Here is a 57,671-nt window from a genome sequence, read left to right as displayed (position 1 = left end):
GGGCCTCGTGGATGATGAGCGTCATGTAGTTTTTGATCAGATCGCTCTTATAAAGATAGTCGCCATCATATACTGACAACATTTTCTCAAAAAGGCTAGTCATAAATGCAGCTTGTTCTGCATTAAGGGATACGACCGGGTTTTCGCCGACCCTGAAAAGCGGGGAGTCCTGTAAATCCCGCCCATTGAGGAAGGTTTCGGTAAAGATACAGGCGTAACCACTGGTACGGTTGATACGGCGGACAAGCGCGTGCGGCACTTGCGGGTTGACGAAAAAGAGTGCGGTTCCTTTGATGTCCAGAAGCTGACCACCGTAATCAATGGTCATATCGCCGTTGACCAAACCCATTTTGTAAAAGTCGCGCCGCCCGGCTTTGACCGGAACATCCGTCGATTCCGGAAGGGCATGAACTTTAAAACCTTTGAGTCGGAGGTCCTCCTCATTGAGTCCGGGTATTCCAATCGTTTCTTCATTTCGCATGGGGCAAAGTTAATAAAATCAATCCTTTGCCATCCTTAAATTGATTTACCCTAAACGAATGTTTTTACGTGAACGAAGCCCTAAATTCCATCGGAGATTGATTGGTTTTGTTTTTAAACAGCTTGCTGAAACTTTGCGAATGTTCAAAACCGAGCTCATAAGCGATTTCGGACATGCTTAACTGCGTCGTCGTCAGCCGCTCTTTGGCTTTTTCGATTAATTTTTCGTGGATATACTGCTGGGCATTCTGCCCGATCAGCGAACGGAGCATATCGCTTAGGTAACCTGGCGAGAGGTTCAGTTTTTCGGAAAGAAATTGAACCGTAGGAACCCCGTCATGAAGGGATTGCTGGCTGTTCAAATGATGATCCAGTATGGCTTCTGTTTTGGACAGGATGTCATCGTTGACCACTTTGCGGGTAATGAACTGCCGCTTGTAGTAGCGGTTGACATAGCTCAACAGCAATTCAATATGGGCGATCATGAGCTCCTGACTGAACTCATCCACACGGCTGTTGAGTTCCTTTTCCATATTCCTGTAAATCGACAGGATATTTTCCTTTTCCGTGTCGGATAAATGCAGTGCTTCATTGGCTGAATATGCGAAATAACCGTATTGCCTGATTTTACTTGCCAAAGGATGGCCCAGTAAAAAATCGGGATGTATGAGCAGGATGTAACAATAGGTCCTGCTATTATAATCCGTGCTGCCCACCAATTGGTTAGGCGCCAGGAACAGCATGCTTCCTTCATCGTAATCATAGTAATCCCGTCCGTATTTCAGCCTTCCGTTGTTATCGGTAATGAAAGTGATTTTATAGAAGCTAAGCACGTCATAGATCGGCGCCATGCTTGTATTAAAAGGGTTGCGCTCGTTGAAATGCACAAGGCTGATCAAAGGATGTTGAGGTTTGGGCAAGCCAAAAGCCTCATGCGTTTCCGATATCGTTATGAACCGTATCAATTTGTCGTCCTTAGTTTTCATCATATAAATGTATCAAAACCCCGTGACTGTTTCCAGCCACAGGATTTTGACTCTGTTACTATTACCACGGAACAATGTTGTCTGCTCCGGCATAATGAGCGGGGCCGGTAAAACTTCCTGTCGGCAGGTCTTCTGACAACGCCACCCTTATTGGTTCCATAGACCCCTCCTCCACCGAATCGGTCCCCTGAAAATTATTCAGAGCCGTTGCAGTAAAACCAGGACTTACCAGGTGTACTTTGATATTGGTATTCGCTAAATCGATGGCCAGCGAAAGGAAAACGCCATTAAGCGCAGTTTTGGATGCCCCATAGACGGCATCGAACGCTGAGCGGTATGGATTAGCTGGATTGGCATTCAAAGTAAGAGAACCCAAAGCGCTCGACACGGTCACAATCCGCGCTTTCTCAGCCTTCCTTAATAAAGGTAAAAAGGCTTGTGTCACAGCAAGTGTACCAAATACATTCGTTTCCCAAACCGTTTTCATTTCGTCCATAGGCGCGACACTGGGGCGCTGGGCTCCAAGGACCTCTTCCATCGTGCGCCCAAGTGTTCCTGCATTGGAGATGGCTGCGTTATTAACCAGCAGCGTCAGGTATCCGGCTTCGCTTTGAATTTGCCTTACCGCCGCATCGATGGATTGAGAATCGGTAATATCCAATTGAACGGCTTTTGACTGTTTTCCAAGCTCGGTAGCAGCAATATTCCCCTTTTCCTGGTTTCTGGCACCGACGTAAACGGTATAGCCTTCCTCAGCAAGTGATTTAGCGATCTGGTATCCCACGCCTGTATTTGCTCCTGTCACCAGTGCCACTTTCTTTATTTCCGTCTGCATATTATTTTTAATTTTTACACAGCAAATTTCCGCGATCGTGACAAAGCGCTTGTAGCCGGAACAGGAAATGTTGTAGCCAAATTGAGGGTGCAGGCCGTATTGATCTACTAACAGGCGGTACCTTGGCTATCTGCGCGACTTCTCGTCATCGCCGACATCACCATTTCATAAAATAGGCGGAATGGATGTGCAGCAAACTTGTATCAGATCACTGTTGTTCGATCACCACTTTGCCGGTATAGCTGCTCGGCTGGGCGTAGCGGTATGCTTCCTGAAATAAATGAAAGACAATTAGTAATGACAAGCCGTTAATGGTTGAAAGGCCTGGCTTCGATGTCGGAAATCGGAAGGCTTCGATCCGTGATAACCTTTGAATGCTGTCGAAAAATGTTGGGGATGTTCGTAGCCGAGCATCCGGGAAATGTCTTCTATGCTTTTCGAGGTGTTCAAAAGCAATTGGGCTGCGAAATCCATTCTCAGCTTGCGCAGATAACTGAAAATCGTCGTGCCGAACAGCTCCTTAAACCCTTTTTTAAGCTTAAATTCATTGAGCAGACAAATCCGGCCGAGTTTGGACAAACTGAAATCTTCTAGAAAATGGGCATCCAGGAATGTTTTCAGCTCATGCAGACGCCCGATTTCCGCGGCATTCAAACCGGGTGCATGGCAGGCAGCATCCTGCATTTGTCCAAGTTGCAGTGCCAACAGCTCCAAAACTTTCGACTGTACAAGCAAATTACGTATGGCCCCCGTTTGTGAACATTGCTTGATGTCTCTGATCACCTTCATCATGTATGGCGTAACATCCGGATTTCTTTCTTTTCCGGCAAATGGACTTTCGTTCGCCATAGCTTTCTGCGCGCGCTCGCTCCAACGGTCATCGCATCCGATGAGCTCCGAAAAATATCGTTTACCTATGCTAATATGGAACATTTCAACCTGCTCGCCAGCCTTGACATTGTTCCGAAAACCGCCTTCCGGCGAAAAAATAAGGTTGTGCTGACGGGGGTTCATGACAAGCTCGCCGCTAATGCCCGTGAACCGGGTATTCATCCGGCCGGACATTTGAAAGTTAATATTCACCGTATCCGCCGGACTATTCTCAACGATACTCACATCCCTACCAACCTGCCAATGCAGGTTCATCACATGCATGTCCGGGAATAGCAGGCTCCTGAATTTCAATGTCCCTACTTCCGTTTGCTGGCATATATCGATTTCATTTCTATTAACCAAAACAGCCTCCGGCCGGAGCAACTGCGGATTGGGAAATGAATCGATGCGGAAAACATCGGCAGAGTTGATAACAGCTGTCGCCATTTGTTTGTATCGGTTTTGACAAAAGGACCAAGGAAAGAAACTGAACAGAAAAAAACAGTTTTTGTCGACAGATAACGCGATCTATCGACAAAAACTCCTACTTCTCAGGGATTGCTGCGATCGCTTGCTGCTCCTGCTTGTGGATAGGCTTGCCATAGATCAGATCCTGCGCGGCGACGCTGATCGTCGCACCGATTTCCAGCGCCAGCTGACTGTCGTAGTCGCCGCCATAGTATTCGTAATTGCATCGCTTGTTTGCGAGTAGGTCGATCAGCGGCCGCAACGCCGGGTGGTCGGTCACAATGGGCTGTGCTTCATATTCATAACCCGACGACGAGCTACGCGGCGGATTGACGCACATCATGTTCAATTGGGCTAAATACTGCTCCTTAGGCGGAACTTCGATCGTGACGACCGTCAATAACAGGCCATTTTGCGCTTCGACCGTTTTACTGACAAACATGAGCCCCGGCGGCAGTTTCAATGTGATAGGCTTATCGGTTTCGTTATAAAAGTTAAGGCATACAGCAACACCGCCACCGTGGCCGAAAAGTCTTTTTTGCTTATATATCGCGTCAAAACACTCATCGCCGGTACCGGGTTCGCCAACCAGTCGTAACCCAACCGGCCAAACGAACGGTACACCTTCGGGCCGTTCCTCGGAACGCCCGAATCCTTTTGCGAACTGGAAGGACGGATCATCATCCTTTCCGCTTTTACTGCATGCCAGACCCAGCAGCGACAGGTTAAGTATCAGGAACAGCTTTTTCATAACCATCATATCAAATCCTTTCAAGCCTCAATACTACCGCCTGCCAGTTACCACGGTGTGCCGGGACCATTGCCGGCGTTACCTGCCACGAGGGTGTATACAGGATGCCCGCAGTTCCTACGGCCGTACGGGGTTTGAGCCCGAATTTCGGGTATGCGCTCGCGTAGGTACCGCTTTCCGTGATTCGCAGCTCACGGCCACCCCGGAGCCTGGCTTTGATGGTGTATTTACCTACCGGTATATTTAGGATCACCAGCCCGGAATAGCCGATCTTTTTGTAGATCTTAAACGATTTTGTCTCACCGTAAAAACCGGGACCGTCGGGTATGAGGTCGATCTCGATTTCTCCGTCTTCCGGTAGGTAATTCGGCACATTGTTGTCCCAATCTACCTGGTAGTCAAAGCTAATGGCGCCGCCGTAATAGTTGGAAGGATTGCCCGGTTGCTGCAAAACATTGTCCTTGTTCCCTACCCCGAATGATTGTAGCACAAAATTCTTCACCATACCCGTTTCGGAAGCGAAGCCGGAGGTATTATCGTCTGCCGGGGTCAGGCCCACGACCGCCCTGCTGCCGCCATAGTCGATGGTGTAGCCGGTGGCATAATAATGCACGGCGCCTATGGGGAGGTTGATTTCGTAGTACCCATTCTCATCCGATTCTGCGGAAGCGCCCGAATAAGCACCACCGATGACGGTCACACGTGCGCCTACGTATGCTCCCTTCACAGGTTTGCCCGCGAGATCGGCCACGTAGCCGCGCAGGATGCCCTTGCGGACGTCGAGCGAAGGGAATTTCGGCGATCGCGGCTGCATGTCGCCCATGACATTCACGGCAAACTCGTCGCCGGCGACGGAAAATGTCTCCTGCCCGGTCACGGCCGGCAGCGAGGGCTGGTCCGGCCAGCCTTGCTGGGGCCCGGCGTCCGGGTCGGTGGTGGTGCAGCCTGTCCATAACAATGCTGCCCAGCATAAATGCTTCATTCTAATTTTCATGACTAATCATTGACTGTTTCGGGACGCAAGTTAAAATGCCGGCGGGCGGGCAATGAAATTTGGTCGACAGACTCCAACTTCCGGCGACCAATGCGGTAAAGCGCCTCTGAATATCGCCAACCGTCATTTTTCGTCGCCTAAAACTGCTTTTTGTCGACAATTTTCTTTAAAAACTGCCGGTAAAAAGTATGTTTGTAAATATGAAGAGTCACCCCCTGTTAACAACCAAACCCATCCTGAGACAAGCGCTGTTCTGGCTATGCGCCGCTGCGCTGCTGACCTTCATTTATGGCACAGCCTACAAAAGTTACTGGCTGGGTATCAGCACGGTATTAATGCTGTTACCCGTGCATATTTGCTATTACTATGTGCTCTCCGGGCCTGTGTTCACCCGTCTTTTTCTTCAAGAGAAATATCTGCAAACACTCGTGGCGCTCGCCCTTTGCCTGCTATTGGCAGCGGTCTTCTACCGACTGGTCGAAATCTTCATCTCGGACCCATTTATTTACCAATATTACAAACAGCAGGACGCCCGTTTCACGTGGACGAAGCTGGACGGAAACTGGCAGGCCCAACTGCTTAGTCCGACCGATTTTGTGAATGCAGTGGAAAGGAGCAATGTGGTCGTCTGGATCGGCATTGCCCTGAAATTTGTGTTGCTGTGGATCGAACGGCGGGAAGCTGCGTTTCAGGCAGAGCTCAACATTTTAAAAGGGCAGCTGCACCCGCACTTTCTGTTTAATTCCCTCAACAACCTGTACGCATTCGCGCTGGCGAGCTCCTCGAAGACGCCTGAAATCATCTTGCGGATAGCTAATGTGCTCCGGTACATGCTGTATGAATGTTCGTCGGACAAAGTGCTGCTCGAAAGGGACATCGAGATTTTGAGGGATTATATTGATTTAGAGCAAATGCGGTATGAAAGCCGGCTCGACCTGAACCTGGACATCACCGGCGAGGTTCGCGCTCAGAAAGTTGCGCCGCTGCTCATGTTCCCGCTCGTTGAAAATGCATTCAAACATGGTGCCAGCGAAACGATCGGCACACCGTGGATTAATATTGAAATCAATGCGGATGAGCGGCGCGTAGTGTTCAAGATCAGCAACAGTAAGTCGGACGTACCCGAGGCTGCTGCCAGCCAGCGCAGCCCTGGGGCGATTGGCTTGAAAAACATCCGCAAGAGGCTTGAACTGCTCTACCCCGGCCGGCACCATTTCGAGTGGTTCGACGAGCAGGACGTTTTCCTGGCCGAACTGGAACTTTCGCTTTTGCCAGCACCAACCCGCGACCGATCATGAAAATCCGCACGCTCATCGTCGACGACGAACCCCATGCCATCGAGATTATCGAACGGTATGCCGCCCACGTACCCGAAATCGAGATCACCGGAACGTGCGCGAACGCGATCAAGGCTTATCAGGTTTTGCAAACAACACCCATAGACCTGATTTTCCTCGACATAAAAATGCCCGGCCTCTCGGGTACGGACTTGCTCCGCAGCCTGAAAACCCCACCGATGGTCGTGCTCACAACCGCTTACCCGGAGCACGCCATGGACGGGTTCGAGCTAGATGTGGTGGATTACCTGCTTAAACCCATTTCCCTACCACGTTTCCTACGAGCGGTGGATAAAATCCTGTTCAATTTTAAAGGGACAAAACCCGCCACCGCTACCGAACCGCAGGCCGAAGTGCAGAAGGAGCATTACCTGTATTTACGTGTGGATCGGCAATATGTAAAAGTCAACACGCGGGACATTCTCTGGATCGAAAGCGTGAAGGATTATCTTAAAGTGATCACGCCGGGTGAAGTTTTTATTTCCAAACAAAAGATCAGCCTGGCCGAAAAACTGCTTCCCTCGGGCCAGTTCCTACGCATTCACCGCTCGTTTATCGTTCCCCTGGACAAGGTAGAACGAATGCATCCCAACCACGTGATAGTGGATGGGAGACAGTTGCCCGTTGGTCGCAACTACAAGCAAAGCTGTATCCGGCATTTTTTGCCGGAAGAAGTGGTGCGCGTTCAGTGCTCCTAAACCGCACCGTCTCCGGTAATACTGTTAGGAAGTCGAAGCTGCCAATAATAAAAAGGTTATCGTGGATAAGGCCGTTGGCACCTCCTACTCGCTGCGCAAGCTTTTCACAGGATTAGTTAGTGCAGCTTTAATGCTCTGGAAACTGACTGTCGCCAGCGCAATGCAGACTGCCAGCAGTCCCGCCAGAACAAAAATCCACCAGTGAATGGTAATCTTGTAAGCAAAATCATTCAACCATTGATTCAGACCCCACCAGGCAATTGGGGAAGCTAACGCCAGCGCTATCAAGACGAGCATAATAAAATCCTTTGAAAGTAACCCAACAATACTACTGACAGATGCACCCAGCACTTTTCGAACTCCGATTTCTTTCGTGCGTTGCTCCGCAGTGTAGGTAGCCAGTCCGAATAATCCCAGGCAGGCAATGAAGATGGTCAGACTCGAAAAGATTGTGAGAATTTCCCCCATTCTTTGCTCCGCTTCGTAAACCTTCTCAAAACGGTTCTCTAAAAACGAATAGGAGAAAGGAGCCGCTGGCGAAAATGATTCCCACTGCTTTTTCAATGAGGCCAGAAACTGCGGAATGTTATCCGTACGTGTTTTGACCAGAATACTTCCTGAGTTCTTTCCTAAAAACATTACCAAGGGCCCGATCTTTTGCCGAAGCGATTCGAAATGAAAATCGTTTACCACACCAATGACACGGTATATCCTTTTAGTACCGTCGTCATCCGTGTGACCAATCAACTCTCTGCCAATCGGCCTTTGCTGCCAGCCAAGAGCACGTACCGCCGTTTCATTCAGAACTACGGCGGATGAATCGGTGGCAAACTCCTTTGAAAAGTTACGCCCCTGAACTACGCGCATACCCAATGTCGGAATGTACTCGTAGTCAACATGGTACAATCGGCTCGCTACTCCCTGATTCGGATTTTCTCTGGGCATGACTGCACCGTTATTAGAACTTATGCTACCGATGGGTACATCACCCGAAATACTGCCCGAGACGACCTGGGCAGACCGCACGATCTGATCACGAAATACAGCTTCGTTTTTTCGAAGCATATAGGTTTCATGAACCACCAACACTGCTTCCCGATCAAAACCGATGTTCCTGGACTGCATATAGCGTAGTTGCTGATCTGCCGCGACGGTGGCGATGATGAGGGAAATAGTGATGAAAAATTGAAATACCACTAACCCGCCTCGCAAATGGAAGCTGCCACGCCCGGCCAAAACGCGCCCTTTTAACACAGAGACTGGCTTAAAAGAAGACAGGTAAAACGCGGGATAGCTACCTGCCAGCAACCCTACCAAGACTGTTACCGCTATTGATCCACCGAGCATAAATGGGTTGGCGAATGTATTGAAAGCAATTGTTTTTCCTGTCAGCTGGCCAAAGTATGGCCGGACCATCACTACCAATACCAATCCAACCATCAGCGCCACGATCGCAAGAAGAAGTGATTCGGTCAAAAACTGCTGCCTCAACTGTCCTTTCAAAGATCCCAGCACTTTGCGAACGCCCACTTCACGCGAGCGCCGGGCTGCCATGGCCGTCGAAAGGTTCATAAAGTTTACGCAGGCGATCAATAACATAAATATCGCAATAGCTGACAGCACGTACACATTGCGAATATCCCCGCCCGGTTTCAGCTCAGCACCCCGAAAAGGCGAATGTAAATGAATGTCGGGCACCGGTTGAAGGAAAATTCCGAAATCATCCCCCTTTTCGCGAAACTGCTTAAGACTTGTTCCAAGAAATTTCTGCAACTCACCTTCCACTTGTTTTTCAGCAAGTCGCGGGCTTTTAATTATCAGTTTCTTGTAATCGTATTTTTCGGGAAGTACCAGATAAGTGTAAAAGTTCATGTTGTCCAGCCAGCCAACGGTCTGTGCTTCTTTGAGCCCGGCAAGCGAAGCAAGCATATCGAATTGAAAATGGGAATTCGCAGGAACTTTCGCGACGACCGCCGTGATCCGGTAGGGCGTTTTTTCACTACCAAACAACAAAGTCCGGCCCACAGGCTCCTGGCTACCGAAGTATTTCCGGGCAGTTTCTTCGGTCAGCACCACCGTGTTGGGTTCGACCAGTGCCCGCCCCGGATTTCCCTTCACGAAGCGAATACTGAAAACCTCAAAAAAAGTTGAGTCGACGTACAGCAGATTATCCTCTTTAGATGCCGTTGCACCATTGCTGATAAATTTACCTCCCTGATTCCGAATGCGTGTGGTATTCAACACTTCCGGAAATTCCTGCTGCAAGTCCCGCCCGGCGGTGGGCCCTAACGTTGGCCCATCAACATTGGCACCGTTTAATCGTAGGTTGACGCCGACCCGAAAAATCCTGTCTGCTTTCTGGTGATACCGGTCATAGGATAGTTCATCCTGCACGTATACCATGATCAGCATGCACGTAGCCAATCCGATGGCCAAACCAACTACATTAATAGCCGTCGAAACTTTTTCACGTTTAAAATTGCGCAAAGCGATTTTCAGGTAATTACGTATCATGATTCTTTGGAAGTGAAGTGGTTCAGATACTATCCTTAATATCCTGTCTGCGAGATGACAAATAGCTTAATCAGGTTGCATGACGCTCCTATTTTCTACGAATTCTGAACCTAACGGACCAAAGGCCATTCATTTGAATTGATTTTTGAAATTCCGGGATACTTACCGTCGATTCTATCATTCTCCCGCAAAAACTGTATTAGTTATTTTGCAGGCTGTCGATCGGGTTTTGCAGGGCTGCCCTTACCGCCTGATAGCCGGTTGTCAGGAATGCCACTACGAAGGTTGCCAGCAGCCCCCAAATCAAAACACCCGGGCCAAGCTCGATTTTGAATTTGAAACCGTTGAGCCATTTCTGCATTGACCACCATACCACGGGAGCTGCTATGAGAAATGCTGCTGCGATTAAGTACACATACTCTTTGCCGAAAATCCAGACGATTTGCCCGACTGTGCTTCCCAAAACTTTGCGAATCCCGATCTCCTGCTTTTTCCGGGCTGTCATAAATGATATCAAGCCATAAAGACCAAGGCAACCGATCGCCATAGCCAGCGCAGCGAATACCAGGCCGAGTTTGAACATAAGCGCTTCCGTTTTGTAAAAGCTGGCCAAATCATCATCCAAAAATTCATACTCAAATAAGGTCTCAGGATGGTTCGTACGCCAAATTCTTTCGAGCAAATTTAATATTCCCTCCAAATCCCGTGTATTGACTTTTACAGCATAAGCCATATAAAGATCTGGTGCGGCGAATATGGCGACAGGGTTAATGTCATTGTGAAAAGACAAGTCGTGGAAGTCCCGTACAACTCCTACGATCAGCCCTTTGTTTTCATTGATGTCCAGCGTTTTTCCCAGCACGTTTTCGGGGGAAGCAAGGTTTAGTTTTTTTACGAATGCCTCATTGACAATAAATTCCCGTATTGAATCGGAGGTCGACATATTTCGTCCGGCTATCAACGTCAACCCGAAAGTCTTGATAAAATCAGCGTCAGCAGCTTTAACCGATACCTGGAACGGTTCTCCGGAAGGGTCATGGTCATAGTAAGGGGTAGTAGTCCAGTTCCGGTCATTGGAGGCAGGCGGGGCGTAGCATAGTGTTATATTTCCAACCCCATTGATCTGCTCCATTTCAAGTTTTACAGTTTTCGCTTTCTGATGGCCAGAGGCGATCGGTAACGTTATGATAGCATCCCTGCTAAAACCAAGGTCAGATTTCCGGACATACTCCATTTGACGGATGATCACGATCATTGACATAATAAGGGCCTGCACGAGTACAATCTGGATAATGATCAGGACTCGCCGGATGTCTAACCCGTGCAGGTTTTGATGGGATATTTTTCCTTTTAATGCGATGATAGGCTGGAACCCGCTCGCGACTATACCTGGGTACGAGCCTGCAATCAACGTTATCAGCACGACAAGCAACAAGGCAAAGCCCGCTAAGTAAGGATCGGCGATCAAACCAAGGCTCAGAGGTATTTCAAACCAGTTGCTTACTTGCGGAAGAATCGTAACCGTTATACCTGTTGCGACAACGAATGCGATGATTGTAATGAGCGCTGTTTCCGTAATGAATTGCCCGAATAATTGGCTACGCAATCCTCCCATTGCCTTTCTGACGCCGACTTCCTTTGTCCGTTTGATGGCCTGAGCTGTCGCCAGGTTGATAAAATTGACACAGGCAGTGGTAACCAGAAACAGGCCGATCAGGGCAAGTATCCATAAGTTCTTCTTCTCTACCTTTCCGCCATATTTTGCATCAAAATGAAACTCTGAGAGTGGTTGAAGCTTGTAATGATGGACTTTTTTTAAATCCGGCCGGAATTTGGATGCATAACTTTGCAAGGCACGCTCGACGATACTCGGATCTACTTGCGGACGTAGCTTCACATAGCACTTCATTGCGTCGCTGATGCCGTTCCAGGAGTCCTCAGCAGCCAGCCATTCGCTTTGTTGCCCCAATGTATTATAAGACACGAAAATTTCAGTTTTCTGATAGCTGTTTGAAGGCAGGTCTTTCAGAATTCCCGTGATTCGGACGGAAATGTTACGGGCAAACCGTATCCTTTTGTTGATCGGGTTATCGTTTCCAAAATACTTTCTCGCAAGACGCCGGGTAATCACCGCCGTATTGGGCTCCGAAAGTGCCAGTGCAGCGTTTCCGCTCTCGAAGGGGAAATGAAAGATTGTGAAGTACGGATGTTCTACAAATGCAACCCCGCCAGGTTCCTTGTACCGGCTTTTTTGGACAGCGCCTTCAACGGTAACTTGTATATCTTCAAATGTGGCTGTCCGGGCAACGACTTCCGCAAAATCATAATCCTGCCGGAAAGCCTTTCCCAGCGGTGCCGGTACGCCCGGTTCATAAGTGACAACTTCACCTCGCCTCTCTGTGACGACCCGGTAAATATTTGTTGCATTGCTATGAAAATTGTCGAAGCTCAGGTGATACCTGACAACCATGTAAATGATCAGCGCACAAGTAATGCCCAGCGAAAGTCCGAAAACGTTCAGGGCTGCATACAGTCTGTTTTGGAGCAGGGAGCGGACCGCTACCTTTAAATAGTTTCGAAGCATTACCTTGTCCGGATAATTTTCAAAACTGCGGTGTCAAGCGCGGGACTAACCACCATTATTCCCGCCAAAGCGCTGAGATTTTTCATTGGTTCTGATTTTTCGATTTCCCAACTATGATGGGACTTTTCGAAATGGTTGCAGGAACCGGACCGAAAAATTTGCCGCAAGGTGAATCAGACACCGGATACTTCAATACGTGACTACATATCACTCGCTCCGTATGGCCTCTACGGGAACCATCAGCGCTGCCTTAATACTTTGAAAACACACCGTCAAAAACGCAATGAAGACAGCAACAAATGCGGACGCAACGAAAAGCCAGGGACTTATTTTTGTTTGATAGGCATAACTTTGCAGCCATCGCGCCATCATATACCAGGAGCAGGGAGTCGCTATTAAAAGTGCGGCAGCTATTTGCCAGAAAAGGTCTTTGGTCAGCAATGCAAGTATTTCAGTGGCCGTAGCCCCTAAAACTTTGCGTATGCCAATTTCGGCAGTTCTGCGGCTGATGTTAAGCGTAGAGATACCAACCAGCCCCAGACACGAAAGGAAAACCGCGATACCGGCGAGCAACGCGAAAAATGCGCCAAACTGTGCTTCGGCCACGTATTGTGCATGATAAGCTTCGTCGGCAAAAAAATAGGTAAAGGGCACGTTTGGAATGACTGTGTTCCATTGGGCTTTTAATTTAGCAACCGTTTCGGCTACCGACCGGTTGGGCAAAGAAATGCTAACGAACGTAAAAAAGCCCGGGGCGACACGGAAAGTCAGGGGCCGTACGGTTTCCCGAAGCGTGTGATAATGGAAATCCTTCGTCACGCCGATGATCGTACCCTTTCGGTTCAATTGCTGGAATCTCTTCCCGATGGCCTTTTCGGGGCTGTCAAAACCGAGTGCTTTACAGGCAGATTCATTGATGAGCATAGCCTCTGTCGAGTCGGAACCCAGCCCCCGGTCAAAAGGCCGGCCTGCCACCATTTGAATTTGATAATGTTTAAGAAAATCGTGGTCTATGAAATAGGCGTCGGCTTGAAGTTCCTGCAATTCAGACCTGCTGTTTTGTATCTGAGTAGGATAAGTATGATTTGCCCGGCCAGGTATGCTCGACGACAGACTGACTGCTGTTGAACCATCCAGCCCGCCAATCAAATGTTTCAGGACCGGGGATTGCTTGGATACCTGCCCGTCAAACTGAAAATCCACAACCAGCAAATGATCCTTTTTAAACCCGGGCTCATGATTCTTCATGAAATCAAGCTGTTGGTATATGATCGCTGTGGCGATGATCAATGCGACAGCGACTGTAAATTGAGAAACAATAAGGACTTTATTGAGGCTCAACCCTCGGGTAACCGGCATAAGTACGCCTTTCAAGCTGTTGATCGTCCGGCCATTCGAAAGAAAAATAGCGGGATATATTCCAGCCATTATGCCAACAATTAGCGCGCCCGGCAGTAGCATCATCAGCGCCTGGGTAAGATGAATACGGCTGTCAATGATGATTTTCCCGGCCAATGCATTAAATGCCGGGGCCAGGGACAGTATCAGCAATATCGCCGCAAGCGATGCCAGGCCACTGATTAAAACCGAATCGAGCAGGAATTGAACGATCAGTTGTTTTCGATTCCCGCCCAATACCTTCCTCACACCAATCTCCTTCATTCTGCGCACCGAGAAGGCCGTGGTCAGATTCACGAAGTTGAAACAGGAAACAAAAAGGACCAGTAAGGATATAACCGAAATAATGTAGACATTCTGTCTGCTTCCCGATGAAGAAGTTCCCGTCCTTGTGCCCCGGGGCTTGCCGTCCAGGTAAACGCTTCTCAACGGTTCGAGGAAAAGTTCATAGGTTGACTGCGTCTGGTCGGTATGCTCCTTCACCAGCTTGGTAATCTTGCTGTTGAGTCCTGCAATGTCCGGATTTGGGCCTAGTTCGAGATAGGTGTAAAAGAAAAACCGTTTCCAGTTGCTGTCCCATTCCTTGCCGAGCTTTGTTACCGGAAGCAGATAGTCTGTGCGAAAATGACTATTTACAGGCATGTCCCTCATGACTCCCGTAACGTGCACCGTATCTCTTCCATTCAACATCAAAATTTTCCCAGTAGCAGGTTGCTGACCGAAATATTTATGCGCCGCGGTTTCGGACAAGACAATACTTGACGGAGACTCCAACACTTTCGATGGGTCGCCGCTAAGTAGTGGTATTGTAAAAAGAGAAAAAATAGAAGGATCTGCATATGCCACATTTTCCTCGGCATACATGTTTTTATCCCTCTGTACGACCAGGTAATCCGGAAAGATTCTTGTTGCGCCTTTCACTTCGGGAAGCGACTGTTGTATGAGAGGGGCCATTCCGCCCAATGTACTTTTATAGTCGGTCCCCGACTCGGTTTTCACATCCGTCACAAGCCGGTAAAGCCTGTCGGCCTTCTGATTTCCACTATCATAACTAAGTTCAAAATGCACAAACATCGCGCAGAAAAAACAAACACACATACCAATCGCCAACCCTACCAAATTAATCGTGCTGTACAATTTGTTGGCAGCGATATTGCGCCATGAGATTTTTAAATAGTTTTTAAACATAGTCAGGTGAAGCTTTGGAAGTAGCCAACAATGTAACTGGCTTAGAAACGGCTAATTTATCTTGCGATGTGACAGAAAGAAAGGCCAAGAAAAATATGATTGTATCAATGTGAATCCCACTAACCACGGGTAATCGCCGTATCCTGAGAACAGTATCAACTACCATACCAAACTAAAAAAACCGTCCTAGATCGCGCCCAAATTGCATTTCATCGACTTTTCTGTTCAAATTCGGACAACCTGTGTCCGCTTTCAATGTCTTTTTGCATTCAGGCTGGATTAGCGGACGTTACCAAGTATTGGCATTGATATGATACTTCCACTCGTTGCCAGACACGTGAGTGATAGACAGGTTGATAGGATGAGCATATCGTCACACTGCCGATGGTATTCCGGGACATCCCGTCTAAACGCGCGGAATCCGCGCCAAAGCACATAGCTTTGCGCGGATTCAGTGATGGATCATTACTGCGAACAATATTTTTACTTGTTGACTGTTCAAACCTGTGCAGCGATCGGAAAATCGATGGGCACCTCAGTCAGGGCAAAAAGGTAATTGGTCATGATTTTGTCCCCTATCCCGATTACTACATCGGCCAGGTTGCCCTCATTGTACCCAGCCTGGTAAAATGCTTCAAGCAGTTCAGGCACGGTATGGCCTTTATTTTCGGTGACCGCCTTCACGAGTTTGGCCAATGCATCCAGTTTGCCATCGAAAGTGATCTGGGCTTTGCGGATTTCAATAATCTGCTCTTCGGAAAAACCCTGCAATTTGGCGATAGCAGTATGGGCGCTCAAACAGTACAGACATTCATTTACCTGGCTCACTACGAGATTGATCACCTCGCGTTCTTTCGCGCGAAGCGATGTTTTACCGTTTTGCAATGTGAGATAGTTAGCCAATGCGTGATCGGAATTGGCGAGCGCCGCATAAAGGTTAGGGACTTTGCCCGCCACTTTGGTAAGGTTGTCAAAAAGCGCCTGGTTACTGGCCGATACTGTTTCGCGGGTGGGGATGTTGAACGTTTTCATCGTCTTTGGAAGTTTGATTTTGTGATCAATTTTGATGTTCCAAAGGTCCGGCGAATCAGCGCTTGAGAGAATGGCGATATTGCCCGAAGAACAGTCGGCTTTTCCCGATTGCTGGTTCTGTTCATTCCGAAACAGCTTGCCTAGCCCCTTTCGAAGCTTTCAGATAAGCGGATTGAGCTTCTTGAAATCGGTCGGTGACTGCCCGGTCTGCTTCTTGAAAAATTTACTGAAATGGTTGGCGTCCTCAAAACCGATCTCGTAGGCAATCTCCTTGGCAGTTTTGTCGGTATAATAGAATAGCCGCCGCGCTTCGAGTGTCACCCGCTCCTGGATTACCTGTAAAGGACTTTTGTGATTATACAATGCAAAGAGGTTGGAGAGCGTTTTGGGCGACTTGTTGAGCTGATCGGCGTAGAATTTCACCTGATGCTGATGCCGGTAATGGTTCTCGACAAGCAAATTGTATTTTCGGACGATATCCAGTTTGTCCGATGACAGGTCCTGCTCAGAAATGTACTGCTCCCTGGCAAGCCGGGTTACGATGATGATCAAACGTTTGAGCAGCGCCAGCATCATTTCACCCTGGATCGGATCGGGCATTTCAAACTCGTCCTTGAAAACCTGTAACAGCAGGTCCAGCTTTCTCTGATGCTTCTCGTCAATAGCCATGAACATCCGCTGCCCTGAACCATAAAAGAGAAAACCTACGCAGCTTACCTCCTTATCGTGGTTGACGATGCAGTAAAAATCCCTGTTGAACTGCCAGGCTACAATATCCGAAGGCCTCTCAAAATGAAAACTTTCATTGACCATCAGGCATAGCACCGAGTTAGCCGGGAATTCATAATGCACATTATCGATCGTGGCTTTCTGGGTCGCCCCGCGGTTCCAGGCGATGGTCAATAGCTTATCTTTCCGGTCCCGGCCGTAGAAAATGCGATCGAAATCGGTCTGGTCATATACGAGCCTGAACTGGGCATTGGTATGCGGGTGCGTCAGCTGGTGCAGCATGAGTAAGAAAGTTGAACAAATACAATTTAAATCAAACAGACGGAATAAATAAACAGACAATGCCGGCACGGAATATTCGGTGCCGGCATTGTCATCGCAGTCTTACCTAACGGTATTAGCAAGATAAGAATACTTTCAACCTTTGTGGGCCGCGGCTCTCCGGCCGAACCGGGTGATCAGGTAAAGCGAAACGCCCAGAGCCAGCAGGTCTTTATACAGGAACAGCCCCAAAAAGCTCATATAACCTACGCCATTCACGTGCGTAATGGCGTCCGGTGTGGTAATAAGCATCGTACTGGTAACAAAAAACATCATTACCGCAATGCTGCCGCCCACAATGCCAGCCTGGGGACGGAAAAGCCCTGCAAGCATAAGCAAAGCGGCTACGATTTCGGTCAAACCGATCAGATCGCCTCCGGCGTGCACGCCGAAAAGCTGAAAATGCCAGCTGATGAGCGGACTATTGTTGACCAGGACTTCAATGCCTTCCGAGCCGGGATCCGTCATTTTATAGGCGCCCGCCCAGAGCAGCATCACGGTCATAGCCGTAAGCATTACCCGGAATGGAAGGTCCAATTGTTCGATTTTGGCAGCCAGTTTTGCCAATGCAGGTTCCGATATCAATGCTGCGTTTTGATCTTCGGTGGTAATTGCCAAATTTTTCATTGTCTGTTATGTTTTCGTGTTCGATTATTTTGATAGGTCAAAGGTCCGGCGAAAGCAGCCGCGAAAGAATGGCGATAGTTCCCGGTATCAGGGGCGCTTTTCCCGAAGTTGGGCACTTCCTGATTCATGCTGGACAACGCCCGCTTATAATTGCGGCGCAACGGGAAAATCGATCGGAACTTGTGTTAGTGCAAAGACATAGTTAGTGATGATCTTGTCCCCTACACCCACAACCACGTCCATCAAATTGCCCTGGTTATAGCCAGCCGCGTAAAAGTTATCTATTAGCTCGGGCCCGGCGTGACCTTTGTTTTCAGCGATACTTTTGACGAGCTTGGCTAGTGCATCCAGCTTCGGGTCGAAGTGCACTTGCGCTTTCCGTACCTGAATGATCTGTTCATCGGTAAAGCCTTGTCCTTTACTAATTGCGGTATGGGCGCTTAAACAATATAAACATTCATTCACTTGGCTAACGACAAGGTTTATTACTTCCCGTTCTTTTGCGCGAAGTGACGATTTTCCGCTATTAAGTGTCAGATAATTTGCCAGCGCGTTGTCCGAATAGGCGAATACAGAAAACAAATTAGGCACTCTGCCGACCGATTTTGTTAGGTTGTCAAAAAGAGTTTGATTAGCGGCAGACACCTGCTGCCTGGCGGGCACTGAAAATGCGTTCATAAGTTAGCTTTGAAAGTTAAATTGATTTGTGATCTTTTAGATTCCTTTGATTTCTCCACCATCTATCCTGATAGCGGTACCGGTTATAAAGCGTGCTCTCGGGGAAACCAGGAAAGCAATTAGCTCTGCTACCTCCTCGGGCTGGCCAAAGCGGTGAATCCGTGATTCGCGCAAAAAGCTTTGTGCGGCCTGGTCCATAGTCACTTCGCCCGAGCTTGCTATTTTTTCTAGAAAAGCCTGGCGCCTACCAGTCATGATCGGACCTGGGAGTACTGTGTTCACCTGGACGCCGTCCGCTATTCCCTGTTCTGCAAATGCCTTCGAAAGCGCGTCGATCGCCGCATTAATCGCCCCGATAGCCGCAGCCGCGGGTTTCGGGTTTTCTGCCGCAGTACCCGACATAAAAATAATGGAGCCCCTGCTGCTGACAAGGTGCGGCCACGCTTGCATGGTCAGCCTTCTGGCGCTATGGAACTTCACTTCCATTGCGGCAAGCCATTGCACGTCACTCATTTCGAATATGTTGACCTGGGGGACTGCACCCGCTATGTTGATTAGCGCATCAATCCTGCCGAAACGATCGACTGTTTCAAGGATAATTCTTTGGGCCGCGTCCGCTTCCAACAGGTCAGCGAGGACAATAAATGGCTCGGCACCAGCCGCCCTGACTTGTTCTGCGGTCTTTTGTAATTCGTCTGCTCTGCGGGCAACAAGCACAATTCCTTCGAAATCTGCGGCCAGCCGCGAGGCTGTCACGGCACCGATGCCACTACTTGCACCAGTTACAATCGCTACGCGTTTCTCAACCATCGATGTTTAACGTTTGTCTGTTGGATATCTTAAAAATTTCTGAATTTTTCCTAGTCTCACCAGATGCTGGTTGGAAGCTTTAATTTCTGGCCTGGTGTACAAAATCAGGCATCCGCATACCATTGTAAAACCCAATATGGGCGCCCACAGGGAAATCACCGTCGAAACCAGGAATACAGCAATTGTCGCAGTAGACCTTAAGCGGATCATCCAGCTCGCCAATGGTTTGTGCTCTTTTGTACGACCGTCCTGCTGGCTTTCCCAAACCAGGATTAAATAGCTGACATTAACCGTTAAGAAAACGAAAGCGTACAATGAAACAGGAACGGGTGCAAGTTTGCTTTCAGCTACCCAATCCGTTAGAAAAGGAATGAGGGAAACCGAAAACAAGTGGCCAAAATTTGCCCACAACAGCCGTAGGCTTACCCCTGAAAGATTTCTTAACAAATAATGATGGTTTAGCCATACAATGGAAATGAAAAGATAGCTAGTGGCATAGCTCAGCCATGTTGGCCATAGTGAGAGCACTGCATGGAAATCATCTCCGGCTGGCTTCTTTAATTCCAATACCATAATGGTGATAATGATCGCAAAAACGCCGTCGGAGAATGCAAATACCCTGTCAGCAGAAGCGTCGACTGCTTTTGGTTCGGATTGCTGTTCCATCTTTCGAACGTGCTTACATTTGTTTAGCCTCCCAAACCATATCCACAAACCAGCCATTAGCATCGTAATAATTCTGAATTACTTCGAAACCGGCGATTTTAGCCATCTTTTCAAGTTCGGCTATATTGTATTTCTGCGAAATCTCTGTAAATATCGTCTCGTGCTTCTGGAAATAGATATAATCGGTTCGGTCCTGTAAACGAAACGTCACGGCCTGCTCCTGCAAGCTGATCAAATAGCTTTTGCAACTGCCCGATTCAGGATCATAAGTGGGAAAATGCTCGAACTGGTCCAAGTTAAAATCCGCATTCAACTCCCGGTTAAGCCGCGCGAGCAGGTTAAGGTTAAAGCGGCGGGTAATGCCCTGCTTGTCATTGTAAGCTGCCAGTACCTGCTGCGGGGATTTTTTAAGGTCTATGCCAACTACGAACCTGTCGCCAGCATTCAACAATGCGCGAATACGCTCACACAATTTCAGCGCATCCACCGGCAACATATTTCCCAGGTTTGAACCCAGCATCATGACCGTCTTCCTGATGGTCGAACGCCTGGCTGCTTTTTGCAACATCGGCAGATACTCCCCTACTAAACCGCTTACTCTTATATGCGGGACCATATTACCCAAATTGCCCGTCAGGTATGCGACCATACTACCGGAAATATCAATCGGAACATAAGTGTAGCATGCCTGCAAGCGGCTAAGCGCTTGCAAAAGGTAAATCGATTTTTGCGCGTCCCCCGAGCCCAGCTCGATCAAATCGGTATCGCTACCGTCGCCAATTAATTGCTGGGCGAGCTCGTCAGAATTGTTTTGAAATATTTCCAGCTCGCATTTGAACGGATAATATCCCTGACAAGCCATGATCTGCTGAAATATCCGGTCGCCCTGCGCATCGTAAAAATATTTTGAGCTGATATGCTTTTGCCGGGCGCTGAGTCCCCTGAGGACATCCACGTAAAAATTCAAAATATCTGGCCTCGTCGTCTTGTCGGAAGTCGGGGCAACTTCAACACTGCCAATGAACTGATCTGGAATGAACATAGTCATACTGGTTAATGAGTGCTTGTTGTCATAACGTCTACATATATACGCTTCCTACTGACACACTAGGAGCGCGCTGTTCTGATGCCGGAAAATTGCCAACGAGCCTGAGGTTGAAAGAAATTGCGATACGTAATCCGGCTATGCCCAGGCGAGGTGTAGGTGGAAGCACCGCGAAGGATCTGCTGGTTCACCATGAATTTGCCATTATATTCTCCAAGTGCACCGGCAGGCTTAACGTAGCCGGGATATGGCAGATAGGCGCTTCCGGTCCACTCCCACCGCTGGCCCCAGTGCATTTCAGGCGCAGCTACCTCCCATTCAAATTCGGTAGGGAGCCTTAACCCGATCCAACTGGCATAAGCGTAAGCCTCGTAGTAACTCACGTGGCAAACGGGCTCTTGCGGGTCGATCGGTCGTAGCCCGTCGAAGGTGTAGTTGAGCCAGTCGCCCTCCCAATAATGCCAATAGAGCGGGGCCTGGATTTGCTGCGCTTTAACCCATGCCCAACCGTCCGAATGCCAATGCCGGAAATCGCTGTATCCACCAGAGTCAATAAATTCACGGTACCCTTTGTTGGTAACCAGTGTTGTGCTTATTTCAAACCGTTCAAGATACACCGTATGCCGGTTACGCTCATTGTCCCAGCAGAAAGCTGACCCAATGTGTCCTATCTCATAATTCCCACGATCGATCTGTAAAAAATCATCATCCGGATTCCGAAAAGTGGTACTAGGGTGCTGTGGATTTACAAAGCGCGGAAACAGCGCATTATTACCTAGAATGTACTTGATGTCGGTCCAGAGCAGCTCCTGATGCTGCTGTTCATGGTTTATTCCGAGCTCGATGACCGGCGAAATCTCCGTCAGCAGGTCTGCGCTTGCCAGGTCCAGTAGCTGATACAGTCTTTCATCCACATAATCCCGATACCGAAATATTTCCTGCACCGTTGGTCTGCTCAGATTTCCCCTTTCTGTCCGCACTACCCTGCGTCCGAGCGTTTCATAGTAGCTGTTAAACACATAATCAAAATCCTTGCTGAACAGCTGATAGTCTGCGCAGTGCGGCTTCAACACAAATGTTTCGAAAAACCAGGTGGTGTGGCCAAGGTGCCATTTAGGTGGACTTACGTCGGGAGCAGGTTGGACTACGAAGTCCTCCGTTTCCAGGCCCTGACAGATATTCACGGTGAGCCGGCGCACCTGTCCATAACGCTCGCGGAGCACCGGACCTTGCGTTATTGTTTCCATCATCATCACAGTTGTAAGTTTAACCAATTTGAATCTGCGTGACTGCTGCTCTTAACGCGGGAGCGTTTCCAGGAACTTCAAAATTGCTTCACCAATCTCATCTACATGGGTTTCCAATGCGAAATGGCCGGTATCGTAAAGCTTGACGATCGCATTGGGAAGGTCTTTGATGAATGCCTCGGCTCCGGCGGGCAGAAAGAACGGGTCTTTGTCGCCCCAAACGGCCAGCAACGGTACCTGACTATCTCGGAAATAATGGTGAAATGTTGGGTACAATGCCACATTGCTCGCATAATCCTTGAAAAGATCCAGCTGGATTTCCTCATTATCGGACCGATCGAGGAAAAACTGGTCGAGCAGGTAGGATTCGGGCGCAACAAGGCTTTTGTCGCTCACCCCGGTAAAGTACTGCCATTGCGTGGATTCGGCAGTGGATAGCACCCGAAGGTCATTACGGTTCTGCTCGCTGGGATCTGCCCAATACTTTTGGATCGGGTTCCAGCCATCACTGAGTCCTTCCACGTAAGCATTCCCGTTTTGCGTAATAATCCCGGTTACTTTTTCCGGGTTGGCGACCGCCAGACGGAATCCGACCGGCGCGCCGTAATCAAATACCTGCACCGCAAAACGCTTTAATCCGAGTTGGTCGATAAACCCTTGAACATATTTGGTCAGGTTATCAAAGGTATATTCGAACGATTTGTAATGCGGTGCATCCGAATTGCCAAACCCAATCAGGTCGGGCGCGAATACGTGGTAGTTCTCTGCCAGGATCGGGATCAAATTCCGGTACATATGCGAAGACGTCGGGTAGCCGTGCAAGAGGAGCACCACGGGCCCGTCAACAGGGCCTGCTTCGCGGTAGAATACGTTCAACCCGTCTACTTGCAATTTCTGGTAGTGTACTTGGTTCTTCTTCATGTGCTATAAAGTTTACAGTTAAAAGAATAAACAGACAAGTCTGTTTTCAGTAAAACAAATTAAAGCAGCTTTTCTACGACTGCCCGTGCGGCCCAGACCGGCCAGGAATCGTTATGCACTTTATGGCCGATGAGCGCCCCCTCGAACAGTGTGTAGATTTCGCTGGCCAACGCTTCATTTTCCAACGGTCCTAGAATGTGCCGAAACAGGTCCCGTACACTTTCCTTCTGCAATTTTACCTGCTGCCGAACCCGGGAGGCGTCATGAGGCAATTCATAAACGATATTGAGAAAATGGCAGCCATGAAAACTTTCGTTGGTCACCGAACTGGCCAGATAATCGAAAATCGCCAGTACCTTTTGCTTCGGCGATCCGCCATGCTCAGATGCCTCTTTCAAACGCGCCAAAGTTTCAGCTCCGGTTAAATGCAAATAAGCCAATAGTAAGTCCTCTTTCGATTTAAAATGTTGGTACAAAGATGATTTGGCAATATCTTCCTGCTCGATGACCTGGTTAATTCCCGTATTACTATAACCTTGCTGATAAAACAGCCTCGCCGCTGTTTTCAGGATCGATTCCCTGACGGTCATATTTCTCATGGTTCAAAGATAAAGCATTATTTTTAAAACAGACAAGTCTGTTTTCATTTTAATTTAATTTTAATACCTAAAGTCCCCCATTTTCCAGTAGCTATCGGTTATCCAACAACTTGGAGGCCGTTCTGCGCGCGCTTAATACGGGCCATACTTCATCGTGGACCTTATTGGCAATCAGCGCCCCATCGAATAACGTGTACATTTCATCTGCGAGGTCTTCTTTACCAATTGGTTCCAGGATTTGATAGAATAACTTGCGGACGCCATTTTTTTGCTTTTTTATTTGTGCCCGGACGCGTTCGTCTTCTTTGGGTATTTCCGATATAATATTCAAAAAGTTGCAGCCGTAATATTCCTTCTGCTGTACCAGCTCGACCAGGTAGTCAAATATTGCCAATGCCCTCTTACCCGGATCTTCGTAGCGGTCTGCTGCCTCTTTCAACGCCTGGTCGGTAGCAGCACCGGAAGTTTCCAGATAAGCCATCAAAATGTCTTCTTTCGAGCGGAAAGTTGTGTACAAGGATGATTTCACCACCCCGGATTCCTCAATGATCTGATTGATGCCGGTGTTACTGTACCCTTGTTTGTAGAACAATCGGGAAGCCGTTTCCACGACCGCTTGTCTGACTGCATTTTTTCTATCCTTGCGCATAAGGCAAAGTTAAACAAACCGATCGAACAGACAAGTCTGTTTGATGCATTACATTACCAGATTTGTTGCCCCTACCCCAGAATCATGAACTCCTTTTACACGGCAAAAGGCAGGCACAAAACTGTACCTCCCTTTTGAAATACCTTCTAATATTGGCTATACTGACGGTTCCTGCTGGGATTTCTTAGGCTTTCTACCTCGGGGTTTGCCTGCGTAAGGCTCTTTCGGCGCTTCGCGCTGGATCGACAATTCGTAGCCAATTACTCCCTCGGAGTAGTGGAATATGGGAACAGTGAAAACATGCAGCGTTGCTTACTCTTCCGATTCCAATAGGACTGTTATAATGGTCCCGTCAACGGTTCGCTGCGCGTGAATCTGTGCGCCCATCATACTGACAATTTCCTTAACAATTAAAAGTCCCATGCCACTGCTGGCCCCTTGGCTTTGACCGTGCTGTGGTTCTGCCGCAGGATCGTCTTCATTGAGCCAAGTCGCGTATTTGTCAGGAATTCCAAAACCTGTGTCCTTAATGGATACACACACCTTCGAACCGAACAATTCAGAATTAATGGTAATGCTGCCGCCAACCGTATTTTTGGCTGCATTATCGATCAGATTTCCCAAGACGATGCCCAATAGGTTTACGTTACAGCGGAGCTGAAAGCCCTGACCTGATCCAACTTTCCCTCGTTCAAAAGTTTGTCGATTTCAGTTGAAACAGAAGACACCGCTTTTAGTGGCGTTTTTACATCGTGAGTAATGGAAGCGATCATCCGTTGTTGTATTTTGACTTGTTTAAAAAGCTGTTCTTCCGAATCTTGTAAAGCTTCCATTGTTTCGTTCAAAGAACGGGTGCGTTTTGAAATAGCTTCTTCGAGTACCTGGTTCTTTTTAATGAGTCGTCTGTTTTGGAAGCGGATGGCTGCCAATATCAGTATAAGCATCACAGCAGCTGCGCCAGCCCAGGCCAGGTAGGTTTCATACCAGGCCTTTTCAATATCAATGGTAAATTTGTACGTAACCAAACTCTTTGCGCCAAAACCGGCCTGCTTTTTAAGGTACAATGTGTGACTTCCCGAAGGCAGGTTCGCGAAATGGATAACTTTATCCGGAGTCAGCCGCTCCCAATCCGAGATGCTGGACGGCGCAGGGCTGACAACCGCCATTGAACTCGTTAGTGGCCAGGCCATTTCCCTTCGAATAGTATTGATAGTAGGGGATTTTGGATTTGTCGCGCACATATGCCATCAGATCATTTTTGGCAAATTGGAATAACCCTTTGTTAGTCGTGATCCAAAAAAATGTTTTTTGTCCTCGAAAATGCAGTGAGCGCTTGATAAATACTTTTCCCGATCTTTATCGGTTGTAAGCACGCGGAAAGCCTTCCTGGTAAATTCAAAAAGCCCATCAGTAGGCCAGCCCAGGAAAAGACGCTGTCGGGCGGCATCGAAAAAAACAGATTTGACGACATGTTCTTCCAGATCGAAGCCTGATGACCGCCGATGTATTGCAACTGCAACTCACCAAGGCTTACAGCAATATCAAGGTGCAGGTTGTAACATCGCGGGACGGGTGGTCAAGCAACTTACCGCCAGCTCCAATGCCAGTTGGAGGTTACGATGTGGTGTATTACCGACTAAACCAGGGGGAAAGCTTGTCCGAAGGGTCAAATTACATAAGTCGCCTTCAAGTTTGGTAACCCCGTGTATCATCTTGGGCAGCATCGCTTCAATCAACAATAGCACGACAAGCCGGGGAACTTCTATCGTTTCCTATTCCGTTCATTAACGGATGAGAAGCGCCGAGTTTTTGGGCATCACTTATTCTCCAAGTATTACGCGGTGGGTAGATGTCTTACCATCTTTCTGATGAATAAGCAGCAGATAAATACCCGACGGCAAGCCCTTGACATTCATTTCCTGCTGACCGGCGTGCAGCGATTTAATCCTGGCGTTACCGGGTGAAACAAGTTCGAGACTTTGAATGCTTGCTGTGCCCAGGCTACGCACCTGTATCTTATCTGCCACCGGATTAGGGAATACCGTCCACGCCGGATCCGATTCTTGTGATAAGGCAGCATCTTTAGTCAATAATTTCTCTTGCTGCGGCGGCGGCGCGATGGAATTGCCCAGCAGGTAATCCGGCAGGTAACGCCACGGGCCGTACTGCTGGCCGGTAAGTGCCAGCACAGGGTCGTATTTCACGCGGACGCGGACGTGCGTGGCCGGGCTTACTTTTGCTATGAGGTTTTTTAGTTCCGTACCAGTTCCAGCCAAAGGCTGGTAATGACTTTGTGCGCCAGTGAATTGTGCACTGGTGGCTATCGATGTACTACCGGACTTCGAGAAACTGTTGCCGGCAGCCTGGGTTTCCCATACCAGCTTACCCTTGCCGGTGCCCAGAAATGACCTGGCAAACAAGCCCATGCCGAAATTGCTTTCTCCACCCTGACCAGGGTAATTGCGGTTATACAACGAGATAAGATCGGCATTGTAGAGACGGGCGTCGCTGCGGAGATTTTTTCCGTTTTTCCCGTTATTTCCGTGATAAACCTGTATCTGTCCCTGAAAGCCTTGGTAAGGATCCGCATAATTTGGAACACCGATCAGCATGTCACTGTACCCGTCACCATTTACATCGCCGCCGCCGCCTACCGAAAGTCCCAGTCTTTGATCTTCAGTTATACTGATCACAGAGAAAGATTCCGAATACGCCATGCCTCCGGGAGATCCAAGCAACAGGTATGCCGCACCTGACGGAAGTTGCGCGCCCGGTGGAGTGAATTGGGGCGCACCCACCACTACGTCGCCATATCCGTCACCATTAACATCTCCCGCTGCCCCGATTGCCTGTCCAAAACCGCCCGTCGGCCGGAATATTCCGAAGCGATTGGCTATCGACAAGCCCCCAGCCGAGCCATAATAAACAATTAATTGAAAATTGCCCAAATCGGCGGCCGAAACCAATACGTCGCCAAATCCGTCCCCGTTAATATCACCTCCCTTGGCAACGACTGTCCCGATTCCACCGTCACCAACGCCCGGCGGTAGGATTGTCGTAGGGTTATCAACCGGCCCGGTCGCCGAACCATGATAAACCATAACCTTGCTGTTGGTTCCTCCCGGGGGAATACCGATCAATATCAGCTCATCATAACCGTCTCCATTGACGTCACCCGCGCCTTCAACGTCATAATAACCGTTTTCGACGGTTCCAATATAGCTTTTCGGTGTGGTGACAATTCCTGAGGACGATCCAAAATAAACCATTACAGCCCCATATATCGTTCCTCCGACCTGATAATTGGGGGCACTTACCGCAACATCTGCGTAGCCGTCGCCATTCAAATCGCCGGCACCTACTACGGTGGAACCAAAATAGCTGTCGTCAAAACTCAGCTCAGCCTTGGAGCCCTGGCTCACACCAGATGCAGAACCATAGTAAATATATGCCTTACCGGTGGGACCGAAAGTCGGTGCCCCTACGATAATGTCGTCGTATCCGTCACCATTAACATCGCCGGCGCCTGAAACGGAACTGGCATAAGCAGTGAATTCCGATTCTTCAAGAAGAATGGTCGCCGATTGCGTATTGAGGCCGTTCAACGATCCGTAATACACAAATAACTGACCGATGATACCGTAGGGATCTATGGCGGGTGCGCCCGCGATCACATCGTCAAAGCCGTCGCCGTTCAAATCCCCCGCGTGTGAAAGGACTGTTCCCAGAACAGACATGCTGTTGCCGTTGGAAGTAGTGCCTGCAAACGACTCAACAATCGAGGCAGATCCATGGTATACCAGCGCGATCCCTTCGTCCGTCTGACCTATTTCGAATGCATAACCGCCAACAATGATGTCACTGTACCCATCGCCGTTTACATCCCCGGCCGAAGCAACCGCCGAGCCCAGCCAGCCTTCGATCTGGTTCCCCTCTATCATGGCTGCCGAAATGCTGTTGACGCCGTTGGCCGAGCCGTGGAAGACGAATGCAGCCCCTTCATTGTTTTGTCCTTTATCGTAATGAATTCCACCAACGATTACATCCGCATATCCATCGCCGTTGACGTCTCCGGCGGATGCGACCGACCAACCAAACCAGGCCTCGGCCTGGTCCGATTGTAAAGTTGTCGCCGGAACGGCATTGAGGCCGCTGGCGCTGCCGTTATAAATAAATGCAACCCCCTCGTTGGCGCTGCCGGAATCGTAAAGGTAAGAGCCCACGATCACATCACTAAACCCGTCCCCGTTTACATCACCCGCAGTTGCCACGCTATGCCCCATACGGGCATCGACCTGGCCACTCTCGATTTTCTGTGGCGTCAGCTGAAGGCCTGCCGCACCACCCAGATATACAAAAATTGCCCCTTCGTAAAGCTGGCCGTTCCCATAAAGACGTGCGCCCGAAATTACATCGCTATATCCATCGCCATTGATATCGCCAGCGGATGCGACCGAATAGCCCATCATGGCGTTGGCCTGGTTACATTCAAGCACAGTGGCCGGGCCGGGGCCGGATGCTGATCCAAAGTAGAGAAATGCAGCGCCTTCGTTAACCTGCCCATTACTGTACTGATGGCCGCCAACTAAAATATCGCTGAATCCGTCCTTGTTGACATCCCCTGCAATGGCTACCGACACTCCAAACAATGCCCCGGCTTGGTTTGCTTCGAGTGTGTAAGCGGGCGAAATGCCGATCCCTGCTGCACTCCCCAGGTGGACGAACACAACGCCTTCGTCGATTTCTCCCTTATCGAAACGGGGCGCCCCTATAAGTACGTCACCATAGCCATCGTTATTTATATCCCCGGCGCTGGCGACCGAGGTGCCCGATTGGGCAAAAGCCTGGTTGCTTTGCAGGATCACTCCGGCCAGGCTTACACCCGTTGACCTACCTGGAAAGAGAAACGCAGCGCCTTCGTCGTACTCGCCGTTGTCATATTTGGGTGCACCGACGATGATGTCACTGTACCCATCTCCGTTCACATCACCTGCACTCGAGACTGAGTATCCGGTCCAGGCAGACCTCTGATTGATTTCAATCACCTTATTAGCATTGGCAACAAACCCATTTGTAATGATGGGATCGATCGTTACCGGAAAAACGGCGTGCTCGACGTCTACTTCAATACGGATACGGTCATGGGTATACTTTAAAGTAGCGGCTAGCATTTTGCCATTCAGATCCCAGCATTTCAAATCGTCGTAATGCAGGGTCGTTGGATTTTCGTCTTCCGGATCTGATTCAGTAAATGTCAATGTGTTATTTCTATTGTCTTTGATATCAAATCCCAGGACACTTAGCTCGACACTCACTTTTTTTGAAGAAACAGGGGCGTTTTTTATGATAAAATTTTGCCTGATTCCTTCTTCACTATTTATGTACTCTTCAACAAAGCCATGGTGATGGATGCGTAAATGATTTTCATGACTTTTAACCCGGGCATCGGCTTCGGGTATTCCTATCAGCGCATTGTCTGCATAGATACCTTCTGTTTTTAATTTGAAATTAAATTTGCCTCCTTGTATCGGATTATCAGTTCGAGCATGAATTTCTAGATTACCTGGCGCGTATATGGCGCGCAGGTTTTGATTTCTATTTGGACTCTGTGGATACCCATTGCGGGCACTCATGTAATATTCCGATTTGATTATCACACTTTGAATAGAATCCAGCATGTCCTGGGTTGGCCGGCCTGATGCCCCGGGAGTAGTGATTCTTGTACGGGTCAGACTTTCAGGGTTATTGTTTGACGCCCGTATCCAGGCGCAGATGAATAATACTGAAATTGCAAGGACTGCACTAGCGGTAAAACACTTTTTCATAGCATGACTGATTAAAAAAGGTTAAATGGATTTACGCAAGCGACTTATTTTAAACTGCCGAATATGTGGCGCAGTGGAAAGGGATTTATATTAAAAACTAACTGCTTTTAACTTTTACTCATCATGCTAAAAAACAGGCCATTATAACATTATTTACTTAGTCCTATTTCTGAACAAATTGTTCCAAAGCGCTTAACTTGTCTGATGTCCCGCCCTTATTCGCATAGAAAACAGAAGCCACCATTCCCGCTATCCAATGAATGAAAGCAGATTATTAAATGCACAACCTGCCGAGCAGGTAGCTGCTCAATTTTTTGCAGCTTTGACCAGCCGTGATTTTAATGCTGTTTGTGGATGTTTTGCCGAGGAGCGAGAATGGTACATCCCTGGCAACAAAATGATCGCCCCTTGGCTGGACGAAAGAATGAGCCGGCACGAAGTCAGGGAATTTTATCAGTTATTGTGGGCAAACACAGAAACAGTCTCGGGCAGAATTGATTACTTGGCTGTCGACTCCGAGTCCAGAACACCGCCCGAGAAATGCCGGTTACGCACGGCTTCGATGACCCGTTTTGCAGCTGCAATAACTTTTTTGCTTGCAATGAGTGCTGTATCAATGAAATGCGTGGTGGGCAATTCGGATATACGCTTAGAGAAATCAGGGATGTCGTTGCCCCATTCGGACAAGAAGGCGACCGTCTGATGCATGGTAACTAGTTTTGCTTTGAGGATTGTTTTCGCTTGACGAACCGCTGCTGCTGCTCGATCTCTTTGATGTAACGGTAAACGGTGGCCCTGCTAATGCCTAAGGCTTTTCCGATTTCTTCGCCTGTCTTGTCCTTTTTATCGTAGAGTGCCTTAGCAGCATGTGCCTTTGACATCGCTGCTTTGCTTAGCCCTTTGGGCTTCCCTCCCATCCTACCCATGGGGCGCGCAGCCGAAAGGCCGGCCTTGTTCCGCTCCCGGATAAGGTCCCGCTCGAACTCTGCCAACGACGCAAAAATGTTAAAGATCAACCGGCCTTGGGCTGTCGTCGTATCAATTGTCCCCTTCCCTAGCCGTATCGAGCAGCTTGTTAAGTTCGGACCGCTCTTTTACCGAGGACACCTTCTCCCGAAAGATGCGGTCGCGAGCAGGTGAAGTCCACCAAACAACTCGTGTTGCCGATCGCGTCCATGGTCCTACCTTGCGAAAATGGTTTTACAATGCACTATATTACAGTAGTCAAACTTGTTAGTTTCTATAAAGTGCAAACCTACTAGAGTTCAGAAAAGAACCGTATCGCAGCATAGAGATGGCGATAATGTTTTTGGTAACTTGTGCATCTTGAAATGAATACTCAGTCTTTCTTTAACTACTATGTACAGGTTTCTTACTGCATGTGTATTGGTTTTTATTGCGCAAATAATGATAGGAGCAGCCGTGTCTTTCAGCAACTATCCTAGCGGCAACCTTTCCACTTTGACTGACACCTTAGATATCCAGTATCTAGCCCTAGAAAATAACCAATTACTCTACACCGAGGTGGCAAAGTATTTGGCCGAACAAAATGATAGTTGCCAGTTGTTTAGAGAAGGACTTGGCTATATTGCAATTTCGAATATACAATTGGGAAGAAAGGGCAGACCAATTCCGATCGATTCGATCCCAAACCGGTTAAAGGAAATTGAAGTTGTTTTCGATGTAGGCATAAGCAGCTTTTATCCGCATCAGAATATTGGAATGCCGCTTTACTATGCTTTCGTAAATAACCGATTGGTTCTCATATATAGTCAGCAATCGGAATGGCTGCACCGGAACAAATATTCATTCAAGAGTCAGAGAAAAATTAAGGATTTGATTGCCAGCACGTTAACCTCTTTACTTAGCCCCAATTTTGTCTTCAGGGGACTGGACGGAAATACATTTCGGCTGACATCAGACCAGAGAAATGATATGTCTCAGGAAAAAGTATTTGAATTAGGCTCTTTCACATTGAATAAATCAAAAACCATCACGCAGCACTTTGATGGTTCCGTTTCCTATCAATACCCCTAGCCGAGAGGTGGTATGAATGTTTGATGTATATCGTCGATCTATCTGGAAGGTCGGCTTCTTAGGTCGTTGGGTGATCCAAAACAGTGTTCAACTACTTTTCCTGCATTTGTCAGTTTGCTCTGCTGACTGACGGCTGACTAGTTGACCTGACAACCTTACGTTCGACATGGGCAGTATGGCCCGATAGTTCACCCATCAACTACTTCACGCCATCTAGACGCATGTTGTCGCGGGATGCTTTTAATAAAAACTTTTGTGAATAAATGCCTTCGATGAGACGCTTTAAATCCGGTGAGGTGAAGTATATTGGTCCGGCCCCATCCACTACGCGAAGGGAATACTTTATCAGATCCGGTTCTTTCTGGTAAGCATCCTTATATCCAACCGCAAAACCAGGAATGGCTGTAATGTGTGCTGCGACTCTGGAACTGTTCATTTGCAAAGGTTCAAAAATAAGCTGGGCAATTAAATCAGAGTACATTTTTCCGGATACAACTTCTGCAATTCTCCTGAGTATAACATAACCAGAGTTCGAGTACTCAAAATCAGAACCCGGGGGAAAATTGAAGCCGATCTTATTGATGTCGTGATCGTCAAATTCGCGCTCCTCCGTAATTAGTTCTTTCAAACCAGAGATATGGTCAGCAGATGGTGGACCGTTATTTTACCGATGTCTGGATTTTTCAATCCTGGAAAAAATTTGCCAATTCCATCCGCAACTCATCCTTCCTTGTTCAACCAATTTCAGGATGAGAATCGCCGTAAATGGCTTCGATAGAGAAGCGATCAGAAATTTTGTGCTATCAGTGTTGGGTATGCCGAGCCTGGCGTTAGCCATTCCGTAGCTTTTTTGATGTAAGACCTGCCCGTTGTCGATGACCAGAACATTCCCAGTCAGCTCGTGGTGAGAAACGGCTTTTTCAACCAGGTAAGAGATTTTTTCGGCTTTGGTTTTTCCGGGATTTCTTTCACCGCTCGAGAGTTCGAGTACAAGCAATAGCCGTCCGGCAACCATTAAAATGGTTTTGAATCTTGTCGTCATATTTTGGTGGATTAATGTACTAATCAATATCTAACACATCCCCAGGCTGCATAGTATTGTCAACTTCTCTGACAACTTTAGATTAGGTATTATAAGATAGATCAAGATGCTGAAACACTACATCGTAACGGTAGTTGCCTCCTGGCTTTTTACACAAGTTGGAATCGCGCAAACTACCGGCACCTTCACTGACTCGCGAGACGGTCAAATGTATAAAACGATCAATTTTACAGACACAGCAACGGGCAAAACTGTCACCTGGATGGCGCAAAACCTGAACTACAAAGTTGAAGGCAGCTATGCTTACAAGGACGATAAATTAATCGAAAAGAGTTCGGCTTGCTTTATACCTGGGAAAGCGCGAAAAAAGCCTGTCCCATCGGTTGGCATTTACCTACGGATACCGAATGGGCCACGCTTGTGGGTCAATTTGGCGGTTTGGAGGGGCTACACTCCTATCTTTTCCAGCGCTTGTGCGTCCATAACCAGCCATACGGTTCTGCGAGTATGTTGTTTTTAAGTAATGAGATATATTTCTTGGTAATTTCTCCCTTGCCAGTGCATTGCGCCTGAGCACATATCGGCAGGCAGCGCGCTTTGTAATATCCCTTCGAAAGCTGCGTCACATGCAGGAACACCACCGCCGATCCGCTCCGCAGGGCCAGCCTTTCCATGCCTGAGATGACATAGGTCGGCTGGCCAAGTAAGTCAAGGCTGATCTTATCATCTCCTATTGACGGGCACTGATCTGCCAGGAACAGATACGCGGCCGGTGCCGATCCCCTGGTAAGAATATGCCGCGTCACTTGCTTGTCGGGAATTAGCTTCATGCCGAACCGCGACCGCAGTTTCGTCATGAGCTTGTCCATAGCCTGCGAACGCAAAGGCTTATACACGGCATACATGTCCAGGCCAAGTTTATAGGGCATCAAACTGAGCATCTCCCAGTTACCGCAATGCCCCAGGCAGATAATGACATTCGTTCCGGCATTCAGGTGCGCGCTTATAAGCTCAGCGTTCTCAAAAACCATCCGTTTTTCGAGCACCGCTGCCGGCGCCGAAATACTTTTCAGGATTTCGGCGAGATAGGCGGTGAAACATCTGTAAAATTTTCTGACAATGCCGATCACCTCTCCATACCGCATGTCCGGGAAGGAGCGGGCTACGTTTTGAACCGCCACCGCTTTCCTGTATCCGGGCATGTAATAGGCCCAAATAAAGGCCAGCGTAGCTATGCCGTACAGCAGCGACATCGGGGCCAGGCTCAATGCATACGCGAAACCATAGGCGCTCTTGTACCCGAAGTCTTCTAATGCTCGTTTGACTTTCATCGCTTTAAATCCCATTTCAGGCCAATGGACGCGTAGGGGGATGCAGAAAAGTAATAGTCATTATTGGAGGCAAACATCCCCTTTAAAGTCCTGTCGCTGTATGCAGCCGGGCGGTATAGGTTCAGCCCGACCATTGCCGTCGCCGTAAGTCCGGTTTTACCCAGTCTCACCTCCGGACGCAGCCCGGTGACAATGTACTGATGGGAAAATATCACATCTTTACCCTCCTTTTCGAGCAGGGCCACCTGCCCGTTCATTTCCAATGCCCACGAAAGCTTCACGTGGTCATTCAGCTCGTAGCTGGCTGCCACGTCCAGGCCATCAATCAATTCTGCGCTCACATTGAACTTCCCATGGTGTTTCCAGTTCACGTAAACGGCCGGAAATACCATCGGATAGCCTAGCGAACTGTTCAGCGCCAGCCCCCCTCCTATGGCCAGGTTGGGTTTCAAATGGCGGATAAAAACAACGGCGGCACTTCCGAGCACGTTTTTGAATCTGATCTTCGAAAAATCGGCCGAAGGAGTGAATACACCCATACCCACACTCGCCCTTACAGACCATTTCCCGTTCAGCGGCCGCAGGTGATAAATACCTACTTGCAGGTTCATGATCTCGGAAACCATCTCGCCCGTGAAACGTTCATTGTTCAGGGATGCGTAGGCACCGCTTATCCCTACGCCCCAGGCGGTCGGGCGGTTATGTTCGTTGATTTTGGTTGACAGCGGGATATTCACCGCGCCCTGGTACATAATAGAAGACCCTTTGCTGTCACCGATCTTTTCTTTCGGCTTATCGCCGTTTGGCAAAAACCAGTAACCCGAATTACCGATGAACTCGGTCTTAAAAGAGGCTTGTTGCGCGTTCGCTTTCAGACAAAGCAAGGTCCCGAACATTGCTGCAAATAATGATGCTGATTTCATGACTTAGACTTAACTGGCGTTTAAATTGTTTCATTTCTCAGCAAATGTGAGCCGAATGAGGTAACACCAAAAGTCAAAAACCGCGGGGTTCAGAATGGGCAGGTTGAAGTGCAGATTATAGCAAATGGAATTTCGAATGCCGGCTGCCGGCTATTCCAAAACACCGTCAATCCATTTCAGAAAGTCGGGCACGCGTACGCGGCTGACAAGCACTTCATGCGGGCATGCAGGTGAAAAGGTTAGCTGCAAGCGGCTGTTGAAGTATTTAGCTACATTTTCTATGGCTTTTACATTGCCAATACAGTTTCGCGAGACGCGGAAAAACAACTGGGGATCGAGCTGCTGTTCAATCTGATCCAACGTGTAGTTCACAATGAAGCGTTTGTCGTTGAACGTATGCAGAAAAACCACGCGGTCCTCACTATAAAAATGCGCGATGTCGGTCGTTTCAATATAATGGTAGTTTTCTCCCTTTGAGATCAGGAAACGGTTCTTTGTGCTCGCTGGGATCAGGTGTTGGAAGATGCCGGGATCCGGTTGAGATGAATGGTGATGAAAGATATGCTCGAATTTGACGAGGGCCGATTCCAGCTCATTTTCTTCAAAAGGTTTGAGCAGGTAGTCGATGCTGTTTAACTTGAAGGCCCTGATCGCATGTTCATCATAAGCGGTCGTGAATATAACCGGAGTTGTTACCTTGACGTGGTTGAATATTTCGAAACAACTGCCATCGGCGAGCCTGATGTCCAGTAATATCAGATCAACATTTGTTGATTTTAAAAAAGTGATGGTTTCGATGACACTCTTGGTGCGTTTCTCCAAAACATAACTCGGACGCAATGCACTCATCATGCGTTGCAGCTCTTCGGCGGCAAATCGTTCGTCTTCTACGATCAGGTATTTCATGGCTCGATATAAGGGACTTTCACGATGAATTGATCGCCGGTATGCTCCACGACAATTTCCTTCCCGTACAGTTGATACTGCTTTTTCAGGTATTTTAATCCGATGCCGCTTTTGTCGGCATTGCTGGATGGCTGCACCTGATTTTCTACGATAACATATTCGCTTCCAATCGTAATCTGAATAGCCAAAGGCGCTTCCTCGGTGGCAATATTATGCTTGAATACATTCTCCAACAGCAGCTGCATGGTAAGGGGAACAATCTTATTGCTTTCAAAAACACCGTCTCCATGAACCTTAAAAGTAAAAGCGTTTTCAAACCGCATCTGCATCAAAAAAATATACGAGTCAAGCGCTTCCATTTCTTCTGCGACCGTCACGGCAGGTTGCTGGTTCAGGGAAAGCACGTACCGGTAACTTCGGGAAAGCGCCTTGGTAAACTTGTTGGCATTTTGCGGGTTCAGGTAGATGAGCGATGCGAGCACGTTGAGCGAATTGAACAAAAAATGCGGGTTGATCTGTGCCTTTAATGTCTCATGCTGAAACAACAGCACTTCTCGCTTCGCCTTTTCTGAATCGGCGATCGCCTTTTGTTCGGACCGAAAATAATGGATCAGCTCAAAGACGAGCAGTATGGGCGCATTGGTGAGCATTCCCAATGCAAACTTTGCTATAAACGGGGGCAATCCCGCCGTGGGAACGAGCAATATTTTGTAAATCATCAAATCGAAAACCCATAGCAGCGCAAAACATATCAAAGTCAGTCCCACCAGGTCGGCTATGATGCGGTACAATACATTTTTTGAATAGGGAATATGTTTATTCAGGAAAAGCAACAAGTTATAATCCGCCACACACATCGTAAACACCACCACATAATGGGCCGTTAGCTGGACGGCAAACTTTTTCCATAAATCATCCTGCATCACGATATTGCTCAGAAGCATTTGACATAATGCATACAACAGCGATGAAAAGATGAAAATGAAGATATGCTTTACGTTGAAACCGCTAATCTGGCGCGCCATTAGTGTCGTGATCGATGAAGGCGGAAAAGTAAAAGATTGTCGGCAGACCATCAGTCAATCCTGCTGGTTTTCCGATGAAGTTCATTATTTAAGGAATGAATTTAACTTGCTCCATCAGCCACCCGGGCGCCACCTTATAAATGTTGCGGCAGCCGTGGCTGACCATGTGTCCAGAAACGTGTTTTGTAGTATTCGGGATAAGAAGTAAAATTACAGTTTAAGGTCTCCCCTGCATGAAGAAACGAACAGAATTGTCCCTCCAAAAGGCCAACAGACAAGCTCTTAGAAGAAATTTCATTTTAACGACCGTATTTATGAACTTCGATCCGTTACCATCGCTAGCCCTTGCAGCATCTCAATGACCTCCTAGAATAGGCATATTGAATTGCTTGCAAAAAACACGTCCAGCATTGGTACAAAAGCAATTCTATGCCAAATTAACATTCGGTTTGAAGATCGCAACAACTTCTCCTCTTTTAACAATTTTCACAAGAATCATTCTGCCCTCTGGCAATTGAAGTAAGCGATTTTCTATCACCATGTGATCTTAATCCCTGATTTGAACGACATACCTCGCATACAAAGAATCCATGTAATTGATCTGAGACGATATAGCATAGAGATTCAGTAACAAGCTCCCCTGCAAAGTAACGGTTTACTGTAACAAGCAAGCAAGGGATTGTCTGTAACGTTGACTTATAGATTTATGGGACTTAAATCTGAATCTCATTTGGGTGTTGAAAACATCACGTCTTTATCGCAAAAATATTTAAACTGAAACGATTTGGTGCATTAAAGACGATCTACTTCCGCTCACGTATGGAGTTGATGATAATCCATTTGCCGGCCACTTTTCCGCCGTCACTTTCATCTATTTTATAACGTATCCAGACAGGCTTATTACCACCGCGAAAGAGCTCTGGCACCTGGGCACGGTTTCAGATGCCAGAGGGTGTTAATCGCATTCTATTTGGGGCCATATTGGCCGATAATCGCTTCCATCCTGCCGATGCTTTTGAAATTTTCAGGGTCGGAATTGATGGTGTGGACTTCCTCAAATAATTCCTGGAGCTCCCGGATCTTGCCATGGTCGGGTAAGGCTCGTTTCATTTCCTTTCTCCGCTCCCTGGAAGTTCTTTCCCTGCCAAAAGCTGTTCGATCCTGAGCCACTCCTAGTAATCGATGAGAACCGAAACCGGTTTACCATTCCCGTCATTAATCACTTGTCTGGACATAATTCCTCGTTTTTGACTTTATCCCAATGATTCAAATTTAGCGATATCTGGATTGAAGGCCAAGATGTTTTGCTAGTGAGCTACTGTTGTGTCACAACGGGAAAATCTTGCTCTGCGAGGCGGCCTCACTCGGAACTCGTTGCTGCGTTGCAGATTGCGGAAGAAGTACTTCGCGAGTTTCAGTATAGATCCACTATTTTATTCGATCACAATAGGTTTTGTAACAATAGCATTCTCCGTCTCGATTTTCAATAAGTAAGTTCCTGATGACAGGTTATCAACCGAAAGCCGCGGATTGCCGCTTGTATGATCGGACCAAGACTTTAAAAGTGGGCGACCAGCCTTATCGATCAGTGTGATTTGCCTAATGTCTGTCCTACCCTTAATGGTGATTTGCGAACCTTTTATTAGCGGATTCGGAAATACAATTACCTCGTCGCGCAGCCCAGGTTCACCGATGGCGATGGTCCTGGAATATGTAAAACTGCCGTCAAGATCAACCATTCGCAGCCTGTAATAAGCGACTCGATCGAAACCAGGGTCGTTGCTCAAAAATGAATACGACTGCGCCGTGTTGCCGGTCCCTTGACTGGTTACTGTTCCTATCCTTTGGAAATACCTGGTGTCCAAACTACGCTCGATTTCGAAATGAGATGCTCCAAATTCAGAGGCCGTTTCCCACGACAGGAATGTCTTTCCCTCCATGCGACTACCCTGAAATTTCACGAGCCTAACCGGCAATGGATCTTCGGAAGTTTTTACGAAAAATCCACTAAAACCTACTACATCGAAGCTTACTTCCCATCGTTCTGCTGCCAGATTCCAAACAATAGCTGAATCATCCGGGTCAATATTTACCCCAATATCGGAATATGAACCGGGCCGTCCGGTTTGATCACTGCTCGTGCCGCTCCGCTTTTCAACCAGCAGATTTGCTATTCCCTGAAGATCCGAGGGGTTGGTCGGCAGTTGAGTGGAATTGACGGCATTATACGTGTCAAATTCCTCCTGAGTGAAGAATAACGTCACGCGCCCGGTCGACTCGGACGCATGATTCGTGGGCGTAATTTCGTAATGACGGCCGACAAAATCCCTGGGTTGAACACTTTCCACCCACACTTTAACCGTAGTGCTTCCACTAACGGGAACTGAGCCCGCAGGCTTGACCAGCGCTATAAGCTCACAATCTTTGCTGAATGCGCCTGACACAGACTCGCTTATATTAATTGTTTGAGTTTCTGATCTGTCAATTAGTGCGGATTTACCGATTTTCGCATACACATCCCCATTAGAATAAGCCATAAATGGTATTCCTGCCGGATCGAACGCTACGGAAAGTGAACTAAAATAGTTTGAAGAAACCTTCCATTGGCTGACCTCTTCCCATGCGGTACCGTTCCACCTTTTTACAATCAGCTGATTTCCCAATCCGGAATCTACAAAACTAACCACTGGAGCACCGCCGAGATCGACCCTTAAAGTGATCGTCGATGCCAGCCCCGTCGATACGTTCGAACCTCCCAGACTAGTCCATTGAGTCCCATCCCATTTATGAATGACAAGTTTCTGCTCCAAAGCCATCTCTCGGTACGCTAGATAGACCGATCCTGAATGTCCGCCTACTATTACCGGTGAGGAAACATTACCTTCCGAAATTACACCCGAACCGAGATTTTCCCAGATACTTCCATTCCATCTCTTCACGTTCACCTTTCCTGCATCAATGCCATTAATGTCCAGGTACACTAATAGAGGGTTCCCATTTTGATCAAATGAAATTTGTGTATTTGACGCGTCCCGGTCTGAAATTCCTTCCGGCCCGATCGTCTCCCAAATGGATCCATTCCATTTCTTTACTATTGCCTTCCAACCCAGGGATTTGTCCGCATAGGCAACAAATGGCACACCATCTTTGAATGCAATGGATGTATATCCTGCCTGGCCGTTCGAAAAGTCCGCATTGCCGACCATTTGCCATTGATTCTCTTCCAGTTTCATGACGGATAGTTTGAAGTCATTCAACAAATTCGTGAAGGCTACATAGGGTATATCGTCTTCGTTAAAGACAATACGCGGATCATATACCGGGTTTCCTGACTGGATTTCGTTACCGAAGGCAACCCAGCTTGAACCGTTCCACTTTTGGGTTACTCCCTGATAGCCTTTCTTGAGGTCCTGATAGAATACATGCGGCACACCTCGTTTATCAATCGCTACTGACGGTGATCCCGCAATACCGTCGGAAATCCCCCTGGGGACAAGCTCGTTCCACGTTAGTCCATTCCATTCGAGCATAATGGCTTCCCCATTCAGCTCGGCATATACAAAGCGCATCTTTCCTTCCGGCAAGAAACCTATCGCGTTTACTGCACCGCGCGACTCAACCGTAATCCCCAGATCAATACTTGCCCAGTTCCCATTCTTCCATTGTTTAAGAGCAGCTTTTTTCGGCGATACACTGTAATCACTATACGAAAGATAAAGTCCATCCGAGTCGTCGGCAGAAAGCGACTTGAGTTCCGTAAGGCCAGTTTGGATTTTCTCACCCACCATGGCCCATACACCGGATTCTAGCTTTTCTACCTGTACCCCCCAATCAGTACCAGTGGTTTCATAGGCAAAATAGACATTACCCTGCCGGTCATTTGTCAGAAACATTGCATGCTCTTCGAAAGAGGAAAGACTAGTAGTCCGAATTGAATTCCACGCACCTGATTCTAACTTTACAATTTCCGCGGAGACTCCTTGAAAGGCCTGGACAAATCCTACGTAAGGACTTCCATCCGCATCGAACGCAAAGTGAATGTCTGTAACAAACCCGCTGGAAAATCCCCGGGAGCCAACAGTAGCCCAATCAGTGCCATTCCATTTCATCACAGTGAGCTTTTCACCCGATGGTTGGTCAAACGAGGCTATGTAAATGTTGTTGGCCGGATCGACGGCTATGGCAAGACGGTCGACCATATTCGTATTACCCCCCCAATACTCATCAAATACCCAATCATTACCCAGTGCAGCCCATGCGCTCCCATCCCACACTCGGACAGCGATATGAGCGGCATTGTAAACTTCCCGATAAATCACGTAAAGTTTCCCTGTCCTATCGACAGCAATGTGGGGATCCATTGCTACGGTTGAAGAAGAGACGGGTCCACCTCCCACAGTCGTCCATGCAACACCATCCCACTGGCGTACAAATATCCGTGAAGCTTTGTCCTTATAGCAAATAAATGTTTTAGTCTGAAAACTTACTGATGACAAGTCAGAGAAATAACCGTACGATGCCTGATTCTCGTCAGATGGCCCCAGCGGAGCAAGATCACATTGACTGAACCCTGGAATCGTGTTGCATAGAAATAAGAGAAAGAATATTGGATTGTAAAAGAAGATAAGGGAAAATGTGGAAGGTATAATTCTGTTCATAAACAATAGTGGAAAATATTATAAAAACATCCACCAACAAGATACTCATTGCATTTTAATTTACCTTAAGGAAACTTTTTTAGATTTTCATTGGCAAACCAAGCCTTAGATAATTCAACTTTATCGCCTCCTGGCCAGCTCCGCCGGGGAGTCGCTTTTTGTAAATACCCATTAGTTAACCTTTTTGAGCACATTTCAAACTTTCTGTACAGCTTTTAGATCAATTTTCCCTCTGCAAGGGCAGTTTGACCAATTTTCGCCGCGAGCCGAATTCGCAGTTCTTACCGAAAACATACTTGCCGGTTTTTGACGGCGACAGTACCAAGTATAGAATGCACCCAGTCGTTTCCGTCTCACCATCGCGGATCAGCGCCACATTATCTGAGGCGCTTTGTAAGCCGAAACAATTCGGATGACATTTTAACAATCCGATCTATTTAGCTGTCAATGAGCAATCCCAAACCGGATGAATTGCCTTATAGGGACATCCGGGAATTCCTGAAAAAGACTTGCTGTTCATCGTTACAGCATAGACATCTTACGCGGATCTCCGATCGAAATCGCCGTCGAAAATTGCAACGCTCTGCAACACATGACTGGCAGTTCCGTTAAATCCTTTGGTAGCAAGCCCCTCGGCAATCAATGACGCAAATAAAACACATCCACTTCCTGATCGGAACGGCATTGTCTTTATCCTTCTCGAATCGGAGGGAATTGGCGTAGCGCGATAGGCTCAAATTCTCCACCTAAAACAAGACTCTGTTGGTGAATAACCACAGCATCAAAGACCGTAACACCTCTCCTGTCCATTAACGAACTTACTTTCAGTACAATAAGTAAATTTTGAAGTTTTCTACAATTTTAATATCTACTAATTTGAGAATTTTGGTCAAGATTTTAGTTCTTTTGTTACAGCCATTTCAAAACTTAGATTCGTCCCACAATAAAGCCTCACTCGTCCGAAAATATAGTTGTTCGTCGAAAATTTGTAACTCGAATAGCGTAGGAATCGTCAAATGAACTTAGCTCTACTGAATACAATAAATCAAGATTAAAATGAAAAAATTTAAAAAATTTTACCACTTGCACTTCTAACTTGCATTCGGTTGCCAAACTGAATGCGATTCTGCACCGACAATACAAGAAAAAATAAAGGGATTAACTCAAACAGAGCAAGCTCGGGTTAATTCAGTAATAATTAAATATTTCGATTCAAATGGTATAGCAGGTGGTAATAAATTGCAGTTCAACTCAGTAGAAGAACCGGAAGCATATTCACAAATAGAAAAAACCCGAATCTTTACAAGTCTGAGACCGCCAATGTAAAGAACGTTAAAAAGAACAGGCTAATGTCGGCCAGGAGAGAAACCGACGTACAACCTTTTCAAGTTTCAGGGTCATTTACTGATTTCGGTCCTTCCTCAATAAACATCATGATCACAATTTCAGGCATCATCTCACGGATACGAGTAAAAAAACAGCTATGATCTACGCTAGATTTCTCCGAGCCACCTTATATATCCTAGCTATATCGTCTTTTGCCCTATGGCTTTCAGCGGTTTATCAACACTGGCAAGTAAGTTCTAACATTCTGTTTGTCTTACTAGTATCTCTGTTGTTGATCGCAGTTGACTTATTCATTGCGAAGAAGATGAGCTCTAAGAAATGAGTTACTGCCATAAAACTAGAATGAGATCGAATAGCAAATGGCGCGCCAAGTAGCTCAGCAATGAAATGCAGCCCGTTTAAGATTTGCCTAGGATCTAAACGGGCTGGTATAAAACCACTAAAATTCACAACGAACAGCTTATGGATTGCCGCAGGAGTTGTATAAATAAATTTGGCCGTCTGTTGGATGACAAGAGATGCGTTAATTTCAAATCACTTGTGCTTGCAATTAGCGACACACTTCGAAGAGGTTTTAAATTTTCATACGAGGGCTTGCCCGCTCAATTCCTGAATTGGAATCAATTGACAGACGACAATAAAAGCGATTGTTGGACAATGACAAGTATGGCAACTATCCATTCAGGGCCTCGGTGCTTGACAAGCCAGCGTTCTTTTTTAGGACCAACAACATCAGCATAATCTCGCCACGCCGGACATCGCAAATAACCTCCCGCCCGGTACACCCCTTTGGCATGCGACCCTGGCACCACCCCAAGAGAACCATTCGTCTCACCGGCATCATCCAGATGAATCCGGATTATAAAATTATCTTCCGATATTCCCAGCGGTTGAAAAGTTTTCAAGACGTTAATATGACATCACCAGAAGCAAATCCACATTAGTCCCCGATTGAACTTGAAGACGTCACATTAAAATATACGAATAATTACAATCACTTACTACCTTCGGGTCTCACTTTACAACATTGAATTTTGATATGAGCATGATCGGTTACTTCCTTCAAGTATCAGAGAAGGAGCTTGAAGAAATTTTATTAGATTCTTCGCTTTTGGAGGAAAAAGCTTTTCCGGAAGATGACTCTTTTCCGACGGCGTTAATGGATATTGATAAAGCATGGGAGGCAATTTTCTTCGTCTTAACCGGCCATAGCCTCGCTGAAATTGATGAGGTCAATTCGCCTCTGTCCTGGCTGCTTATGAGCGATCATGTTGTCGATGAAGATCTTGACATGGGCTATGGACCAGCACAATATATCACACCGGTCGAGGTAAAATTGCTCAATTCAGAACTAGCCAAAGTATCAAACGACAACTTCAAAGACCGATACGACGGAAGGCAGTTGGATGAAGCCGGTATTTATCCTGAGATATGGCAAGAAGAGAATGCAATGGATTATGCTGTCGACTATTTTGAGCAACTCAAAGCGTTCTATGCATTAGCCTCAGAGAAAGGTAATGCAGTCATCACATTTATCTCGTAACCAGCTAACAGGTCGATCATTATCTAAATTCGTTTGAAAGCGTTTGAAATTGAACGGCGCTTACGCAGAGCACCCCGCCGAATAAAAAGAACAGAAGAAAAATCAGATAAGGGCCGCAGTTACTATCAATTTCGAGAAATGGGAGAGTAAATACTGTCACTCATAGTTGTAACAATAACGGCGCTTGCTTTTTTATTCGCTTCGGGCGACGCCCCTATCAGCTCAGTTTTGCCCTCTTCAAATAGTATCTAATATTTCAAACGAAACCGGCCGTTAGTTACCGATATCTTGCTGGTTCCATGCCCCTTGTCACTGTAAACGTCGAATGAAAATTCCCCTTCCATAACGGTTTCCGTTGCCTTTGTAATTTCAAACTTCCCGTTGGTGGGTTGTCCCGAACTGTTGTAAAGCCCTGAGGCATACTCGACAAACCGACTGGATTTTACGTAGGCACCCAGGACCGGATAGTTACCTGTGCCTCCCGTGTATAGACCATCCGTTCCGACAAAGAAATAGTCATGTTCTGAGCGCTGGATCGAAATATTAATGGACGGATACGCACCTGTCAATAGCGTTGCCCTCACCTCATGTACATAATCTTCTATTCCCTCCCATCTGAATGGCTGCCCATCTATATCTGCTTCTAGGAAATATGCGGAATCTTCCTTTTTTAATTGCCGACTTCTCACAGCAGACAGACACAATTGCTACGATGGCAACGTAAGCAACACGTTTAAAACCAATGAAATTCTTCATGACGAAAGGATTGTTGGAGTAGATTTTTTCTTTTCAAAGCCGGCCGAGATATTTGCACGCCAGCCTACTTCACCGGGATGTAACCAAGGCAGTCCTTTAATCCGGCGAAATAGAGGTCATATAGGTGCAGAATATCTGCGTCGCGTCCCCTGTGTTTTACTTTCAATTTTTTCTCAAACTCCCGGAATTGGTTGTGCAATTCCTCTTTCTCCTCCTCGTCTGTCGTCTTACTTCCCGCGCAGGCCATTTCTATAAGCCTATCGGCATCTCGTTCGACGCTGTTTTTACAGGCGGGTAAACCCATTAAGATCAGACAAATCAGAATGGTAAAGGCATTTCGATTCATAGCGATTTTGTTTTTTGAAAGAATTTTGATCGCACCATAACGACGGGAGTACTGCCCGTCAGGGGGAACGTTACCGGATTGGGTAGAAAAAGCAAATCAGTATGTAATGGTTTCTGAATCATTTATTTCAAACTTTTTGTCAATCATCAATCGATATGCATACACGCCGGCAGGTGCGGAAACGCCCTGAAATGTAGCATCCCATAAGAAGATCTGGTCGTTGTAAACCGCCGGACCACAATCCACCATGGGTCATTCTGATCACACAGTTTGCAAATTTCATCGGAGTGATTTACTTTTTCGTTGAGAAGATATTTTGACGTGTCAGCTTCACTTTGGCCATATTTTCGCGTCCGCCATGGCTTCCTGCCAGATTAATCATCCGTACTTCGGCAAGGCAGCTGCCCTCGTCGCGAACAATGCTTTTGACAGATACAAAACCCGTGTCGTCTCTGTCGAGCCTCACGTTAATGTCGTCCATTCGCGGGTCCCTGCTGTCTTCATCTATGATGTAAAATCTTCCATCCAATACGTTGAGCGCAGGATTGTAAGTGCCTTTGAATTCCACAAACAAACGGCTACCGTCGTAGTCTGTTCCTTCGCCCTTTCCAGTGATGGATATGACCTGGGTTCCACCCTGCTGGCCGGTAAATTCGATATCGAACACGACAGCCACATCGTTATCATCAGCCCAGTCGCATTTCAACTGCATTTGCCATTTCCCGGTAATGTCGGTCACCAGGCGCAATGCACCCCATTTTTCACCAAACCATGATACAGCCGTCAGCGGTATCTGCCGGCAACCCCTGTTGGGCCCAAATTTGGTTTCACACTCCTGGCATGGCGGCCCGCCGTTCGACTGAAAAATGCCCAACTTTCCGTCTTTTGTCTTCAAAACAATTCCGATATGGGAAGCGGCGGCGCTATTTTTTTTCTCGTACCAGTAAAGAATGTCGCCTTCCTGAAGTTTCGCTTCAGGGCCGAGATCCTGAATCGTTACTTTTGACAACTCGGTATCCTCCCGAAACAGCTTTTCCCAAAAATCCACATGCCTGATCTTGTCGGCAGTCAGTGATAGTGAAGGATTGTAGCCCGCCTCTTTGAGAACATTGTACATCAGACCGGAGCAGTCCAGACCGTGGATCTTATACATCTGGCAGCAGTTATTAACAGGCGGCAATAAGCGTTCGGCGTAGTTGCGCTGACCGTACGAATAGCCCAGGCCATGCTGTTCGGGCTCATTAGGCTGGGAGCCTTTGGGATAAACTGTTTCCCTGTTGCAAAGCTTCTGCGCCACCGCGGTGGCTTTCGCCAGGAAGAGGTTCTTCCGTAATTGCGGGCCTGTTTCTGCATTCACTCTGCCACCGTTATAATCCGTTAGAAACTCAGGATCGTTTTCTTTCAAAAATTCCGAAACAATTTCACCGTTGGGCAAAACCAGGTCGTCGAGCGAGTAATGGGTGGATGGAAGAGTCCCGATTTCCTCCATAAGACGCGCATCGTACGGGTCTTCACCTGCCGCTTCGGTCACCATGGGTTCCTGCAATTCCCTTGTACAGTTAGCAATGCCGAGGATCATCAGCGCCGAGAGTACGCCGAGGCCCAGGTTTCTGGTTAATTTTTCCATAAGTATCTGAATTATTTTTTTCTTTGAATAAAACCAACTCCCAATCTGACTCCCGCGTACCTGGCGGCTCCCATACCGGAAAACCCGTTGCCCAGATCGCCTACATTAACCAGATTGTATTTCGCGCTGATATCCATCAGAAACACACCTGTTCGCAGCTCGTAGCCGATCCTGCCACCATAGGCGACGCTTCCGCCTGCAATCTTCTCGCTAAGCTCGGTACCGTCCTGATAGTCGAAAGTGTAGATGTGGTACCCGCCTTCCGGCATCAGGTACAGGCCTTTGAAGGGATAGAGCTTCAATCCCAGATGAAGCGGGATCTCGGTGAATGAAGTCTTTGCATTGAACTTCACTTCGCCGTTCTCCGCATAGTTCCGGGAAACGCGCCACTGATTATAGCCTCCGCTCACCGACACCGCAAAACGCCCCGTCAAATGCAGGTCCAATGCGGCGGTAGCCCCGACGCCATTTTCAAACGCAGCCTTTTCGTCATCCTTCACCCAGTTGTCGTTCCCGAGCATACGCATTCCTTCGGCAGCGATTGTGGCGCTGACCACTGGCCTGCGCCCGGTATCTTTTGGTTTTTCCCTTTTGGGCTTATCCTGGCGTGAGCTCGTACGCTTCTCTTTTTTGACATTGATGCGCTCGCCAGACTGTACCGGTTGCCTGTCGAACGTCTGCTCGCGGCCATCGGCGTACCGGACGCTGGTAACCTCGGTCAGCGACAGTTTCAGGGGACCTTTCCCGGCCTGAATGAACGAATGATAGTAAACGCTTTCAGTGCCGACACTATCAATCTTAGCTTCCAAAACAGTTTTGTTGCGAGTGAAGATAAGGTCTGGCTTCTGGACATTCTGCTGCGCCCACAACGGGGTACAGCCGAACAGGACGAATACTGACAGGGAGATTTTTTTCATGGGATCGGCAAATGGTTGATTGATCACTTTACAATCATATATCCCACTCATTATGAAAAAGGTAACTAAAAAAACTCCTGAAATGTCTGGTCAGGAAAAGAGGTAGGATGTCAGCAGGATCAGGTTGATGACCACGACCATCAAGCCGATCGGCAGGACCATCATACGGTTTTCAAGATTGTATTTTTTGACCGACACAAAGGTGCCGCAGATCAATCCCATCAACACGCCTAGCACCGACCACATGGTGACGGGAGACATGGCCGACGAGGTGTATAGTATCCGGTCGAGCAGGAAGAAAATTCTCCCGGACATTTCACCTATGGGGCCGCTGATGAGAAAGAGAACGCCTACAATGGCGACGAACCCCCAGAAACCTATATTAACATTTTTCATACTAAATGCCCTCCGCTTTTCGAATCCATTTCAATGCGTAGAAATTGCCTGAAATGAAAAGTACCAGGATTAAAAAGAATGCAAAAGGGGACTGCCTCGTCAGATATGGCGAGTCCACCAGCCAATGAAAATCGCCCAGCAACAGACCTACCAAATAGCGAAACCCGCCATAAAAGCCTGCGAAAATAGCCGCGTACCTGGCGAGTTTGAGCGCGTACGCTTTGGTGGGGAAGACTATTTTGACATCCACCGGTATTTCCACCATCCCGTACACCGACGACGCCGATATCCGTAGTTGGTACATTTTGTCCTTGATCAATCGTAACGTATCCACGTTAAGTTCGAATACAACCTCCCGGCTCGACGGGGAAAAGCTATTGAGGATCAATGCATTTTTACTGATAAAAACACCCTCTTCTTCCGCATCGAGGGTTAGTTTGACCTTCATGTAGCCATGATTCTCCATCGTCACCCTCAATGGGACTATCTGGACATCTGTACTCTCAATCCCCGTGAGGTCGATAACCGGCGGATCAATGCGAAATCCCGGCGCAGGCATGGCAGGATCCATGACGAGCAGCATCGTCTGCGCAGAGGCCATGGCGGACTCATCCCCCTCGTGGAGCCCTGATTGCCGCGTGGCCTGGTCTAGAATTTCAAATTCGCTGACCAGCTTTCCCTGCCCGGTTGACCGGAGCCAGGCGTGCAGACATCCATTTTCAAGGTCATCGGCAATCAATTCCCAGATCGCCGGGTTATCGTGTGCCGCAACGACCAGCGCAGCAACATCGGCCATTTTGTGCCGCCCGAGGAAATAGGGATAATTTGGGTCCACGGAATAGACGAATTCCAGAAACCGGGTATTAAGTTTTTCTCCGTCGAGGCCTGCCGACAATTCTGGATGCGCTTCTTCCAGCCACACATTTAAATGATGGTTGCGATAAAGCTCGCGCAATGCATTAAATGACTCGAACCGGTCGCAAGCGGCGTTCAGAAGCGAGACGGCATTGTCGTACCCGGCCCCCTGGAACCGGAAAGGCAGCGCGGAGTTGAGCCGGTAGATTACACGCAGGTAACGCAGTTCCGGGTCCTTCTCATCTTCGATCAGCCGCTCGAACGTGTGTGCCCGGGAAGCACTTTTGGTCAGGATCGTCACAAGTCCCGACAAATACTGCCCTGTCCGAAAATAGTACTGGGCCAGCTCCTTTTTCCTGAAGGAAATTTCACCCAGCTTTTCCAGCGAACCTGCCATTTCGTCCAGCCATTCCACCGTTACGCGGTTCTCTGCCCAGGCTGCGTCGGTCATCCATCTGTTCCGGAACGAATCCTTGTCGGCGGTAACCTTCTCTCGCGGACTGAACCCATGCCGGGTCAGTTCGGCGATCATATAACCTACCGCGGCTTTTCGGTCCATTACGTCCCGCACCGAGGCCAAAATCGACTCAGCCTCTTCGTTTGTGATAATACCCTGATAAATGTATTGCTCCAACTGCTTGTCGATGCGCGCGAGTGGCTCCCAGTTAATCGACGCATGCAACTCATGAACCAGTCGGCTCATGGCACCGGTATCCATCCCGATGGATTTCGCTTCGGCCATGAGGTGCGGGTATTCCATCATCCTGAAATTACCATGATTCACCACCAGCAAGTGCAGCAAATGCTCTTTTAATCCTTCGAGAGAACTCATTTTTTGACAAGATTTAAGAAAACCTGATTTTAACCTGCTGTGTAATCTGCCATTTGTTGCCCGAAAGGCGCAGCTCACCAGGCTCCACGGTATGAATTGTGCTGTTCACTGAACGTAAATCTTCGTATTCGCACGTATTGCTCAGGAAGTATCGCGAGTTGGATAAGGCGTACCGTTGGGCTGCGGCATTCGTGGCAATCCGGAAGAACCCTTTTTGAGAAGAAGTCAATGATAACTCAAAAATGGTTTCGCCATCTTCTTCATCCAAGAGATCGGAAACGGAAAAACCGTCGCCCTGGTCGGCATAACGCGCAAATTTCTTCACCACCTGTGACTTTTGCTCTGTTGTCGGCGTCGAGCGGGCCGAATCGGATTTCGTTTCCGTAACCAGCCTGCTGTTTTTTTCCAACTCATTTTTAAAGGCGGCTTCCAGCAACGCATTGTCGTGGCGCAGCTCCCCCTGTACCCTGCGCATCTCGCCGAGCTCATTCCGCAGCGACTCGATGTCCACCGACGCTTGCTCTTGATTTCCCCTCCAATTCGTGACTGCCGCATGAGCCTTCGAAAGTCCATCCGCGATCTTTCGCATACGTAAAAAAAGCCAGAGCACAAGCAGCAGCAGTATGGATAATGCTGCCATGTAGACGAACGAATAGTCGGGGATGTCAGCCTCATTTTCGCCGCCCTTGGGACTGCCGGACGGTGGAGTTTTAGGTACCGGTTTAAGCTTTGCCAAACTCGCACTCGCGTCAGCTCCTATCTGATCCAACTCTTGCTCGTACCCCGCGTACGCAGGCCATTCCTTCCGCTTTTCTTTCTCAGCTCCGGTGGTTATGCCTGCAAAAACCACATTTCTAAAAGCAGTCAGACTGGAATCGATGCCGGCGGCGGTCGTGTCGATCGGTCTTTTCCGCCACCTTTTCATAAAGTTGTCTGCCCCTGGTATTCCGGAGGCGGTGCCAAACTCCAATAGTTCGTCGGCAGTGCCGCATTTTTCACAACGCTTTTCCTCATCCTTCCCCTGGGTCGCCAGGAATTCAAGCGATGCTTTCAGGATCTTTATGCGGGTTTGTTCGGCAACTTGCGCCCGGATCGGAGGATCGGCCGCTTGGGCTCCCCCAATTAAACACAGCAATAACAGTAAACTACAAAATGTCTTCATTTTCAGATCAGGATTTGGAATCGTTAATAGTTTTCGAAAGCCGGTAAAGCGCGTCTTTCAATGCGTAGAAAAACAGGGACTCTGGCAGCGTCGTCTCCTTGTCCTGCTTGTGCAAATCCTGCAATACCTTCTTGTAGCTATCGTAAATCAGACCTTCGCCATTGTAGATATCCCGGTTCCATGCCAGCGCAGCAAGCGCTTCTTTCAGTCCGTTGACTTTGAAATCACGCAGGAACCTGACGATCTCGTTATTCGCTAACGTCTTAGTCAGGAAACTGTTGAGGTTTTCGAGAACTGCGACATTGACCGCACTGTCTATTTTCACAGTTTCACCGATTAAAAACGGATTCTCCCTGCTCGCTAACCGGGCACCTAACTCGGAGTCGGTAGCGAAACCGGGATGAACGAAGTCGATGTTTTCGTTATAGCGGCCTTTCTCCTCATCACTGGAAAGTGCATACAAAATGGAACCGTTAGCCGTGATCTCTTTGGGATTGGCATTCAAATGAATACGGAAACTGCTTTGGAGGGTTTTACTCGTGTAGGCGCGGATCAGCGACTTCGTAAACGCTTCCAGCTCCGCCGGATCTCCTCCGCACAGCAGCCGGATATACTGGCTGCCTTTGCCGGTAAACGACAAATACCTAGGTAAGGGATAGTCCCTGATTTCGATTAGTTGCGCTAAATGATAGACTATTGCCGCATAATGCAGGTATAACACGATCAGCAGGTCGGGGTTGCCCATTACGATCGAATCGGCAAACCTGAAATTGTCATATTTAAAAAGCAGGCTTATAATATCATCCGCATTCAGGTTGGCATCATCGACCGCCTTCATGAAGTATTTTAGCTCCGTGGGGTTAATGTTGTTATTCTTTTGGTAAACCTGGTAATTTTTGATAAAACCGTTGTCTTTCAGCTTGCTCTTGTAGCCATTGCCCCAGATATCGCTTCCCGCAAACCTGAACGACGTAGTCATATACCTGTCTTCCCTGTTGCCCGCTGCCTCCATGAACATCATTACGTCGGTCGTACCACCGCCAATATCGACGTTCACGACGTTCGCAGTTTCCTGGATATCGGCGTCCGATTTGATCAGAAAGAAGTATGGAGCCACCGACTCAGGCACCGGATCGAACAATTGCGCACCCGATTCTCCGAACACCTCTTTGAATGCATCGCGAAGAATGGCTTTCAACGCAGCCTTATTACCACGTTCCATACTCAGTGGCACCGACCACACCACTTTCAAGTCTGCGGGCTTACCGAGATTGAGCAATGCTTTGGCCCTGATGTGCGTCAGCAGCTGGGTGAGGAACAGGCGGACCCGGCTTTTGTTTGAATCGTCGTTGTTGTTTTCCAGCAACCATTTCAAATTAGTGGTATAGTTGATGTTGGCCGCCGTTTTTCCATCCAGATTTTTCTCTTCCTGATCGATGTAATAGCCGATGTTGATATGGCTGAACAACGATACGCTGCTTTTTTCGACATTATTGAAATTCGCGATCTCGCACGTGGCGGTCTTGAACGGTGCCGAAATGGCGTTTTTCCCTTGCAGAATCACCGGGGGAACAAATTCGCGGCGGATAGTGAGATCGATCGCCGGGAACTGCCCATAGAATCCAAATTTCGTAACCGGATCCTGGTCTGCGCCGGGAGCATTCAGTAGCACCATTTGCTGATCTGCCTCTGTGATTGTGAATGGCTTGGGCAATGCTTCCCCGTTTTGCATGAAAGCCAGGTGCGTATTGGACGTCCCGAAGTCGATCGCGAAGGTAAAGGCGCGGGTGAGGTTTTCACTGCTGAAAACCCTGCCGGTGAAATCCGGGATAATCAGTCCGGTAGACTCAATGAAAGAGTTATCGGTATATGATATTTCCATGTAATCAAACAAACTCCTGATCCGGAAAAACAGGGAGGATGAGGTCGAATTACCCGAACCAATATCCGCAGCGGTAGATCTTTCCTGGACGGTGGCCGATAGCGCATGAGCGTCGGAGGCGAAATTCTGATAGGAGAAAAACCGCAATGCATCCAATTTCTGCTTCTCATTACGTTCGGCCAGCAGAACGGTGTAATCGTTGAGCCCGGTCAGTTTGGGATCACTGCCGGTGACCTGGTAGAACGGATAGATTCCCAATCCCGCGCGACATTCCACGATCGTTTTGGCCGCTTTGCTGTATTTTTTGGAGAAAACGATATCCCTTACTGCCCGTCGGTTTTGAATCGGCACCCGCAGGTCCACCGACACGACACCATCCTGCATGGTGATGGACAGCTGCGTTTTCAGTTCTTCCAGCTTGAAAAAATTGAAATATTCCTTTTTTACTGGCAGCAGGTATTTGAAATCGCCATTAAAACCGGTAAAAAACTTGCCCGCATTGATATTGAACGGCATCTCGATCAGGTAATCTTCCAGGAAATCACTGACCGTCACAAATGGATATTTGATTTCGCTGCCTGTATTCCCCAGGGGCAGTTTTCGTTCGTAAAGCGGTACGCCACGGTGAAGGAAATCCGGGATTTTCGTCGACGAGTTCCAGGGAACGCCGGCTTCGATATAGTCACCGGGGATATTCATTCCCTCCACCAGAACCAGGGGCGCCTCTACCGTCACCGGCTCATTCTGATGATTAACCTGTTTCTGATAGGTGGTATTGGTGGTACTGATCAGAAAATCACTGACCCGTCTGATCTTGATCTTCTCTTTTTCCTCTTTTTGTTGGAAAAAGAATACCTCATTGACCATTAGGAATTTTCCGTCGAGATTGGTTTTCAGCCAGTCGTATTCCCCATCGATGGGCATCCTGGCAGCATCCTGATAATCGAGAAATTTGTACTGGTAACCGGATTCTTTCTTTTCGATCTCGCGGATCGTCTTGTTAACATATTTACTGAACGAAGATGCCTTTGTGAAACCATACCGGTACTGCGTGGCCAGCTTGCATACATAATCCACGAATTCCGGATCGCGGCGGTGAAGCGGACGGTACTCGTCCGAAAAGAACGGAACGCCGTCCGAAGTGCCCGGATGTGGCGAAATGAGGCGATCTTTCAGGAATCTCGACCAGTTCGGTGAGGTAAAAAATAATGTGAACGGGGAAGTACCTCCCAGCAGTTTGTTTTCGTAAAAGATTAGGAATATACTGTCGGTATCCGAAAAACGATCAGTCTCCTTATCCCCAAATATCTGTTCAAGCGACCGCGCCAGCAGGTTATGCGGGTGAGCCTCCCCTTTCGCTTTGAGCTTTTCAATGTTTTCGCCCGCCTTCCATTCCTTAAACCAAAGCTTTTTACCAAAGCCTATGTCCGTGTTTTTTGAATTGAACAGCAACTGGAAGACGTCCAGGCAATCGGACACAAGTTGGTGGTAAATGCTCGTCCCTTCCAGGTTTCCGCGGTCGGAAGCGATGATGTTGAAAGCCGTATCGAACAGTTCCAGCCTCGCGAATGGCGAAGGGATGGAAGTTCCGGCTTTGGATGAACTTCTGGAAACCGCAATATCTTCCGGATCGAACCCGGTGGGATCTATCCCCGAACTCGGGCTCCAGCATTTGATTTCATTCGGATTGAATCCTTTGTATTTGCGAAAAATGTAGGGTAAAGTTGTCATTGCGTCAGATCATTGTCGGTAAGGAATCCAGTTTGCTAAAACATTTGGCGGAAATTGTGTGCAGCAGTCTGAAAAACCGCTCCTCGGGCTCGGGATATGTCTTTTTCAACTCGTCTTCGGCTTTGCCAAGCTCTTTTCGGAGAAACGAATCGGAAATACCGCCGTCGGTAATCATGCCCATGATACGGGAAACAGGAACGGCCTTCTCCCGCACCAGGCCATTAAGGTCCTGTTTGAGATTAAAAGGCTGAAAGCTCCGCTCGTTGGTGGACATTTCTTCCAGCCATTCACAATAATGATTCTTGAAAAAATCGGAAAGGGTTTGGTAAAACAGATCGTTAGTCCATTTGCTTTCCAGATCCAGCTCTTTATAAAATGCCTCGTTCCTATGTTTCGGGATCACGTCCAAATGCATTTTCATGGCATAGGTAAGGAGCGTGAGCGGGTACATGACGTTTCGTGCCGTCGCATCGTAGAAATGACGGATGTCTATCACCTGATCCTCTTTTTTGATACCGAAATCCAGATACTCGGTTTGGCCCTTTGGTTTGAAAGCGCCGTCGGGTTTGTTGATGAAATCAATCACTGCGGTGGCGCCTATCAATTCGAGCAAGTGCGCGCTGTTGCGTTGCTCCATCCCACCTTCTTTGTTCTCATACTGCCGTAAAGGCTGATCCCAGAGCTGATAAAAGCAGTTAATGCGCCCCTTGAGATATTTGTGATAATAGGCCAGTGCCGCCTCAGTTTTGGAATTGAAACGATCGGAGTTGATCGCGCTGGCACTGTTGTCCGTCACATTGAAATACGGCATGACGGTCAGCGCGCCGAAGATATTGGGACGAAGTTTTTCCTCGTGCTGCAACAATCTTACCAACTGCGGGAAGCCCGAAGAACCGGTCCCACCAAAAATAGAGCTGATAATGAAGATCCGGTCATGCTCGCCGATGCTTTTCAATACAAATTTAAACTCGTCGGTGTTAGCCAGATTATTGAACACCACGGAGCCTATATTCGGGTTGCCCTTGAAACCCTGATCGAGCCTCAAATGCAATTCACTTTCATGAAAGTCCGCATGGTCCGGCGGGGTATTGTCGTACAGGGCTTCCAGCAAATCCATGTTGATATCCCCAACTAGCTCGTCATTCGGGTCGAGGTACTGGATAAAAGACTTTTCCAGGTTTTCAAATTGCAGCTGAAACGAATCGTCGAGCTTCTCCGAAGAGTTCTGGGCAGTTTTAATAGAGCTTAGCGTATTCAGGTTAGCGTTGAAAAACCCGTCCCGAATCTCCTCACTGGGCCCGTAGCCGCGCTCGCGGATGTACTTATACTTTCCAAGGGCCTGCAATGTTCTGGCCGTATCGGCATTTTTGGCATCCACGTCGATGATGATCGGAACGATCTTGCCTGTATCTTTTACCTTCGTTCCGGCCGCGAGCATCATTGTGAGCGCGCGAACGATCCGGGCACCGGTCCCACCGATCCCGAAAATATAGCTATTTCTGGTCATAAATCGAAGATTAAAATGGCGTCCGCTTCGCGTAAATGGAGAGTTTCTTGAACGCCAGGGAAAACAACAGATAATAGATTGCCGCGTAAAGCAGATTGACTAACGCGAACCTGTATACGAACGGCTCCATATCCTCGGTAACCGCTTCTGCATGGTACCTCGAAAAAAGAAACGCGATCAACAGCAGTAATACGAGGGTAGCACTCCAATGGGAGGTTTTGTCCCATATCGGTCGCATCCGGCCCAACACTACATAAAAAAGAAAGGCGAACAATCCTGCGGCGATGAGCGTGAAAACGCCGACAAAAGGATAGATTTCTTCTGCATATGCGGGGTTCGGATGCGCACCGCAAAGCACTTCATACAACATCTGAAACATAGGACTATTTTTTAACGGGTATAGAAAGGGAAATAAAATTTTCGTTCGGACTTTGGTACGCTTCCCGTACACCGTCGACGAGGTGTTCGAATGCGAATGTTTTACCGGATATTGAAGAGGCATCCAGATCGTCCATAATGGAGAATGCCCGGTAGCGTTCGTTGTATCGCAGCGGCATTGCCAGCCGGATCAGGCCTGAATCTTCATAAAAGTC

The 57,671-nt window shown here is 47.9% G+C and carries 49 protein-coding genes and 2 pseudogenes (2 of these 51 cut by a window edge); 7 read left to right on the top strand and 44 right to left on the bottom strand.

Annotation, left to right across the window (positions count from 1 at the left end; all coding sequences use genetic code 11):
- The 6 genes from BMW93_RS04305 to BMW93_RS04280 form a co-directional block, all read right to left on the bottom strand.
- Positions 1 to 481, bottom strand: the 5' portion of a protein-coding gene (locus BMW93_RS04305) for an AraC family transcriptional regulator (protein WP_229240200.1). 383 nt of this gene lie to the left of the window's left edge; 481 of the gene's 864 nt are visible here — the first part of the coding sequence; the start codon lies at positions 479 to 481; its stop codon lies beyond the left edge, outside the window.
- Between the two features lie 64 nt (positions 482 to 545).
- Positions 546 to 1,379, bottom strand: a complete 834-nt coding sequence (locus BMW93_RS04300) for a helix-turn-helix transcriptional regulator (protein WP_310590231.1) — start codon at positions 1,377 to 1,379, stop codon at positions 546 to 548.
- A 148-nt stretch (positions 1,380 to 1,527) separates the two neighbouring features.
- Positions 1,528 to 2,301 carry an SDR family NAD(P)-dependent oxidoreductase gene (locus BMW93_RS04295; RefSeq protein WP_090373984.1) on the bottom strand — a complete coding sequence of 258 codons (774 nt, stop codon included), beginning with the start codon at positions 2,299 to 2,301 and terminating at the stop codon, positions 1,528 to 1,530.
- Positions 2,302 to 2,592: 291 nt separating this feature from the next.
- On the bottom strand, positions 2,593 to 3,621 hold the full coding sequence (locus BMW93_RS04290) for a helix-turn-helix transcriptional regulator (RefSeq protein ID WP_090373983.1): 1,029 nt from the start codon (positions 3,619 to 3,621) through the stop codon (positions 2,593 to 2,595).
- Positions 3,622 to 3,718: 97 nt separating this feature from the next.
- Entirely contained in the window at positions 3,719 to 4,393 is a 675-nt protein-coding gene (locus BMW93_RS04285) for a hypothetical protein (RefSeq protein ID WP_143061588.1), read from the bottom strand.
- A 10-nt stretch (positions 4,394 to 4,403) separates the two neighbouring features.
- Positions 4,404 to 5,387, bottom strand: a complete 984-nt coding sequence (locus BMW93_RS04280; protein WP_143061587.1) for a carboxypeptidase-like regulatory domain-containing protein — start codon at positions 5,385 to 5,387, stop codon at positions 4,404 to 4,406.
- Positions 5,388 to 5,587: 200 nt separating this feature from the next.
- Between BMW93_RS04280 and BMW93_RS04275 the strand changes: the two genes are divergently transcribed.
- Positions 5,588 to 6,685 (top strand): sensor histidine kinase, encoded by a 1,098-nt coding sequence (locus BMW93_RS04275; RefSeq protein WP_090374483.1) that lies wholly within the window; start codon positions 5,588 to 5,590, stop codon positions 6,683 to 6,685.
- Positions 6,682 to 7,422 carry a LytTR family DNA-binding domain-containing protein gene (locus BMW93_RS04270; protein ID WP_090373980.1) on the top strand — a complete coding sequence of 247 codons (741 nt, stop codon included), beginning with the start codon at positions 6,682 to 6,684 and terminating at the stop codon, positions 7,420 to 7,422. Before BMW93_RS04275 ends, BMW93_RS04270 begins: the two co-directional genes overlap by 4 nt.
- 84 nt (positions 7,423 to 7,506) lie before the next feature.
- On the opposite strand, the gene BMW93_RS04265 is transcribed toward BMW93_RS04270, so the two are convergent.
- From BMW93_RS04265 to BMW93_RS04180, 17 genes are all read right to left on the bottom strand, one after another.
- Positions 7,507 to 9,936 carry an ABC transporter permease gene (locus tag BMW93_RS04265; RefSeq protein ID WP_090373979.1) on the bottom strand — a complete coding sequence of 810 codons (2,430 nt, stop codon included), beginning with the start codon at positions 9,934 to 9,936 and terminating at the stop codon, positions 7,507 to 7,509.
- A gap of 199 nt (positions 9,937 to 10,135) precedes the next feature.
- Positions 10,136 to 12,520: an ABC transporter permease gene (locus BMW93_RS04260; RefSeq protein ID WP_090373978.1), complete on the bottom strand. Its 2,385-nt coding sequence runs from the start codon at positions 12,518 to 12,520 to the stop codon at positions 10,136 to 10,138.
- Between the two features lie 207 nt (positions 12,521 to 12,727).
- Positions 12,728 to 15,106, bottom strand: coding sequence for an ABC transporter permease (locus BMW93_RS04255; RefSeq protein ID WP_090373977.1), 2,379 nt, complete (start codon positions 15,104 to 15,106; stop codon positions 12,728 to 12,730).
- 498 nt (positions 15,107 to 15,604) lie between these two features.
- The gene (locus BMW93_RS04250) at positions 15,605 to 16,138 is read right to left on the bottom strand and encodes a carboxymuconolactone decarboxylase family protein (protein WP_090373976.1); all 534 of its coding nucleotides are present in this window, start codon (positions 16,136 to 16,138) and stop codon (positions 15,605 to 15,607) included.
- 159 nt (positions 16,139 to 16,297) lie between these two features.
- Positions 16,298 to 17,149, bottom strand: a complete 852-nt coding sequence (locus tag BMW93_RS04245) for an AraC family transcriptional regulator (RefSeq protein WP_090373975.1) — start codon at positions 17,147 to 17,149, stop codon at positions 16,298 to 16,300.
- A 135-nt stretch (positions 17,150 to 17,284) separates the two neighbouring features.
- Positions 17,285 to 17,815, bottom strand: coding sequence for a DUF417 family protein (locus BMW93_RS04240; protein ID WP_090373974.1), 531 nt, complete (start codon positions 17,813 to 17,815; stop codon positions 17,285 to 17,287).
- Between the two features lie 144 nt (positions 17,816 to 17,959).
- Positions 17,960 to 18,493, bottom strand: a complete 534-nt coding sequence (locus BMW93_RS04235; protein ID WP_090373973.1) for a carboxymuconolactone decarboxylase family protein — start codon at positions 18,491 to 18,493, stop codon at positions 17,960 to 17,962.
- 36 nt (positions 18,494 to 18,529) lie between these two features.
- Positions 18,530 to 19,303: an SDR family oxidoreductase gene (locus tag BMW93_RS04230; RefSeq protein ID WP_090373972.1), complete on the bottom strand. Its 774-nt coding sequence runs from the start codon at positions 19,301 to 19,303 to the stop codon at positions 18,530 to 18,532.
- A 6-nt stretch (positions 19,304 to 19,309) separates the two neighbouring features.
- On the bottom strand, positions 19,310 to 19,969 hold the full coding sequence (locus tag BMW93_RS04225) for a TMEM175 family protein (protein ID WP_090373971.1): 660 nt from the start codon (positions 19,967 to 19,969) through the stop codon (positions 19,310 to 19,312).
- Between the two features lie 13 nt (positions 19,970 to 19,982).
- Positions 19,983 to 21,011: an L-histidine N(alpha)-methyltransferase gene (locus tag BMW93_RS04220; protein ID WP_090373970.1), complete on the bottom strand. Its 1,029-nt coding sequence runs from the start codon at positions 21,009 to 21,011 to the stop codon at positions 19,983 to 19,985.
- A 65-nt stretch (positions 21,012 to 21,076) separates the two neighbouring features.
- Entirely contained in the window at positions 21,077 to 22,267 is a 1,191-nt protein-coding gene (gene egtB / locus BMW93_RS04215; RefSeq protein ID WP_090373969.1) for an ergothioneine biosynthesis protein EgtB, read from the bottom strand.
- Positions 22,268 to 22,312: 45 nt separating this feature from the next.
- Positions 22,313 to 23,182 carry an alpha/beta fold hydrolase gene (locus BMW93_RS04210; protein WP_090373968.1) on the bottom strand — a complete coding sequence of 290 codons (870 nt, stop codon included), beginning with the start codon at positions 23,180 to 23,182 and terminating at the stop codon, positions 22,313 to 22,315.
- Positions 23,183 to 23,241: 59 nt separating this feature from the next.
- Positions 23,242 to 23,781, bottom strand: a complete 540-nt coding sequence (locus tag BMW93_RS04205; RefSeq protein ID WP_090373967.1) for a TetR/AcrR family transcriptional regulator — start codon at positions 23,779 to 23,781, stop codon at positions 23,242 to 23,244.
- A 91-nt stretch (positions 23,782 to 23,872) separates the two neighbouring features.
- Complete coding sequence (locus BMW93_RS04200; RefSeq protein WP_090373966.1) at positions 23,873 to 24,430, bottom strand: TetR/AcrR family transcriptional regulator; 558 nt, start codon at positions 24,428 to 24,430, stop codon at positions 23,873 to 23,875.
- Between the two features lie 312 nt (positions 24,431 to 24,742).
- The gene (locus BMW93_RS04195; RefSeq protein ID WP_090373965.1) at positions 24,743 to 25,066 is read right to left on the bottom strand and encodes a sensor histidine kinase KdpD; all 324 of its coding nucleotides are present in this window, start codon (positions 25,064 to 25,066) and stop codon (positions 24,743 to 24,745) included.
- A 5-nt stretch (positions 25,067 to 25,071) separates the two neighbouring features.
- A complete protein-coding gene (locus BMW93_RS04190) occupies positions 25,072 to 25,620 on the bottom strand; it encodes a HAMP domain-containing histidine kinase (protein WP_143061586.1) in 549 nt (182 codons plus the stop codon).
- Between the two features lie 630 nt (positions 25,621 to 26,250).
- Entirely contained in the window at positions 26,251 to 29,745 is a 3,495-nt protein-coding gene (locus BMW93_RS04180; RefSeq protein WP_177193995.1) for an FG-GAP-like repeat-containing protein, read from the bottom strand.
- A 766-nt stretch (positions 29,746 to 30,511) separates the two neighbouring features.
- Here BMW93_RS04180 and BMW93_RS35100 point away from each other — a divergent pair.
- Entirely contained in the window at positions 30,512 to 30,958 is a 447-nt protein-coding gene (locus BMW93_RS35100; protein WP_143061585.1) for a nuclear transport factor 2 family protein, read from the top strand.
- A 10-nt stretch (positions 30,959 to 30,968) separates the two neighbouring features.
- Here the strand turns inward: BMW93_RS35100 and BMW93_RS04170 are convergent, their stop codons facing one another.
- A complete protein-coding gene (locus BMW93_RS04170; protein ID WP_229240199.1) occupies positions 30,969 to 31,271 on the bottom strand; it encodes an HTH domain-containing protein in 303 nt (100 codons plus the stop codon).
- A gap of 343 nt (positions 31,272 to 31,614) precedes the next feature.
- Between BMW93_RS04170 and BMW93_RS04165 the strand changes: the two genes are divergently transcribed.
- The gene (locus tag BMW93_RS04165; RefSeq protein ID WP_090373960.1) at positions 31,615 to 32,292 is read left to right on the top strand and encodes a hypothetical protein; all 678 of its coding nucleotides are present in this window, start codon (positions 31,615 to 31,617) and stop codon (positions 32,290 to 32,292) included.
- A 199-nt stretch (positions 32,293 to 32,491) separates the two neighbouring features.
- Here the strand turns inward: BMW93_RS04165 and BMW93_RS36225 are convergent.
- Positions 32,492 to 33,307, bottom strand: a pseudogene (locus BMW93_RS36225) (serine hydrolase domain-containing protein).
- 133 nt (positions 33,308 to 33,440) lie between these two features.
- On the opposite strand from BMW93_RS36225, the pseudogene BMW93_RS36220 reads away from it, so the two are divergent.
- Positions 33,441 to 33,659 (top strand): annotated as a pseudogene (locus BMW93_RS36220) (FISUMP domain-containing protein); the annotation flags it as partial.
- Positions 33,653 to 33,907: an FISUMP domain-containing protein gene (locus tag BMW93_RS36215; RefSeq protein WP_409013066.1), complete on the top strand. Its 255-nt coding sequence runs from the start codon at positions 33,653 to 33,655 to the stop codon at positions 33,905 to 33,907. The pseudogene BMW93_RS36220 and the gene BMW93_RS36215, both read left to right, overlap by 7 nt.
- Here BMW93_RS36215 and BMW93_RS04145 read toward each other — a convergent pair.
- The 8 genes from BMW93_RS04145 to BMW93_RS36210 all read right to left on the bottom strand — a co-directional run bounded on the left by BMW93_RS04145 (position 33,790) and on the right by BMW93_RS36210 (position 44,429).
- Positions 33,790 to 34,665 (bottom strand): lysophospholipid acyltransferase family protein, encoded by an 876-nt coding sequence (locus BMW93_RS04145; protein ID WP_090373956.1) that lies wholly within the window; start codon positions 34,663 to 34,665, stop codon positions 33,790 to 33,792. The two genes, BMW93_RS36215 and BMW93_RS04145, sit on opposite strands and share 118 nt — an antisense overlap.
- The gene (locus BMW93_RS04140; RefSeq protein ID WP_090373955.1) at positions 34,662 to 35,588 is read right to left on the bottom strand and encodes a DUF6268 family outer membrane beta-barrel protein; all 927 of its coding nucleotides are present in this window, start codon (positions 35,586 to 35,588) and stop codon (positions 34,662 to 34,664) included. The genes BMW93_RS04145 and BMW93_RS04140 overlap by 4 nt, the downstream gene beginning before the upstream one ends.
- A 150-nt stretch (positions 35,589 to 35,738) precedes the next feature.
- Positions 35,739 to 36,494, bottom strand: a complete 756-nt coding sequence (locus BMW93_RS04135) for a LytTR family DNA-binding domain-containing protein (RefSeq protein WP_090373954.1) — start codon at positions 36,492 to 36,494, stop codon at positions 35,739 to 35,741.
- Positions 36,491 to 37,519, bottom strand: coding sequence for a sensor histidine kinase (locus BMW93_RS04130; RefSeq protein WP_090373953.1), 1,029 nt, complete (start codon positions 37,517 to 37,519; stop codon positions 36,491 to 36,493). Before BMW93_RS04130 ends, BMW93_RS04135 begins: the two co-directional genes overlap by 4 nt.
- Before the next feature lie 803 nt (positions 37,520 to 38,322).
- Positions 38,323 to 38,445: a hypothetical protein gene (locus BMW93_RS36040; protein WP_255372340.1), complete on the bottom strand. Its 123-nt coding sequence runs from the start codon at positions 38,443 to 38,445 to the stop codon at positions 38,323 to 38,325.
- Between the two features lie 40 nt (positions 38,446 to 38,485).
- Positions 38,486 to 38,629 (bottom strand): hypothetical protein, encoded by a 144-nt coding sequence (locus BMW93_RS35370; RefSeq protein WP_177193993.1) that lies wholly within the window; start codon positions 38,627 to 38,629, stop codon positions 38,486 to 38,488.
- 323 nt (positions 38,630 to 38,952) lie between these two features.
- Positions 38,953 to 41,880 (bottom strand): T9SS type A sorting domain-containing protein, encoded by a 2,928-nt coding sequence (locus BMW93_RS04125; protein WP_218147654.1) that lies wholly within the window; start codon positions 41,878 to 41,880, stop codon positions 38,953 to 38,955.
- Between the two features lie 2,264 nt (positions 41,881 to 44,144).
- A complete protein-coding gene (locus BMW93_RS36210; protein WP_177193992.1) occupies positions 44,145 to 44,429 on the bottom strand; it encodes a phytanoyl-CoA dioxygenase family protein in 285 nt (94 codons plus the stop codon).
- Positions 44,430 to 44,569: 140 nt separating this feature from the next.
- Here BMW93_RS36210 and BMW93_RS04115 point away from each other — a divergent pair, with 140 nt between their 5' ends.
- Positions 44,570 to 45,067: a YfbM family protein gene (locus tag BMW93_RS04115; RefSeq protein ID WP_218147653.1), complete on the top strand. Its 498-nt coding sequence runs from the start codon at positions 44,570 to 44,572 to the stop codon at positions 45,065 to 45,067.
- Between the two features lie 248 nt (positions 45,068 to 45,315).
- On the opposite strand, the gene BMW93_RS04110 is transcribed toward BMW93_RS04115, so the two are convergent.
- From BMW93_RS04110 to BMW93_RS04060, 11 genes are all read right to left on the bottom strand, one after another.
- Positions 45,316 to 45,756 carry a hypothetical protein gene (locus BMW93_RS04110; RefSeq protein WP_143061584.1) on the bottom strand — a complete coding sequence of 147 codons (441 nt, stop codon included), beginning with the start codon at positions 45,754 to 45,756 and terminating at the stop codon, positions 45,316 to 45,318.
- A 131-nt stretch (positions 45,757 to 45,887) separates the two neighbouring features.
- Positions 45,888 to 46,169: a hypothetical protein gene (locus BMW93_RS04105; protein ID WP_090373948.1), complete on the bottom strand. Its 282-nt coding sequence runs from the start codon at positions 46,167 to 46,169 to the stop codon at positions 45,888 to 45,890.
- Positions 46,170 to 46,461: 292 nt separating this feature from the next.
- Positions 46,462 to 47,796, bottom strand: coding sequence for an NlpC/P60 family protein (locus BMW93_RS04100; protein ID WP_090373947.1), 1,335 nt, complete (start codon positions 47,794 to 47,796; stop codon positions 46,462 to 46,464).
- 11 nt (positions 47,797 to 47,807) lie between these two features.
- Positions 47,808 to 48,713 (bottom strand): hypothetical protein, encoded by a 906-nt coding sequence (locus BMW93_RS04095; RefSeq protein ID WP_090373946.1) that lies wholly within the window; start codon positions 48,711 to 48,713, stop codon positions 47,808 to 47,810.
- A 90-nt stretch (positions 48,714 to 48,803) separates the two neighbouring features.
- A complete protein-coding gene (locus BMW93_RS04090; protein WP_090373945.1) occupies positions 48,804 to 49,109 on the bottom strand; it encodes a hypothetical protein in 306 nt (101 codons plus the stop codon).
- Between the two features lies 1 nt (position 49,110).
- Positions 49,111 to 50,796, bottom strand: coding sequence for a hypothetical protein (locus BMW93_RS04085; protein WP_090373944.1), 1,686 nt, complete (start codon positions 50,794 to 50,796; stop codon positions 49,111 to 49,113).
- A gap of 13 nt (positions 50,797 to 50,809) precedes the next feature.
- Positions 50,810 to 51,958 (bottom strand): hypothetical protein, encoded by a 1,149-nt coding sequence (locus BMW93_RS04080; RefSeq protein WP_143061583.1) that lies wholly within the window; start codon positions 51,956 to 51,958, stop codon positions 50,810 to 50,812.
- Between the two features lie 7 nt (positions 51,959 to 51,965).
- Complete coding sequence (locus tag BMW93_RS04075) at positions 51,966 to 55,571, bottom strand: hypothetical protein (protein WP_090373942.1); 3,606 nt, start codon at positions 55,569 to 55,571, stop codon at positions 51,966 to 51,968.
- A 4-nt stretch (positions 55,572 to 55,575) separates the two neighbouring features.
- Positions 55,576 to 57,078, bottom strand: coding sequence for a hypothetical protein (locus BMW93_RS04070; protein WP_090373941.1), 1,503 nt, complete (start codon positions 57,076 to 57,078; stop codon positions 55,576 to 55,578).
- Positions 57,079 to 57,088: 10 nt separating this feature from the next.
- Positions 57,089 to 57,457: a hypothetical protein gene (locus BMW93_RS04065; RefSeq protein ID WP_090373940.1), complete on the bottom strand. Its 369-nt coding sequence runs from the start codon at positions 57,455 to 57,457 to the stop codon at positions 57,089 to 57,091.
- 4 nt (positions 57,458 to 57,461) lie between these two features.
- Positions 57,462 to 57,671 carry the final stretch of a hypothetical protein gene (locus BMW93_RS04060; protein WP_090373939.1) on the bottom strand. 1,065 nt of this gene lie beyond the right edge of the window, so 210 of the gene's 1,275 nt are visible here — the last part of the coding sequence; its start codon lies off the right edge, out of view; the stop codon is at positions 57,462 to 57,464.

The organism is Dyadobacter sp. SG02 (assembly GCF_900109045.1).
Classification (GTDB): domain Bacteria; phylum Bacteroidota; class Bacteroidia; order Cytophagales; family Spirosomataceae; genus Dyadobacter.
This window is presented reverse-complemented; position numbering and strand designations above follow the sequence as displayed.

Bases quoted from the DNA above. Each gene is read 5' to 3' on its own strand.
- BMW93_RS04275 (WP_090374483.1), top strand. From the start codon at position 5,588: ATGAAGAGTCACCCCCTGTTAACAACCAAACCCATCCTGAGACAAGCG.
- BMW93_RS04230 (WP_090373972.1), bottom strand. From the start codon at position 19,303: ATGGTTGAGAAACGCGTAGCGATTGTAACTGGTGCAAGTAGTGGCATC.
- BMW93_RS04080 (WP_143061583.1), bottom strand. From the start codon at position 51,958: ATGAAGACATTTTGTAGTTTACTGTTATTGCTGTGTTTAATTGGGGGA.
- BMW93_RS04235 (WP_090373973.1), bottom strand. From the start codon at position 18,493: ATGAACGCATTTTCAGTGCCCGCCAGGCAGCAGGTGTCTGCCGCTAAT.
- BMW93_RS04125 (WP_218147654.1), bottom strand. From the start codon at position 41,880: ATGGATCCCCACATTGCTGTCGATAGGACAGGGAAACTTTACGTGATT.
- BMW93_RS04210 (WP_090373968.1), bottom strand. From the start codon at position 23,182: ATGAAGAAGAACCAAGTACACTACCAGAAATTGCAAGTAGACGGGTTG.
- BMW93_RS04205 (WP_090373967.1), bottom strand. From the start codon at position 23,781: ATGAGAAATATGACCGTCAGGGAATCGATCCTGAAAACAGCGGCGAGG.
- BMW93_RS04135 (WP_090373954.1), bottom strand. From the start codon at position 36,494: ATGAAATACCTGATCGTAGAAGACGAACGATTTGCCGCCGAAGAGCTG.
- BMW93_RS04190 (WP_143061586.1), bottom strand. From the start codon at position 25,620: ATGGCCTGGCCACTAACGAGTTCAATGGCGGTTGTCAGCCCTGCGCCG.
- BMW93_RS04145 (WP_090373956.1), bottom strand. From the start codon at position 34,665: ATGAAAGTCAAACGAGCATTAGAAGACTTCGGGTACAAGAGCGCCTAT.
- BMW93_RS04140 (WP_090373955.1), bottom strand. From the start codon at position 35,588: ATGAAATCAGCATCATTATTTGCAGCAATGTTCGGGACCTTGCTTTGT.
- BMW93_RS04285 (WP_143061588.1), bottom strand. From the start codon at position 4,393: ATGAAAAAGCTGTTCCTGATACTTAACCTGTCGCTGCTGGGTCTGGCA.
- BMW93_RS04070 (WP_090373941.1), bottom strand. From the start codon at position 57,078: ATGACCAGAAATAGCTATATTTTCGGGATCGGTGGGACCGGTGCCCGG.
- BMW93_RS04295 (WP_090373984.1), bottom strand. From the start codon at position 2,301: ATGCAGACGGAAATAAAGAAAGTGGCACTGGTGACAGGAGCAAATACA.
- BMW93_RS04165 (WP_090373960.1), top strand. From the start codon at position 31,615: ATGTACAGGTTTCTTACTGCATGTGTATTGGTTTTTATTGCGCAAATA.
- BMW93_RS35100 (WP_143061585.1), top strand. From the start codon at position 30,512: ATGAATGAAAGCAGATTATTAAATGCACAACCTGCCGAGCAGGTAGCT.
- BMW93_RS04095 (WP_090373946.1), bottom strand. From the start codon at position 48,713: ATGAAAAAAATCTCCCTGTCAGTATTCGTCCTGTTCGGCTGTACCCCG.
- BMW93_RS04090 (WP_090373945.1), bottom strand. From the start codon at position 49,109: ATGAAAAATGTTAATATAGGTTTCTGGGGGTTCGTCGCCATTGTAGGC.
- BMW93_RS04065 (WP_090373940.1), bottom strand. From the start codon at position 57,457: ATGTTTCAGATGTTGTATGAAGTGCTTTGCGGTGCGCATCCGAACCCC.
- BMW93_RS04220 (WP_090373970.1), bottom strand. From the start codon at position 21,011: ATGTTCATTCCAGATCAGTTCATTGGCAGTGTTGAAGTTGCCCCGACT.
- BMW93_RS04290 (WP_090373983.1), bottom strand. From the start codon at position 3,621: ATGGCGACAGCTGTTATCAACTCTGCCGATGTTTTCCGCATCGATTCA.
- BMW93_RS04265 (WP_090373979.1), bottom strand. From the start codon at position 9,936: ATGATACGTAATTACCTGAAAATCGCTTTGCGCAATTTTAAACGTGAA.
- BMW93_RS35370 (WP_177193993.1), bottom strand. From the start codon at position 38,629: ATGAAACGAGCCTTACCCGACCATGGCAAGATCCGGGAGCTCCAGGAA.
- BMW93_RS04105 (WP_090373948.1), bottom strand. From the start codon at position 46,169: ATGAATCGAAATGCCTTTACCATTCTGATTTGTCTGATCTTAATGGGT.
- BMW93_RS04085 (WP_090373944.1), bottom strand. From the start codon at position 50,796: ATGAGTTCTCTCGAAGGATTAAAAGAGCATTTGCTGCACTTGCTGGTG.
- BMW93_RS04255 (WP_090373977.1), bottom strand. From the start codon at position 15,106: ATGTTTAAAAACTATTTAAAAATCTCATGGCGCAATATCGCTGCCAAC.
- BMW93_RS04270 (WP_090373980.1), top strand. From the start codon at position 6,682: ATGAAAATCCGCACGCTCATCGTCGACGACGAACCCCATGCCATCGAG.
- BMW93_RS04240 (WP_090373974.1), bottom strand. From the start codon at position 17,815: ATGAAAAATTTGGCAATTACCACCGAAGATCAAAACGCAGCATTGATA.
- BMW93_RS04250 (WP_090373976.1), bottom strand. From the start codon at position 16,138: ATGAAAACGTTCAACATCCCCACCCGCGAAACAGTATCGGCCAGTAAC.
- BMW93_RS04100 (WP_090373947.1), bottom strand. From the start codon at position 47,796: ATGGAAAAATTAACCAGAAACCTGGGCCTCGGCGTACTCTCGGCGCTG.
- BMW93_RS04200 (WP_090373966.1), bottom strand. From the start codon at position 24,430: ATGCGCAAGGATAGAAAAAATGCAGTCAGACAAGCGGTCGTGGAAACG.
- BMW93_RS04245 (WP_090373975.1), bottom strand. From the start codon at position 17,149: ATGCTGCACCAGCTGACGCACCCGCATACCAATGCCCAGTTCAGGCTC.
- BMW93_RS04130 (WP_090373953.1), bottom strand. From the start codon at position 37,519: ATGGCGCGCCAGATTAGCGGTTTCAACGTAAAGCATATCTTCATTTTC.
- BMW93_RS04225 (WP_090373971.1), bottom strand. From the start codon at position 19,969: ATGGAACAGCAATCCGAACCAAAAGCAGTCGACGCTTCTGCTGACAGG.
- egtB (WP_090373969.1), bottom strand. From the start codon at position 22,267: ATGATGATGGAAACAATAACGCAAGGTCCGGTGCTCCGCGAGCGTTAT.
- BMW93_RS04075 (WP_090373942.1), bottom strand. From the start codon at position 55,571: ATGACAACTTTACCCTACATTTTTCGCAAATACAAAGGATTCAATCCG.
- BMW93_RS04115 (WP_218147653.1), top strand. From the start codon at position 44,570: ATGATCGGTTACTTCCTTCAAGTATCAGAGAAGGAGCTTGAAGAAATT.
- BMW93_RS04260 (WP_090373978.1), bottom strand. From the start codon at position 12,520: ATGCTTCGAAACTATTTAAAGGTAGCGGTCCGCTCCCTGCTCCAAAAC.
- BMW93_RS04280 (WP_143061587.1), bottom strand. From the start codon at position 5,387: ATGAAAATTAGAATGAAGCATTTATGCTGGGCAGCATTGTTATGGACA.